49 protein-coding genes and 1 pseudogene (1 of these 50 only partly in view) are annotated in these 50,552 nt (G+C 66.4%); 21 read left to right on the top strand and 29 right to left on the bottom strand.

Annotated features, from left to right (window positions below; genetic code table 11):
- The 5 genes and pseudogenes from fliI to IV112_RS03075 form a co-directional block, all read right to left on the bottom strand.
- A pseudogene (gene fliI, locus IV112_RS03095) lies at positions 1-468 on the bottom strand (flagellum-specific ATP synthase FliI); the annotation flags it as partial.
- Entirely contained in the window at positions 465-1,178 is a 714-nt protein-coding gene (fliH, locus tag IV112_RS03090; protein ID WP_304000994.1) for a flagellar assembly protein FliH, read from the bottom strand. The pseudogene fliI and the gene fliH, both read right to left, overlap by 4 nt.
- Positions 1,175-2,212 (bottom strand): flagellar motor switch protein FliG, encoded by a 1,038-nt coding sequence (locus IV112_RS03085; RefSeq protein ID WP_304000993.1) that lies wholly within the window; start codon positions 2,210-2,212, stop codon positions 1,175-1,177. Before IV112_RS03085 ends, fliH begins: the two co-directional genes overlap by 4 nt.
- Complete coding sequence (gene fliF / locus IV112_RS03080; RefSeq protein WP_304000992.1) at positions 2,184-3,905, bottom strand: flagellar basal-body MS-ring/collar protein FliF; 1,722 nt, start codon at positions 3,903-3,905, stop codon at positions 2,184-2,186. Before fliF ends, IV112_RS03085 begins: the two co-directional genes overlap by 29 nt.
- A 21-nt stretch (positions 3,906-3,926) precedes the next feature.
- Positions 3,927-4,271 carry a flagellar hook-basal body complex protein FliE gene (locus IV112_RS03075; protein ID WP_304000991.1) on the bottom strand — a complete coding sequence of 115 codons (345 nt, stop codon included), beginning with the start codon at positions 4,269-4,271 and terminating at the stop codon, positions 3,927-3,929.
- Positions 4,272-4,603: 332 nt separating this feature from the next.
- Between IV112_RS03075 and IV112_RS03070 the strand changes: the two genes are divergently transcribed.
- The 5 genes from IV112_RS03070 to IV112_RS03050 all read left to right on the top strand — a co-directional run bounded on the left by IV112_RS03070 (position 4,604) and on the right by IV112_RS03050 (position 9,115).
- Positions 4,604-5,446, top strand: a complete 843-nt coding sequence (locus IV112_RS03070) for a flagellin (RefSeq protein WP_020164129.1) — start codon at positions 4,604-4,606, stop codon at positions 5,444-5,446.
- A 96-nt stretch (positions 5,447-5,542) separates the two neighbouring features.
- On the top strand, positions 5,543-6,508 hold the full coding sequence (locus tag IV112_RS03065; protein WP_304000990.1) for a hypothetical protein: 966 nt from the start codon (positions 5,543-5,545) through the stop codon (positions 6,506-6,508).
- A gap of 103 nt (positions 6,509-6,611) precedes the next feature.
- The gene (locus IV112_RS03060) at positions 6,612-7,472 is read left to right on the top strand and encodes a flagellin (RefSeq protein ID WP_304000989.1); all 861 of its coding nucleotides are present in this window, start codon (positions 6,612-6,614) and stop codon (positions 7,470-7,472) included.
- Positions 7,473-7,704: 232 nt separating this feature from the next.
- The gene (locus IV112_RS03055; RefSeq protein ID WP_020164126.1) at positions 7,705-8,538 is read left to right on the top strand and encodes a flagellin; all 834 of its coding nucleotides are present in this window, start codon (positions 7,705-7,707) and stop codon (positions 8,536-8,538) included.
- 124 nt (positions 8,539-8,662) lie between these two features.
- Positions 8,663-9,115 carry a hypothetical protein gene (locus tag IV112_RS03050; protein ID WP_304000988.1) on the top strand — a complete coding sequence of 151 codons (453 nt, stop codon included), beginning with the start codon at positions 8,663-8,665 and terminating at the stop codon, positions 9,113-9,115.
- A 9-nt stretch (positions 9,116-9,124) separates the two neighbouring features.
- Here the strand turns inward: IV112_RS03050 and IV112_RS03045 are convergent, their stop codons facing one another.
- The 11 genes from IV112_RS03045 to IV112_RS02995 all read right to left on the bottom strand — a co-directional run bounded on the left by IV112_RS03045 (position 9,125) and on the right by IV112_RS02995 (position 17,514).
- Positions 9,125-11,212: a flagellar biosynthesis protein FlhA gene (locus tag IV112_RS03045; RefSeq protein WP_304000987.1), complete on the bottom strand. Its 2,088-nt coding sequence runs from the start codon at positions 11,210-11,212 to the stop codon at positions 9,125-9,127.
- Positions 11,209-12,354, bottom strand: coding sequence for a flagellar type III secretion system protein FlhB (gene flhB / locus IV112_RS03040; protein WP_304000986.1), 1,146 nt, complete (start codon positions 12,352-12,354; stop codon positions 11,209-11,211). The genes IV112_RS03045 and flhB overlap by 4 nt, the downstream gene beginning before the upstream one ends.
- Positions 12,347-13,129 (bottom strand): flagellar biosynthetic protein FliR, encoded by a 783-nt coding sequence (fliR, locus tag IV112_RS03035; RefSeq protein ID WP_304000985.1) that lies wholly within the window; start codon positions 13,127-13,129, stop codon positions 12,347-12,349. Before fliR ends, flhB begins: the two co-directional genes overlap by 8 nt.
- 15 nt (positions 13,130-13,144) lie before the next feature.
- Entirely contained in the window at positions 13,145-13,417 is a 273-nt protein-coding gene (gene fliQ, locus IV112_RS03030; RefSeq protein ID WP_019918843.1) for a flagellar biosynthesis protein FliQ, read from the bottom strand.
- 4 nt (positions 13,418-13,421) lie between these two features.
- Positions 13,422-14,195, bottom strand: coding sequence for a flagellar type III secretion system pore protein FliP (fliP, locus tag IV112_RS03025; protein ID WP_304000984.1), 774 nt, complete (start codon positions 14,193-14,195; stop codon positions 13,422-13,424).
- Positions 14,192-14,557, bottom strand: coding sequence for a FliM/FliN family flagellar motor switch protein (locus tag IV112_RS03020; RefSeq protein WP_304000983.1), 366 nt, complete (start codon positions 14,555-14,557; stop codon positions 14,192-14,194). The genes fliP and IV112_RS03020 overlap by 4 nt, the downstream gene beginning before the upstream one ends.
- Positions 14,558-14,561: 4 nt before the next feature.
- Positions 14,562-15,437 (bottom strand): FliM/FliN family flagellar motor C-terminal domain-containing protein, encoded by an 876-nt coding sequence (locus IV112_RS03015; protein ID WP_304000982.1) that lies wholly within the window; start codon positions 15,435-15,437, stop codon positions 14,562-14,564.
- A 295-nt stretch (positions 15,438-15,732) separates the two neighbouring features.
- Positions 15,733-16,182 (bottom strand): copper chaperone PCu(A)C, encoded by a 450-nt coding sequence (locus IV112_RS03010; RefSeq protein WP_304000981.1) that lies wholly within the window; start codon positions 16,180-16,182, stop codon positions 15,733-15,735.
- A gap of 87 nt (positions 16,183-16,269) precedes the next feature.
- Positions 16,270-16,641 carry a DUF2946 family protein gene (locus tag IV112_RS03005; RefSeq protein ID WP_304000980.1) on the bottom strand — a complete coding sequence of 124 codons (372 nt, stop codon included), beginning with the start codon at positions 16,639-16,641 and terminating at the stop codon, positions 16,270-16,272.
- Positions 16,638-17,180, bottom strand: coding sequence for a transcription elongation factor GreB (gene greB, locus IV112_RS03000; protein WP_304000979.1), 543 nt, complete (start codon positions 17,178-17,180; stop codon positions 16,638-16,640). The genes IV112_RS03005 and greB overlap by 4 nt, the downstream gene beginning before the upstream one ends.
- A 94-nt stretch (positions 17,181-17,274) precedes the next feature.
- Positions 17,275-17,514: a DUF3567 family protein gene (locus IV112_RS02995; protein ID WP_019918850.1), complete on the bottom strand. Its 240-nt coding sequence runs from the start codon at positions 17,512-17,514 to the stop codon at positions 17,275-17,277.
- A 232-nt stretch (positions 17,515-17,746) separates the two neighbouring features.
- Here IV112_RS02995 and IV112_RS02990 point away from each other — a divergent pair, with 232 nt between their 5' ends.
- Positions 17,747-17,944: a DUF465 domain-containing protein gene (locus tag IV112_RS02990; protein ID WP_019918851.1), complete on the top strand. Its 198-nt coding sequence runs from the start codon at positions 17,747-17,749 to the stop codon at positions 17,942-17,944.
- Between the two features lie 48 nt (positions 17,945-17,992).
- Here IV112_RS02990 and IV112_RS02985 read toward each other — a convergent pair whose 3' ends face one another.
- On the bottom strand, positions 17,993-18,844 hold the full coding sequence (locus tag IV112_RS02985; RefSeq protein ID WP_304000978.1) for an endonuclease/exonuclease/phosphatase family protein: 852 nt from the start codon (positions 18,842-18,844) through the stop codon (positions 17,993-17,995).
- A 60-nt stretch (positions 18,845-18,904) separates the two neighbouring features.
- On the opposite strand from IV112_RS02985, the gene IV112_RS02980 reads away from it, so the two are divergent.
- Together IV112_RS02980 and IV112_RS02975 are read left to right on the top strand one after the other, a co-directional pair.
- The gene (locus IV112_RS02980) at positions 18,905-20,026 is read left to right on the top strand and encodes a PQQ-dependent sugar dehydrogenase (protein WP_304000977.1); all 1,122 of its coding nucleotides are present in this window, start codon (positions 18,905-18,907) and stop codon (positions 20,024-20,026) included.
- Positions 20,027-20,124: 98 nt separating this feature from the next.
- Positions 20,125-21,207 (top strand): 3-deoxy-7-phosphoheptulonate synthase, encoded by a 1,083-nt coding sequence (locus tag IV112_RS02975; RefSeq protein WP_304000976.1) that lies wholly within the window; start codon positions 20,125-20,127, stop codon positions 21,205-21,207.
- A gap of 7 nt (positions 21,208-21,214) precedes the next feature.
- Here IV112_RS02975 and IV112_RS02970 read toward each other — a convergent pair whose 3' ends face one another.
- Both IV112_RS02970 and acnB read right to left on the bottom strand, forming a co-directional pair.
- The gene (locus tag IV112_RS02970; RefSeq protein ID WP_304000975.1) at positions 21,215-22,015 is read right to left on the bottom strand and encodes a response regulator; all 801 of its coding nucleotides are present in this window, start codon (positions 22,013-22,015) and stop codon (positions 21,215-21,217) included.
- A 219-nt stretch (positions 22,016-22,234) separates the two neighbouring features.
- Positions 22,235-24,826, bottom strand: a complete 2,592-nt coding sequence (acnB, locus tag IV112_RS02965; RefSeq protein WP_304000974.1) for a bifunctional aconitate hydratase 2/2-methylisocitrate dehydratase — start codon at positions 24,824-24,826, stop codon at positions 22,235-22,237.
- A gap of 322 nt (positions 24,827-25,148) precedes the next feature.
- Between acnB and murB the strand changes: the two genes are divergently transcribed.
- Positions 25,149-26,174 carry a UDP-N-acetylmuramate dehydrogenase gene (gene murB, locus IV112_RS02960; RefSeq protein WP_304000973.1) on the top strand — a complete coding sequence of 342 codons (1,026 nt, stop codon included), beginning with the start codon at positions 25,149-25,151 and terminating at the stop codon, positions 26,172-26,174.
- Positions 26,175-26,922: 748 nt separating this feature from the next.
- Positions 26,923-27,312, top strand: coding sequence for a hypothetical protein (locus IV112_RS02955; protein WP_304000972.1), 390 nt, complete (start codon positions 26,923-26,925; stop codon positions 27,310-27,312).
- 74 nt (positions 27,313-27,386) lie between these two features.
- Here IV112_RS02955 and trmB read toward each other — a convergent pair whose 3' ends face one another.
- The 7 genes from trmB to IV112_RS02920 form a co-directional block, all read right to left on the bottom strand.
- Positions 27,387-28,046: a tRNA (guanine(46)-N(7))-methyltransferase TrmB gene (gene trmB, locus IV112_RS02950; RefSeq protein ID WP_304000971.1), complete on the bottom strand. Its 660-nt coding sequence runs from the start codon at positions 28,044-28,046 to the stop codon at positions 27,387-27,389.
- Positions 28,043-28,687 (bottom strand): hypothetical protein, encoded by a 645-nt coding sequence (locus IV112_RS02945; protein ID WP_304000970.1) that lies wholly within the window; start codon positions 28,685-28,687, stop codon positions 28,043-28,045. The genes trmB and IV112_RS02945 overlap by 4 nt, the downstream gene beginning before the upstream one ends.
- A 13-nt stretch (positions 28,688-28,700) precedes the next feature.
- Positions 28,701-29,786, bottom strand: coding sequence for a glycosyltransferase (locus tag IV112_RS02940; protein WP_304000969.1), 1,086 nt, complete (start codon positions 29,784-29,786; stop codon positions 28,701-28,703).
- Positions 29,783-30,817, bottom strand: a complete 1,035-nt coding sequence (locus IV112_RS02935; protein WP_304000968.1) for a glycosyltransferase family 9 protein — start codon at positions 30,815-30,817, stop codon at positions 29,783-29,785. Before IV112_RS02935 ends, IV112_RS02940 begins: the two co-directional genes overlap by 4 nt.
- Positions 30,818-30,830: 13 nt before the next feature.
- Complete coding sequence (locus IV112_RS02930; RefSeq protein WP_304000967.1) at positions 30,831-31,844, bottom strand: glycosyltransferase; 1,014 nt, start codon at positions 31,842-31,844, stop codon at positions 30,831-30,833.
- On the bottom strand, positions 31,841-33,046 hold the full coding sequence (locus IV112_RS02925) for an O-antigen ligase family protein (RefSeq protein ID WP_304000966.1): 1,206 nt from the start codon (positions 33,044-33,046) through the stop codon (positions 31,841-31,843). The genes IV112_RS02930 and IV112_RS02925 overlap by 4 nt, the downstream gene beginning before the upstream one ends.
- A 199-nt stretch (positions 33,047-33,245) precedes the next feature.
- On the bottom strand, positions 33,246-34,391 hold the full coding sequence (locus tag IV112_RS02920; RefSeq protein WP_304000965.1) for a hypothetical protein: 1,146 nt from the start codon (positions 34,389-34,391) through the stop codon (positions 33,246-33,248).
- Between the two features lie 111 nt (positions 34,392-34,502).
- On the opposite strand from IV112_RS02920, the gene IV112_RS02915 reads away from it, so the two are divergent.
- Positions 34,503-35,681: a DUF3047 domain-containing protein gene (locus IV112_RS02915; protein ID WP_304000964.1), complete on the top strand. Its 1,179-nt coding sequence runs from the start codon at positions 34,503-34,505 to the stop codon at positions 35,679-35,681.
- 25 nt (positions 35,682-35,706) lie between these two features.
- Here the strand turns inward: IV112_RS02915 and IV112_RS02910 are convergent, their stop codons facing one another.
- The gene (locus IV112_RS02910; protein ID WP_304000963.1) at positions 35,707-36,270 is read right to left on the bottom strand and encodes a chlorite dismutase family protein; all 564 of its coding nucleotides are present in this window, start codon (positions 36,268-36,270) and stop codon (positions 35,707-35,709) included.
- A gap of 343 nt (positions 36,271-36,613) precedes the next feature.
- Between IV112_RS02910 and IV112_RS02905 the strand changes: the two genes are divergently transcribed.
- Positions 36,614-37,771 carry a hypothetical protein gene (locus IV112_RS02905; RefSeq protein WP_304000962.1) on the top strand — a complete coding sequence of 386 codons (1,158 nt, stop codon included), beginning with the start codon at positions 36,614-36,616 and terminating at the stop codon, positions 37,769-37,771.
- Between the two features lie 8 nt (positions 37,772-37,779).
- Here the strand turns inward: IV112_RS02905 and IV112_RS02900 are convergent, their stop codons facing one another.
- Entirely contained in the window at positions 37,780-38,679 is a 900-nt protein-coding gene (locus tag IV112_RS02900; RefSeq protein WP_020164096.1) for a response regulator transcription factor, read from the bottom strand.
- Positions 38,669-42,085 (bottom strand): ATP-binding protein, encoded by a 3,417-nt coding sequence (locus IV112_RS02895; protein ID WP_304000961.1) that lies wholly within the window; start codon positions 42,083-42,085, stop codon positions 38,669-38,671. Before IV112_RS02895 ends, IV112_RS02900 begins: the two co-directional genes overlap by 11 nt.
- A gap of 358 nt (positions 42,086-42,443) precedes the next feature.
- Here IV112_RS02895 and urtA point away from each other — a divergent pair, with 358 nt between their 5' ends.
- From urtA to IV112_RS02850, 9 genes are all read left to right on the top strand, one after another.
- Positions 42,444-43,715, top strand: a complete 1,272-nt coding sequence (urtA, locus tag IV112_RS02890) for an urea ABC transporter substrate-binding protein (protein ID WP_019918871.1) — start codon at positions 42,444-42,446, stop codon at positions 43,713-43,715.
- Positions 43,716-43,808: 93 nt separating this feature from the next.
- Positions 43,809-44,723 carry an urea ABC transporter permease subunit UrtB gene (urtB, locus tag IV112_RS02885; RefSeq protein ID WP_019918872.1) on the top strand — a complete coding sequence of 305 codons (915 nt, stop codon included), beginning with the start codon at positions 43,809-43,811 and terminating at the stop codon, positions 44,721-44,723.
- Positions 44,724-44,763: 40 nt separating this feature from the next.
- Positions 44,764-45,957, top strand: a complete 1,194-nt coding sequence (urtC, locus tag IV112_RS02880; protein ID WP_304000960.1) for an urea ABC transporter permease subunit UrtC — start codon at positions 44,764-44,766, stop codon at positions 45,955-45,957.
- 28 nt (positions 45,958-45,985) lie between these two features.
- The gene (gene urtD / locus IV112_RS02875; RefSeq protein WP_019918874.1) at positions 45,986-46,729 is read left to right on the top strand and encodes an urea ABC transporter ATP-binding protein UrtD; all 744 of its coding nucleotides are present in this window, start codon (positions 45,986-45,988) and stop codon (positions 46,727-46,729) included.
- Between the two features lie 46 nt (positions 46,730-46,775).
- Positions 46,776-47,465, top strand: a complete 690-nt coding sequence (gene urtE, locus IV112_RS02870; protein WP_020164091.1) for an urea ABC transporter ATP-binding subunit UrtE — start codon at positions 46,776-46,778, stop codon at positions 47,463-47,465.
- 55 nt (positions 47,466-47,520) lie between these two features.
- Complete coding sequence (gene fmdA / locus IV112_RS02865) at positions 47,521-48,750, top strand: formamidase (RefSeq protein ID WP_019918876.1); 1,230 nt, start codon at positions 47,521-47,523, stop codon at positions 48,748-48,750.
- A gap of 10 nt (positions 48,751-48,760) precedes the next feature.
- Positions 48,761-49,090, top strand: coding sequence for an FmdB family zinc ribbon protein (locus IV112_RS02860; protein ID WP_020164090.1), 330 nt, complete (start codon positions 48,761-48,763; stop codon positions 49,088-49,090).
- Positions 49,091-49,179: 89 nt separating this feature from the next.
- Positions 49,180-50,316, top strand: coding sequence for a hypothetical protein (locus tag IV112_RS02855; protein WP_304000959.1), 1,137 nt, complete (start codon positions 49,180-49,182; stop codon positions 50,314-50,316).
- A gap of 160 nt (positions 50,317-50,476) precedes the next feature.
- Positions 50,477-50,552: the 5' end (the start) of a UDP-2,3-diacylglucosamine diphosphatase gene (locus IV112_RS02850; RefSeq protein WP_304000958.1), read on the top strand. 740 nt of this gene lie beyond the right edge of the window; 76 of the gene's 816 nt are visible here — the first part of the coding sequence; the start codon lies at positions 50,477-50,479; its stop codon lies beyond the right edge, outside the window.

Here is a 50,552-nt window from a genome sequence, read left to right as displayed (position 1 = left end):
CTTGCCCAGCGTGAGCATGCCGTTGATCGCGCGCACGCCGACGTCGAGCGGCTCGGATACGCGCTTCTTCTTCAGCGGATGCACCCGCGGCGGATGCGGGTCGAGCGGATGTTCGCCACCGAGGCGGCCGAGGCCGTCTATCGGTTCACCGAGACCGTTGACCATGCGTCCCAGCCAGGACGGGCCAATCATCAGATCGAGCTTGTCCTGCACCGGCAGCACACGGGCACCGGTGGTCAGGCCGACCGGCTTCTTGAACGGCATCAGGAAGGACAGCTTGTCGCGGAAACCCACCACCTGGGCGTCCAGCCAGCCACCGTCCATCGTTTCGATCTGGCAGCGCTGACCGGTATAGAGCGGGCAGCCGGCGCTTTCGAGCAGCAGGCCCGAGGCACCCACCAGGCGACCGGTGGGGGTAGCCACCGGCACGTCGCCGATTTCCAGACGGCGCAGCACGTCGGTGATCATGCGGCCTCCGCAGCAAAGGGGGCTTCGATCGCCGCCGCTGGCGGGTCGACGCCATCAAGCAGCTGTGCGCGCACCTGTTCGACGCAGGCGGCCAAGCGCTGCGCGCAGCCGGCGTCGGCTTCGTGATCGCCCGCCTTCACCAGGCATTCGCCCAGTTCCAGACGCGGATCGGCGACCAGATGCCAGCGCGCGGCACGCGGCGCGTCGATGTCGGATATGCGCTTCAGGTCTTCCGGATTCAGGTGCACCTCGATGCCCTGCCGGGTCGGCGGCATCGCCGCCAGTGTCTCGTCGACCAGCGACAGCAGCTGCGCCGGCTGCAGCGCCAGTTCACAGCGGATCACCTGGCGGGCGACGCGCGCCACCAGGTCGACCACTTCCTTGCGCAGTGCGGTCTGGTAGTCCGCCTGCAGGCCTTGCAGCCGTTCGAGCATGGCGTCGAGCGGCCGCGCCAGTTGTTCGAACGACGCCAGCGTCTGCCGCATCGCCTCCTCGCGCCCCGCCTGCAGGCCTTCCTGGCGGCCGTTTTCGCGACCTTCGGCCAGGCCGTCGGCGAAGCCGGATTCATGGCCGACGCGGTAGCCCTCGTCCATGCCCTGCCGGAATCCGTCGGCCAGCGACTGCTGGTACTGCGCGGCGGACTGTCCGTCAGCGCGGCCGGCGGCAATCTGTGCCAGCGGCGGAAAGCGGTGTGGGCGCACGCCGCTCATTCGACGACGGCCTCGGCGAACAGCTGCACCTCGATCTCGCCGGCGTCGACCAGCGTCTTCACCTGGGCCATGATTTCGCGGCGCGTCTGCTCGATGCGGCTCAGCGGCACCGGGCCGGTGCGGCGCATCGTGTCCTCGAAGCTCTGCGCCTGACGGCGCGGCATGGTCTGCATGATGGCGTCGCGCACTTCGGGCTCGGCACCCTTGAGCGCAATCGCCCACTGTTCCAGCGGCACGTCTTCGAGCAGGCGCTGCAGCACCGTATCGGACTGGCGCGACAGGATGTAGAAGTCGTACATGCTCATCTCGATCTCGGACACCACCTGCGGATCGCGTGCGCGCAGCTGTTCCACCATCTGCTGCTTGTTGCCGGACAGCCGGTTCAGGATTTCCGCAGCCTGACGCGTGCCCTCGACGCTGGCGCTCTGCGAACCCAGGCTGGCGAGGCAGCGGTTAACCAGCTCTTCCAGCTCGACCAGCAGTTCGTGGTCGATCTCCTTCAGCCGCGCCACGTTCAGCAGCAGCAGGTCGCGCCCGTCGACCGGCAGCGCGTCGATCACGGCGCCGGCCAGCGCCGGCGGCAGGAAGGCGAGGAATACCGCCTGCATGCGCACGTGTTCGTCGGCGATGAAGTCGGCCAGCCACTTCGGCGACGCCCACTGCAGACGCGCCATCAGCGGGCGGATGGCGTCGCCGTAGAGACTGTTCAGCACGCTGCTGGCGATCTCGCCGCCGAGCGCCAGATCGAGCGAGCGCTTCAGGTAGGCGCGCGAGGCGCCATGCACGCCGCTCTGTTCGCGGTACTCGTCGAAGAAGCGCTGGATCGCGGTGCGTACGCTCTCGACCTTGATGCCGCTCAGGCGCGACATGACGCCGGTCACTTCGAGCAGTTCCTCGCGCGACAGACAGCGCAGCACGCCGGCCGCCGGCTCCTCGCCCATGCTCAGCAGCACGATGGCGGCCTGCTCGAGCGGGCTCAGATTGCTGCCCGACGGGATGATGGGATTACTCAGCGGGTTGTTCGGATCGGCCATTCTTCTGCACCCATTGCTTGACGACTTCGGCGACCCGCTCCGGCTCCTTGCCGGCCAGGACCTTCAGATGTTCGACCAGCACGTCGACCGGGGAGCCCGGCGGCGGCAGGTCGTAGTTTTCGAGCAGCGATACCACCGGGCTGCCGTCCGCGGCACCGGCGCCGTCCAGCGCCAGAGCGGGCGCCGCGCCGACGGCCGGCGGCACAGCGTCCGGCGTGGCGTCGCGCACGGGAATGTCGTCGTCCTGCGTGGCGGCCGGTGCAATGCGCTGCTGCGCCGAGCGCACCAGCGGGCGCACGACGAACAGCAGCGCCAGCAGCCCGCCCACGGCATACAGCAGCCACGACCCCATATCGACGATGTTGTCGCGCTGCGCCCACCAGGCGGGCGCTTCCGGCTGCGCCGGGAAGTTCAGCGAGGACACGACCAGCTGGTCGCCGCGTTCGGCGTTGATGCCCAGGCCATTGGCGAGGATGCGTTCGATGTTCCTGATCTCGGCCTCGCTCCAGCCCTTGGCCGGATCGGCCGCGGCCGCGTTGTTGAGCACGACGGCGACATTGAGCTTCTGCAGCCGGCCGCGGCTGCGCTTGATCTGCGTGATGCTGCGGTCGTAGGCGTACTGACGGGTCGAGGCGTTCTTGCGCGCGCCGGCGGCGTCGGCCGCGGCGGCTGGCGCCTGTTCACCGGCAGCACCCGGCTGCGCCGGCGCCTGGGCGGCCGGTGCGGCGACCGGGCGGTTGCTGAGCGAACCGGGTACACCGAGCGCAACGCGGTTGCGGTCCTGTTCCTCGCGCGTCGCCTCGCTGGTGACGCGCGGCGCCTCGCCGTACTTCTCGTGCGTTTCCTCGACGCGGTCGTTGTCGACCTCGGCGGTCACGCTGACGCGGTAGTTGTGCTCACCCAGCACCGGCGACAGCAGGTCGCGCACATTGCCGCGCGCCTCGTTCTGGAAGCGGTGTGCGGCCTCGTTGCCGCCGTGCGTCTCGAAGCCGTCGCTCAGATCGACACGCGCCGACAGGTAGTTGCCGGCCTGGTCGACCAGGCTGACGCGCTGCGGGTCCAGCGTCGACACGCTGCCGGCCACCAGATTGATGATGGCGGCGATCTGCTCGGGGCTCAGCGTGCGCCCGGGCTTGAGGCCGAGCACCACCGATGCGGTGCTCTTCTCACCGTCGGTGGCGACGAAGGAGGTCGAGCGGGCGATGGACAGATGCACGCGCACCGAATCGACCGCGTCCAGCGTCAGGATGCTCTGCGCCAGCTCACCTTCCAGGCCGCGGCGATAGCGCACGTCCTGCACGAACTGACTGACGCCCAGCGGATCGTTCTGGTCCATCAGTTCGAGGCCGGCCGGCAGTTGCGCGGCCACGCCCTTGGCGGCGAGCAGCATGCGCGCGCGGCCAAGCTGGGCGTCCGGCACCAGCACCTGCCCGCTCTCCGGGTGCAGGCGGTAAGGAATCCCTTCGGCATCGAGTACCGACATCATGTCGGCCGTCGCCACTTTCTGTCGGGCGCCGAACACCGGCTTGTAGCTGGCCTGGTCCTGCCACAGATACATGAGGACGAGCGCGGTGACGGCGACAGCGATCACCATCAACGGAACCAGGCTCTTGAGGAAGGCCGGCGGCAGCGAGGGCATGGCCCCGGAGCCGGCGCGCAGGCGTTGCAGGCCGCCGCGTACGGTTGCGATCACGTGAGCTGTTCCGGGTCAGAGTCAGAGGGGCAGCTTGATGAGGTCCTCGACGGCCCCCACAACCTTGTTGCGCACCTGCATCAGCATCGAGAAGGACAGACTGGCTTCCTGGCTGGCCAGCATGGCGCCGACGAGGTCGTCGCTCTGCCCGCTGTCCACCGCTTCCATCCGCTGCGAAGCGTCGTGCTGCATCGCGTCGACGCGCTGCACGGCGTCCTGCATGGCACCGGCAAATCCGGCGCCGTCGCCACCGCCGAACCGGAGTGCCGGCTGGAGCGGCATGGCAGCGCTCGCAACCATGTTCGTGGCATCGGCTTCGATCAGTGCCTTGCTGGCGCCGATCGCGCTGGCGAATTCGTATCCCATACACGCATTACCTGTTTGTCTTGCCGGCAGCGATGCCCGGCAGGTGTTATGTGGAACAGCATGCGCTGCTTAACCGTACGTGTATGTATCGACCCCGCGGGCGAGAACTTTACATGTAAATACAAACTTCATGAACGACACAAACCATTGATTAATAACCGATTAAATGCCACAAGGAAGAATTCACGTGAGAAAGTTCACATGAGGGCGCGGCAAACGCGGCAGCGAAGGGGTGAGGCGGATTTAAGACCGGGTCGGTGTCGGTCGCCTGTCAGGGTGGAGGGCGCATGACGCCCGATCCGCACCCGCCGACATAGACCAGGAGATCTTCCATGCTGAGCCTGCACACCAACGCCGCCGCCCTGACCGCACAGAACTCGGTGGGCGGTACCCAGAAAGCCCTGTCGACCTCGATGACCCGCCTGGGCACCGGCTTCCGCGTCAATTCCGCGATGGACGACGCCGCCGGTCTGCAGATCGCCACCCGACTGAGCGCCCAGACCCGCGGCATGGCCGTGGCCCAGCGCAATGCGCAGAACGGCATTTCGATGATGCAGACCGCCGAAGGCGCCTTCACCGAAATCACCAACATCCTGCTGCGCATGAAGGATCTGGCGACCGAAGCCCGCAACGGCGCGTCGAACACCGACGACAAGACGGCGATGGACGCCGAGTACCAGGAACTGGGTTCCGAACTGGGCAACATCCTGAACAACACCAAGTTCGGCGGTCAGGCCCTGCTCAATGGCGCGGGCTCGCTGCAGGCCGGCGCCATCACCTACCAGATCGGTGCCGCCGCCGCGGAAACGATGTCGGTCGACGTATCGACCGATCTGGCCGCGCTGGTGACCGATCTGACCACGGCCGCCACGCTGGGCGACATCACGACCGCCGCCACCGCGGCGACGGCGATCGGCGACATCGAAGGCTGGATCAACGACGTCGGCGGTGTGCGCGCCCAGCTTGGTGCAGCGTCGAACCGCCTGGACCACGTCTATAACAACCTGGCCAACATGAAGACCAATACCGAACAGGCCCGCGGACGCATCATGGACGTCGACTACGCGTCCGAAACCGCCAACATGACTTCCAAGCAGATGCTCATGCAGGCCGGCACCTCGATGCTCAAGCAAAGCTCCAGCATGTCCCAGCTCGTCATGTCGCTGATGCAGTAACGCTGATGGCCCGCGCGGCCCCGCGGGCCGCGCACCGCAGGACGAGCCAACCGTGCCCGCCGGACGGTTGGCTCTTTCACATCCGGAGCATTCGCCATGACGATAGAGAGGATTCCGCGTCTCGCCCTGACATTGCCGTTGCGGCGCCCTCCCGAGCGTCTGCCTTCGCCGCTGCCGGCGGACGCCGGCGCGGCCGTCGATATCGCGGACGACGCGGTGGCCTCCCGCCTGCAGGGTCTGGCCTTGCTGGGCCGGCCGCTGGTGGCAGGCGAGCGCATCGCGGTCCGGGTGCTGTCCACCTCGCCCGCGGTCGAACTCCAGGTCGACGCCGAGGCGCCCGGTCTTTCCGCCCGGCCGTCGGCGCAGGCCGATGAACTGTCGGCGGCGATGCAGCCGGACCAGCTGCTGCTGCGCCATCTGCGCTGGCGCGCGCCCGGCGCGCTGGATCTCGCCACCGCACTGCGTACCCGCGTGTTCCGGCAGATCACGACCGAACTGGCGCGCGCGGACAGCGCCGCCACGGGTACGCCCTCGCTGCCCGGCGAACCGGGCCGCGTCAGCGCCCCGCCCCTGCTCCCGCTGCCCGGCAGCGAGCGCTGGATATTCCCTGTGCATCTGACCGACGGTCAGCAGGCACGACTTTTCGTCGGCGACGACGACGATGCGAAGCACACTGCCGCCGCTGCCGCGTCGGCCGTTCTGCTGATCGAGATCGAACTGCCTGGCGAGGGCATGGTGCAGGTCCGGCTGCAAATTGCCGCCGGCGTACATCTGCAGTTCCGCATCGATGGCGACCGGGCGGTCGCCCATGTGCGCGACATTCTGCCCGCGCTGGCGGCGGCCCTGGTGCTCGCCGGCACCCGGCTCGCGTCATGCCGGCTGCTGCGCGTGCCCGCCGGCGGACTGCGCACGAGGGGGCTCGACATCACCCGTCCGTCGGCACTGCACGCGCACCTGCCGCTGCCGCTGTTCCGTGTCGCCGCCGAAGTGCTGCTCGCGCTGACGGCGCTGCAGTCCGGCGGCTCACACCTTCCCGCGGCAAGAACGACACAGCCGATTTAAGGTCCGGCGCGCCAGCGTCGCCCTGTCCGGATGAGGACATCGAAAGCGCGAATCTTCTCGCGCCGGTGGTCCGAAGCCAGAACCCCCTATCCGGAGATCTTCCATGCTGAGCCTGCACACCAACGCCGCCGCCCTGACCGCACAGAACTCGGTGGGCGGTACCCAGAAAGCCCTGTCGACCTCGATGACCCGCCTGGGCACCGGCTTCCGCGTCAATTCCGCGATGGACGACGCCGCCGGCCTGCAGATCGCCACCCGCCTCAACGCGCAGACCCGCGGCATGGCCGTGGCCCAGCGCAACACGCAGAACGGCATTTCGATGATGCAGACCGCCGAAGGCGCCTTCACCGAAGTCACCAACATCCTGCTGCGCATGAAGGACCTGGCGACCGAGGCCGCCAACGGTGCATCGAATACCAACGACAAGACCGCGATGAACGCCGAGTACCAGCAGCTCGCGGCGGAAATCGGCAACATCATGACGAATACCAAGTTCGGCGGTCAGGCGCTGCTCAAGGGCGCGGGCTCGCTGGGCGCGGCCACCACCACCTTCCAGATCGGCGCCGCCGCCGCGGAAACGATGACGGTGGACGTGGTGACCAAGCTGACCAACCTGGACGCTGCCTTCGCCACCGGCGCCGGCAACGCCACCGCCACCTCGCTCGGTGAAATCCTGACTTCGGCCAACGCGACCGCCGCGATCGGCCAGCTCGAGTCGCGCATCAACGAGGTGGGCTCGGTGCGCGCCGACCTCGGTGCGGCGTCGAACCGCCTGGACCATGTCTACAACAACCTGGCCAACATGAAGACCAATACCGAACAGGCCCGCGGACGCATCATGGACGTCGACTACGCCTCCGAAACCGCCAACATGACCTCCAAGCAGATGCTCATGCAGGCCGGCACCTCGATGCTCAAGCAGAGCTCCAGCATGTCTCAGCTCGTCATGTCGCTGATGCAGTAACCCTCCCCCCGCGGCACGCACCCTCCGGGGTCCGTGTGCAGCAGGCTGAGCCAGCCGCGCCCGTCAGTGCGGCTGGCTTTTTTTTGGCCTGCGACCGACGTGTCGCGAAACGGACACGGCAGCAATTTAAGTTTGCTTCCTTCCGCGTCGCCTTTTCCTGATGAGGCCAACGCGGCGGCGAACACGCCCCGTACCGGTGGCCGATCCCCGCCCCTCGACCCGGAGACCATTCATGCTCAGCCTTCACACCAACGCCGCCGCCCTGACCGCACAGAACTCGGTCGGCGGCACCCAGAAAGCTCTGTCCACTTCGATGACCCGCCTGGGCACCGGCTTCCGCGTCAATTCCGCGATGGACGACGCCGCCGGCCTGCAGATCGCCACCCGCCTGAGTGCTCAGACGCGCGGCATGGCGGTCGCCCAGCGCAACACGCAGAACGGCATCTCGATGATGCAGACCGCCGAAGGCGCATTCACCGAAATCACCAACATCGTGCTGCGCATGAAGGACCTGGCGACCGAAGCGTCGAACGGTGCCTCGAACGCCAGCGACAAGACCGCGATGAAGGCGGAATACGACCAGCTGGGCCTGGAACTGACCAACATCATGACCAATACCAAGTTCGGCGGTCAGGCCCTGCTGACCGGCGGCACGCTGGCCACCGCCGGCGGCGTGACCTTCCAGATCGGTGCCGACGCCGCGGAAACCATGGTGGTCGACACCTCGGCCAACTTCACGACGCTGACCACCGCGGTCACCGCACTCAACGCCGGTGACATTTCGACCGCCGCCAACGCCGCGATCACGCTGGCGGAGACGACCATCACCGCCGTCGGCACGCTGCGCTCGCAGATCGGCGCCGCGTCGAACCGACTGGACCACGTCTATAACAACCTGGCCAACATGAAGACCAATACCGAACAGGCCCGCGGTCGCATCATGGATGTAGACTACGCGTCCGAAACCGCCAACATGACCTCGAAGCAGATGCTCATGCAAGCGGGCACCTCCATGCTCAAGCAGAGCTCCAGCATGTCCCAGCTCGTCATGTCGCTGATGCAGTAATGCCGCGACTGCCGACGCTCCGGCGTCCGGCAATTCCCGTTCCGCGTCCGCCCGCCCCGGTCTCACCGGCGCGGGCGTTCGCCGTGGCGCTGGCGACGCACTACCAACCGGAAGGATGATCCATATGAGGAACCGCTGCGAATCTGCGATCTGCGAATCGCATTCGGAAGCGACGATAGACGCGATCTGGCACCTCATCGGCGATGGCCAGCGCTACGCCACGCACGGCGTGTCCGACATCGACTTTGAAATCCTGCACGAGACAGACCGACCCTTCGTGCGCATCGTGCCGCACGACATCCGCATCGCGCGTGCCGCCTTCGTGGTGGCACTGCAGTTCCTGATCGAGAACGGGCACGACCGCCTGTCGCCCTGCGAGGTGGTGTCCGACGACGATCTGCGGCGCACCGGCCTGCTGTGCCGCGCGACGCGCGACGCCAACGGCGGCGTTCGCTGCATCGACTACATACTGCCCATCCTCGCGCAGCGACGCATCGTGGCGATCGAGGTCGCAGCCTGCCGCACGGCCTGGCTCACTCACGCCTTCCTGTTTGCGCGCAGCGGCGGGCTCCGCTGAGCGCACCGCTCAGCCCAGCGTGCCGACGACGCTGACGTCGCGCTGCTCCGGCACTTCGTTGTACGACAGCACCTGCAGCCCCGGCGCGAACAGCCTCGCGTAGCGTGCGAGCAGCGGGCGGATCTGCGGCATCACCAGCAACAGCGGCGTGCCGCCCTGCTGTTTCATCTGGTCGCGCGCCAACGGCATGTGGGTCTGCAGCTGGGCCAGCAGATTGGGGTCGATCGGATAGTTGTCCAGCGCTGCCTTGCCGGTCTGGCGCGCCTGGTTCAGCGAGCCGAGCAGCATGTTCTCCAGCTCGCTGCCGAGATTGAACACCTTCATCTCGGCCAGCGGCCCGACCAGGGCGCCGACGATCTGCCGGCGCAGCGCGCAGCGGACTTCGGCCGCCAGCAGGATGGGGTCCTTGGTCACCTCGGCGTTCTCGACCAGCGTCGTCGCGATCGGCACGATGTCCTTCAGCGACACGTTCTCGGCCAGCAGCACGCGGAACACGCGCAGCAGCTGGGTGTGCGTCATTGCCTTGTCCAGCGCCGCCGACAGCTTGGGCGTCAGCGCGGACAGCCGCTCCAGCAGCGCCGGCACGTCCTCGTGGCCGAACAGTTCGGCCAGGTGTTCGCGCGCCAGCTTGGACAGATGCGTGGTGATGACGGAAGCACATTCGACCACCTGATAGCCGAGGCCGAGCGCGTGCGCCTTGTCCTCCGGGGCAATCCACGTAACCGGCATGCCGTAGGCCGGTTCGATGCCCGGAATGCCGTCCAGCGTGCCGTAGGTTTTCGGCGACGGAATGGCCATCAGCCGGTCGGCGAACACCTCGGCCTGCGCGATCACCGCGCCGCTGAGCAGCACTGAGTACTGCGAAGGCTTCAGCGAAAGATCGTCGCGCACGCCGATCGGCGGCAGCAGGAAGCCCATGGTTTCGCTCAGGCTCTGGCGCACGCCCTTGATGCGCCGTGTCAGCGGCGCGCCCTGCGCTGCGTCGATCAAGCCGACCAGCTTGTAGCCAAGCATGATGGTGACGGGCTCGACCACGGGCAGATCGCTCCAGTCGAGTTCGGGTGCGCGGCTGTTGATCAGTGCGCTCTCGACCTCACCCAGATCGCTCTGCGCCGGTCGCTCGGCCATCCCCGACAGCCGCCAGCCGACAAATCCGAGTACGGCCGCGAACAGCGCAAACATGAGCGTGGGCATGCCCGGAATGGCGGCCAGCACCGCCATCATCGCCGCCGCGCCGTACATGACCGTCGGCGAGGTCAGCAGCTGAGCGCTGATCTGCTGTTCGAAGTCGCCGGAATCGCTGATGCGGGTGACGATGATGGCCGCTGCCGCCGACAGCAGCAGCGCCGGGATCTGTGCCACCAGACCGTCACCGATGGTCAGCAGCGCGTACTGGCGGAAGGCATCGCCAAGGCTCAGGTCGTACATCAGCGCGCCGATGATGACGCCGCCCACCATATTGATCAGCAGGATGAGGATGCTGGCGATGGCGTCGCCGCGGACGAACTTCGACGCGCCGTCCATGGCGCCGTAGAAGTCGGCCTCCATCGCCACGTCGCGACGGCGTGCCTGGGCCTTCTCCTGGTTGATCAGGCCGGCGTTCAGATCGGCGTCGATGGCCATCTGCTTGCCCGGCAGCGCATCCAGCGTGAAGCGGGCCGACACCTCGGAAATGCGCTCGGCGCCCTTGGTCACGACGACGAAGTTGATGATCATCAGGATGACGAACACCACCAGACCGACCACGAAATTGCCGCCGATCACCACGTTGCCGAAGGACTCGATCACCTGGCCGGCGGCGTGCGTGCCTTCGTGACCGTGCAGCAGCACCACCCGCGTCGAGGCGACATTGAGCGTCAGCCGCATCAGCGTGGTGGCGAGGATGATGGTCGGGAAAACCGAGAAATCGAGCGGCCGCCTGGCCGACACGCTGACCAGGATGACGATCAGCGCGAGCACGATGTTGAACGTGAACAGCACGTCGAGCAGCACCGGCGGCAGCGGCAGTATCACCATCGCCAGTATCAGCAGCAGGAACACCGGTGTGGCGACGCGGTGCCGGCGCATTTCGTCGACCAGGCGGTTCAGGAAGTTCATGCGGGCATCACCTCGCTCAGATGTTTCGGAATGACCAGGTCGGTCGGCAGCCGCGGTTCGCCCCGGCGCTGCCCGCGGCGGAAGGCCTTGAGCTGCAGCACATAGGTGAGCACCTGCGCCACCGCGCGGTACAGCGGCAGCGGAATCTGCTGGTTGACCTGGCTGGTGTTGTAGATGGCGCGCGCGAGCGGCGGCAGCTCGACCGTCTCGACGCTATGCTCGGCGGCAATGGCGCGGATGTAGAGCGCCATTTCGTCCACGCCCTTGGCGATGACGAAAGGCGCCTGCGCGCGGCGCTCGTCATACTTCAGCGCGACCGCGTAATGCTCTGGATTGACGATGACCACATCGGCCCCCGGCACCGCCTTGCGCACGCCGCGCCGCGCCATCTGCCGCTGCAGCTGGCGGATGCGCTGCTTCACTTCGGGCCGGCCCTCGCTCGACTTGTGCTCCTCCTTCACCTCCTGCTTGGTCATGCGCAGATTGCGCAGGAAGAAGAAGGCCTGCGCCGGCACATCGACCAGCGCGAACACGACGAACACAGCGCACAGCGCCATGATGCTGTCCAGCATCAGATCGGCGCCGGCAATCAGCGCGCGGTCCAGCGGCAGCGACTGCAGCATCAGGAAATCGGTGACGCCGCGGCTGCAGACGTACCACAGCACGCTGCACAGCGCGGTCGCCTTAAGCACCGAGGTCGCCACCTCGAACAGGTGCTTCGGCGACACCAGGCGACCCAGATTCTTGATCGGGCTCAGGCGTTCCAGCTTGGGCTGCCAGTGCTCGACGTTGAGCACCCAGCCGCCGGGCAGCAGCGATGCAATCAGGATGGCCAGCGGCACCGCACACAGCGGCAACAGCATCTTCAGCAGCAGCGTGGAGGCGGCGGCGAAGCGCGCCGACCACGCGTTGTCGAGCGCGCCATCGCCGTCCAGCGGCACGAAGCCGAGTGCGAACAGGTCACGGAAGTCGTCGAGCAGCGAAGGCATCATCAGCACGATGAGCTTGAGGCTGACCAGGATGCCGACCGCCGTCGCCAGATCGCGCGAGCGGACGACCTGCCCCTTCTCGCGCGTCTTCCGCAGCTTCTGCTGCGAGGGTTTCTCGGACTTGTCGCCACTGCTGCCGGATTCGTCAGCCATGCGGCACCGCCCTCATCTGCTGCTGCAGCATGTCGAGCACCTGCCCGCACATGCGCAGATAGTGCTGCGGCACCACGCGCGCGACATGGCCCAGCATGAACAGGCCGAACACGGTCACCAGCGAGAAGCCCAGCGAGAACAGGTTCAGCGACGGCGCCACGCGGTTCAGGAAGCCGAAGCCGATCTGCACCACCATGGTCGCGAACACCATGGGCACCGCGAGCAGCAGCGCCGCCGAGAACACCCAGGCCACGTTGAGCGCGATCGCCTGCAGTGTGGACAGCGGGATGCCGCCGCCCACCGGCCAGGCACCGAAGCTGGCGCCGATGACGCCGGCCAGCAGCAGATGGCCGTCGACGGCGAAGAACACCAGCGCGCACATGGTCGCCAGCAGGCTGGACACGACGTCGGACGAAGCGCCGTTGAGCGGATCGTTCATCAGCGCCATCGACAGGCCGATCTGCGACGACACCAGGAAGCCGAGCACCATGATGACGGCCATCGCGAGGTGGAAGGCCAGCCCCATCACGAAGCCGATCAGTACCTCCTGCACCGTGGTGACGACGCCATTCAGCGAGAACGGATCGATCTGCGCGCCACCCGGCACCAGCGGCAGCATGACGACCGCGAGCACAAGCGACAGCAGGATGCGCACCGGCATCGGCAACGTGGTCTCGCCGATCAGCGGCGCTGCGCTGAACATGGCGAGGATGCGGCAGAACGGCCACCACAGCGTGTGCAGCAGCGGCAGCATCTGGTTGAACAGCGGTTCCACGTCGTCCGCGCCCGTTCAGCCGACCAGCGCCGACGCCCGCTGGAACACCGACACGCAGAAGTCCATCAGGTAGCCGGTCATCCAGCGCCCGGCAAAGATGATGGCCAGCAGGGTGACCAGCAGTCGCGGCAGGAAGCTCAGCGTCTGTTCGTTGATCTGCGTGGCCGCCTGGAACAGCGCGACGATCAGGCCCATCACCAGCCCCGGGCCGACCAGCAGCAACACCAGCACCATGGTGATGTGCAGGCTTTCGCTGACCAGATCCACTGCAATGTCCGGCGTCAGCATCGCGTCAGACCTGGATGCTGGTGACCAGCGTGTTGACCGTGAGCGTCCAGCCGTCGACCAGCACGAACAGCAGCAGCTTCAGCGGCAGCGAGATCACCAGCGGCGACAGCATCATCATGCCCATGGCCATCAGCACCGAGGACACGACGAGGTCGATCACCAGGAAGGGGATGAACAGCATGCAGCCGATCTGGAAGGCAGTCTTCAGCTCGCTCAGCACGAAGGCGGCCAGGCGCACCAGGAAGGGATGGTCCATCGGTTGCGCGACCGGCCCGGAGCCGGACAGGCGGGCGATCTGTTCGAGCGCCGCCTTGCCGGTCTGCGCCATCATGAAGCGCGACACCGGCGCTTCGGCGATCTTCAGCGCCTGTTCGAGGCTGATGCTGTCGCGGTCGTAGGGCACGAAGGCCTCGGCCCATATCTGTTCGCCGATCGGGCGCATCACCAGCAGCGTCAGGATGAGCGCGATGCCGGTGACGATGCGGTTGGGCAGACCCTGCTGCAGGCCCAGCGCCTGCCGCAGCAGCGACAGCACGATGACGAAGCGGGTGAAGCTGGTCATCATCATCACCATGACGGGCAGCAGCCCGAGCAGGGTCATGATGATGAGTATCTGCGTCTTCACCGAGAACTCGGTGGTGGCGCCGCGGGTGGTCGATTCGAGCAGCGGGATCTCGGCCGCACCGGCCGCGGCGCAGACAAGGATGGCCGCACTCGCCGGCAGCAGCCGGCAGGCGCCGCGCAGCCACGACCGTCCGCGGGACGATGCGCCGGTCATTGCGCCAGGGTGTCCAGGTCGAGACCGTCGAGGTCGACCACGCGCAGGCCGTGGTTGTCGCCGACCAGCACCACCTCGGCGTGACCGATCGGCGTGCCATTGACCTTGATCACCAGCGGCTGGCCGGCCAGCGAATCCAGTTCGAGCACGCTCGACGGTCCGATTTCCATCAGGTCCTGCAGCGATACGCGCGCGGAACCGACCTCCAGCGTCAGCGTGACCGGTATGCGCCGCATCATCTGCGGCAAGTTCCGTCGCGGTGCAGCCGGTGTGGCCGGCGCTTCGTTGCCGAGCAGCGCAAGGTCGTCGCCTGCCTCGTCCAGTCCGTCCAGCAGCGTGTCGATTCCGGAAGTGTTGTCCATGGCATCAGTCCATATCGTTGAATGAGGTGAGGCAGAGCTTGCCGCGGTGTTCGGCGACAGCTGCCGTAAAGAGGCGCGAGTCGTCGACCAGTACGTCGGCTTCGCCGACGAAGACCGGAATGACGTCGCCGACACGCAGGTCGAACAGCTCTCCGAGCTGGATGTCCCTGCTCAGCAAGCGGCCGGTGAGCGTCATCTGCAGTCGGTGGGCAAACGGCGTGTCGGCGCCGGCTGCGTCCTTTTTTTCACGCGGCGGCGCGAGGCCGCGCAGCAGCTTTTCCATGCAGGCGTCGTCGAGCACGAACCACATGCGGCAGTCCTCACCGAGCAGCGGGTCGGCCACCGTGCAGCTGAGCGTCCAGGCGCCCGCGGCCGGAGGCGGTGCCGGCGCGATCGAGAAGGCCGGCGTTGCGACGGCGTCGAGCGGCCGGTCGAGGTCGCCGGCTTCGATGCGGGCGGCAACCACGGCGGCCAGTTCCTCGCCCAGGGCGACCGCCACACGTTCCTCGGTGGCGGTCGCGCGACCATTGCCGTCGGCCTGCGCTGGCGCCGCTGCTCCGCTGCGCCCGATCAGGCCGAAACGGTATCCGAGCAGGGTCAGCACGAGCGGGCGTTCGGCGGCGAACAGGATGCGCCCGGTCTCGCCGCTATAGGCCGTCCAGCGGATCAGGTCGCCGGCGTGTCCAGTGCGGTCGATGCGGACTGAACGCAGGTCGAAGGCAGCCCGGTAGCGGCGGTTCACGCCACCGCGGAATGCCTCGGCCAGATCCCTGGTCAGCCTGTCGGCGAAGGCATCCAGACGATGGACGGGACGGCCGAGCGCGCTCGCGTCCAGCACCCTGGAGGCGACCGGATCGCCACTCCTGGAATTCGAGTTCATGACAGTTCTGTGTGTGTTGTATTGCGAAAGTCCGGCCGGACAAGGCTGTCAGCGACCACCTGCTGTGCAGGATTACGAACCCTGGAGGCGAAACTTTAGGCGTACGGTTAATTAACTGTATCCGTACGGTTGATTGATCAACGTGGCGGGAAGATATCCCGGAGAACGTGAGGGGACGACGGCCAGGGCGGGACCGCCTGCACACCCGAAGTGTGCAGGCAGCGGACAGCAGGGAGGAGAAGACCGCGAGGGGCGCTCGGGGAAGCGAGGCCCACCCGCGCAAGCGGGTCTGCGCTCAGTGGTGATCGTGCGACGCGGCAGCGCCGAGCGGGCGCACCGGGGCCTTGACCTCCAGCGTCTCGCGCCGGCCGTCGGCCATTTCCACGGTCAGGCTGAGCGGCACCGTCTGCCCGTCGACCAGCGGCGCGCGCAGATCCATCAGCATCAGGTGGTAGCCGCCGGGCTTGAGTTCGACCGCCTTGCCGGCCGGCAGATCGATCGCCGGGACGGCACGCATGCGCATCACATTGTTGTTCATCGACATTTCGTGGATTTCCGCGACGCCGGCCACGGGCGAGTGCACGCCGACCAGCCGTGCAGCCTTCGGCGCGGTGATCTGCATGAAGGCGCCGGTGGCTTTCTGTTCGGCCACGGTGGCGCGTACCCAGGGATCCTTCACCGTAACGTCGGCCAGGGCGGCGCTGCAGGCGATGGAAAGGAGAGTGGCGGTCAGGATGGATTTCATTTCTGTGCTCCGGAAAGGTCTGGGCGATGACGTGTCGGGCACCGGCAGAGCGGGCGCCGCGCGTCAGCCGGGAATGCTGCGCAAGGGTCAGGCGGAGGGGCAGTGACTGCCGGGAGGCGCCCGCGCCTCAGGTCGCATTCCGCGCTCGTCACTGCCGCATTCGCTCGTCGGCGCGAGGCGTTCCCGCCCGGGACTTGAACCGAAGGCAGGTGCCAGCGTCGCGCTGGCCGGAATAGCACCGCCGGCATGAGTGCAGCAGAGCGGGCAATGCGCTCCGCCATGCTGAACCGGGGCCGGCATGCCGTCGTCCGCCGCGCGTGCGCCAGTGCAGATGTCGGCGGCCAGCGCCAACCCTGCGCTGCGTGCGAGTCCCTGCGCCAGCACCGGCACCGCCGGCAGCGCGAGCAGCGCCAGCAGAAGCAGGCGCGCAACGATGCGCAAATGCCGCCGTGCGCTCACTCGTAGCGCACCTCGGTCACCTCGATCTCGCGCAGTCCGGCCGGGCTCTGAAAGCGCACGGTGTCGCCCTCGCGTGCCTTGAGCAGCGCGCGGGCAAGCGGCGATATCCATGAAATGCGGCCGTCGGATGCGTTGGCTTCGTCGACGCCGACGATCTGCACGGTGTGCGGGCCGTCCTCGTCCTCGTAGTCAACGGTGGCACCGAAGAACACCTGTTCCGGGTTCTGCTGTTCCCTGGGGTCGACCACGGTGGCCGATTCGAGTCGCTTGATCAGGAAGCGGATGCGGCGATCGATCTCGCGCAGGCGCTTCTTGCCGTAGATGTAGTCGCCGTTCTCGGAGCGGTCGCCATTCGAGGCGGCCCAGGCGACGGTTTCGACGATGCGCGGGCGCTCGCTGCGCACCAGGTCGTCGAGTTCGGCCCGCAGACGGCCGTAGCCGGCGAGCGTCATGTAGTTCTTGCTGCCCGCTGGCAGCGCGCTGACCGATTCGGGATCGTCCTCTTCGGTGTCGGTTTCCTTGGTGAAGGCCTTGCTCATCGGAATGCGTAGGCTGCGTGCAGATTCTCTGCGGACACGCATCTTACCGAAGCGGCCGCCTGCGGCGAAACACCGCGGGCGGCCGGTGGTTGCGTCAGTGGTAGATCGCCGGCTGCGTCAGCAGCGCCTCCCACGGCACCATGAAGGCGTCGAACTCTTCCGGCCCGACCTCTTCGTCGTGGTCGACCAGTTCCTTCAGTTCCTCGCGGAAACGGCGTGCTGCGTCGTCGCGGATCAGGGCGCCACGGCCGATGCGCTTGTCGATCACCTCGACGGCTTCCAGACCTGCGTACTCGACCACATAGACCAGCGGATTATTGAACATGATATGCATGATGTTTCTCCTTGGCTGGTGCGGCTGTACAACACGCAACGGCAGAATGCCCGTCGCAGCTTCCTGCACCGCGTCCCTGCAGTGCAGATGGGGCACACCGGCCGCCTTTCAAGTGGACTAACGGCCGGATACTGCTTTGCTGAAGGGCGCTTGCGCCCTCGCGGTGTGACACCTAACATCCGGGCCTGTCCCCGAAACGGAGTAGGCGCCGCCTCCCGGCAGCGCGCCAGGCATGGAAGAACAGGAACTGCGCGCCACGCTGGACGCGCTGCGCGCCGAACACCGTGACCTCGATCAGGCCATCGCCGACCTGCATGACGTGCAGTCGCGCGACGAGCTTCTGCTGCGACGACTGAAGAAACGAAAACTATTGTTGCGCGACCGTATTGCAACGATAGAGCGCCTGCTCGACCCTGACGACATCGCCTAGCGGTCACCGATTCCGGCCGATCAGCCCTGCATGGATGATGACTGCGCTTCAGTCGCGCAGTTCCACCCGGACCGGCTGATGATCCGATGCATCGGTGTCGGCGTGCACATCGATGCCGATCACGCGGGGCAGCAAGGCCGGCGTCGCCAGAGCGAAATCGCAGCAGTAAGGATGATCGGGCCAGTCGGCACCGTGCAGGCCGACGGTGTGCGCGTGCGCCTCGCTGCCGCGGCAGTGAATCCACAGATCGATCCAGTCGGCGCCCGCTTCGTCCGCCGGCGCAGTCAGCCGCGCGTGTTCCGCACTGTGCGGCGCGCAGTTGAAATCACCGCACAGCAGCGCTGCCGCAGGGCGCGGCGGCGGCAGAAAGGCGGGGTTCGTGTCCTTGCTCCGCGGTGGCGCGCGCAGGTGGGCCAGCGCCTCGGCGGACAGCGCGCGCAAAGCCTCCACCTGCGCCATGCGCTGCGTCGCCGAGTAGTACTCGAGGTGCGTGTTCAGCACGCGCAGCGGTCCGCCCGGAGACGCGACGGTCACTTCTGCGACTGCGCGCTGCATGCCGGGTACGCTGTCGTCGGCCGGCCACGGCAGAAGACGGCGCCAGACAGCGAGCACCGGCAGGCGCGACAGCGTCAGGTTGCCGAACTGCAGGCGCCGACCGTCATCGCCTAGCCGGTCGCTGCCCGGCGCAAAGACCGCCGAGTAGCCCGGAAACAGCGCGGAGAACTGCGTCACCTGGTCTTCGCCGCACATTCCGGGCAAGGTGTCGAAACCCACCGCCACTTCCTGCAGGCAGATCACCTCCGCATCGCCCCAGGCACGCACGATATCGGCGATACGCTCGGTGCTGACGCGGCTGTCGCAACCGCGCGCCCACTGGATGTTCCAGCTGACCAGCTTCATGTTTGCTCCACTGCGGAACACCGGCGCCGCTGGCCGGTCGATTCCGCATCTGATGACGGGATGACGACCATGATACGAAGCCTCCTGCTCGCCGGCGCGCTTGCGTTCGGCTCCGCCCTCGCCCACGCCGAAACCGCGCTGGAAAAGCTGCGTGTGCCGCCCGGATTCACGATAGAGCTGTGGGCGCAGGTCGACAATCCGCGTGCGATGACGCTGGGCGCGCCCGGCCGGCTTTACGTCGGCTCGCGCGCCGGCCACGTCAGCGCAGTCACTTTCGACCCGGCGACGATGAAGGCCGGCAAGGCGGTCAGGATTGCAGACCAGCTGAACATGCCGGTCGGCGTCGCCTGGCGCAAGGGCGACCTGTACGTGTCGTCGCTGGACCGCATCCTCAAACTGCCGGCCATCGACGACAAGCTGGCCACGCCGCCGAAGCCGGTGCTGGTCAGCGACCGTTTTCCGAAGGAAAGCGCGCACGGCTGGAAGTTCATCGCCTTCGGCCCCGACGACAAGCTCTACGTGCCGGTCGGCGCCCCCTGCAATATCTGCGACCGCGACAAGGACGGCTTTGCCAACATCATGCGCATGAACGCCGATGGCAGCGGACTGGAAATCTACGCACGCGGCGTGCGCAACAGCGTCGGCTTCGACTGGCACCCGAAGACCGGCGAGCTGTGGTTCACCGACAACGGCCGCGACTGGATGGGCGACGACACGCCACCGTGCGAACTGAACCGCGTCAGCAAGGCCGGCCAGCACTTCGGTTACCCCTACTGTCACGGCGGCAACATCGCCGATCCGGAGTTCGGCAAGGGGCGGTCCTGCGCCGACTACACACCGCCGGTGCTGCGGCTCGGTGCCCACGTGGCGCCGCTGGGCATGCGCTTCTACACCGGATCGCAATTCCCGGACGAGTACCGTGGTGCGGTGTTCATCGCCGAACACGGTTCGTGGAACCGCAGCGTGCGCGACGGCTACCGCGTCATGGTGGCACGGCTCGACGGCGATACGGTCACCAGCTACACACCCTTCGTCGAAGGCTTCCTCGGTCGCAACGATGCGGTATCCGGCCGGCCGGCCGACGTGCTGGTACTGCCCGACGGTTCGCTGCTGGTGTCCGACGACGCCTCCGATGCAATCTACCGCGTGCGCTGGAACGGCACCCGGCACGCCGCACGCTGAAGCAGTCTCCACCCGCCATTCACGCTTTCCTTGACCAGCGCGATTGACAGCGTGCGCCGGTCGGCGTTGACTGGCATGACAAACGGGGGAGACCGCTCATGAACACCGACACCACACTCGAAGACAGCCGCATCGAAAGCTTTGCGGTGATGCCCGCGCCGGGCGACATCAAGGGCGACGCGCCGCTCAGCGAGGCGGCGAAAACGGCCGTGCGGGCTGGCCGCGAGGCGGTGCGCGCCATCCTGGAGCGGACCGACCCGCGCCTGTTCGTTGTGGTCGGGCCCTGCTCGATGCACGACCCGCAGGCCTGCATGGAGTACGCGCACCGGCTGCGCACGCTGTCGGACGAACTGTCGCCCTCTTTGCTGCTGGTGATGCGCGTGTATTTCGAGAAGCCGCGCACCGCGGTCGGCTGGAAGGGCTATATCAACGACCCCTTCATGGACGACAGTTTCCAGATCGAGGAAGGCATGCGCCGGGCGCGCCGCTTCCTGCTCGATGTGGCCGAACTGGGCCTGCCGGCCGCCACCGAGGCGCTGGACCCGATCTCGCCGCAGTATCTGGGCGACCTGATCTCCTGGACCGCGATCGGTGCCCGCACCTCGGAATCGCAGACGCACCGAGAAATGTCCAGCGGGCTGTCGACGCCGGTCGGTTTCAAGAACGCCACCGACGGCGATCTCGACGCGGCGATCAACGGCATCATTTCCGCCTCGCGTCCGCACAGCTTCCTCGGCATCAACCGCTACGGCCGCTCCAGCATCATCCGCACGCGCGGCAACCCGCATGGCCACATGGTGCTGCGCGGCGGTGCCGGGCGGCCGAACTACGATTCGGTCAGCATCGCGCTGGCCGAACAGGCACTGATCAAGGCCGGCCTGCCTCCCAATATCGTGGTCGATTGTTCGCATGCCAACTCGTTCAAGAAGCCCGAGATGCAGCGGCTGGTGCTGGCCGACGTGGCGGGACAGATCCGGGACGGCAACCGCTCCATCGTCGGCGTGATGATCGAAAGCCACCTCGAAGCGGGCAACCAGCCGATCCCGAAGGACCTGTCGCAGCTGCGCTACGGCTGTTCGGTCACCGATGGCTGTGTGGACTGGGCCACCACCGAACGCATGCTGCGCGACCTGGCCGCCACTGCAGGCCCGGCACTGAAGCGCCGGATGGCTGCCGGCTGAGGCCTGCTCAGGCGGTGTGCCGCAGCGCGCCTTTCAGCAGCGCGCGGATGGTGGCCGGCTCGAAGGGCTTGTCGCAGATGCCCGACACGCCCGCCTGCTCGACCGCAGCCAGCCGCCCCATGTCGGATTCGCTGGTCACCATCAGGATGGGCACCGAAGCCTGCCAGCTTTGCTGGCGCACGTACTCGACCAGCGCCTGTCCGTCCATCTCCGGCATGTTGTAGTCGGTCACGACGAGATCGAACAGGGTCTGGTCCAGCAGCTTCACAGCTTCGCTGCCATCGCTGGCCTCGACGATGTCGCTGAGCCCCATGTTCTGCAGCACGCGGCGCATGAAGCGGCGCGCATTGCCGCTGTCATCGACCAGCAGCACGCGCAGCGATTCGTAGTCGATGTCTTCGTCCGGCGACGCGTCGTCGGCGAGGAAGTCGAGAGTCGCCGACAGTACCCGCTGCAGCTGCGCACTGGTGAAGGGCTTGGGCAGGATGCCGCAGACGCCGGACTGGCGTACCGCGTCGAGCGCCTGCGGCCGGGTTTCGCTGGATACCAGCACGAAGGCCACCTGCTGCAGTTCGGGCGTATTGCGCATCGCCTGGACCAGTTCGGTGCCGTCACCGTCCGGCAGGTAGAGCGCACTGATCACCAGATCCGGCACCTTGGCGGACATCGCCGCCAGTGCGGACTGCACGCCATCGGCCTCGCGGATCTTCATGATGCCGACCGCCGCCGCACGCTCGCGGATGATCCGGGTTTGCGTCGAAGAGGGTTCGACCAGCAGCACGTCGAGATTGAACAGGTCAGGCGTCATGGGCGGGGCCCGCAGGATTCGGTCCTGTTCTTGACGGCACCATCGCGCTGCAACATGAGCGACGCTTCGTGACGCACGCCTCCCGCCGATGCGCTTTGCCACGGCGTTTCGACGCGAGGCGCCCGTCCGGCCGTCGCCGCGGTGCCGGAATCGCGGTGCGACTGGCAAAAAAAACGGCCCGCGATCGCGGGCCGTTTTCACTGCGTACTGCAACAACGGTCAGACCGTCACTTCCTTCGCGGTCTCTGCGTACTCTTCGATCTGGTCGAAGTTCATGTACTTGTAGACCTTGTCGGCATCCTTGGTGACGACGCCGATTTCCGCCAGGTACTCCTCGCGGGTCGGGATGCGGCCCAGCTTGGAGCAGATCGCCGACAGTTCGGCCGAGCCGAGGAACACGTTGGTGTTCTTGCCCAGACGGTTCGGGAAGTTGCGGGTCGAGGTCGACATCGCAGTGCTGCCTTCCTTGATCTGCGCCTGGTTGCCCATGCACAGCGAGCAGCCCGGCATTTCCATGCGCGCGCCGGCACCGCCCAGGGTGGCGTAGTAGCCTTCCTTGGTCAGTTCGGAGGCGTCCATCTTGGTCGGCGGCGCGATCCACAGACGCACCGGAATGTCCTTCTTGCCTTCCAGCAGCTTGCCGGCGGCGCGGAAGTGGCCGATGTTGGTCATGCAGGAGCCGATGAACACTTCGTCGATCTTCGTGCCGCTGACTTCCGACAGGAACTTCGCATCGTCCGGATCGTTCGGGCAGCAGACGATGGGTTCCTTGATGTCGGCGAGGTCGATTTCGATCACGGCCGCGTACTCGGCGTCCTTGTCGGCTTCCAGCAGCTGCGGATCGGCCAGCCAGGCTTCGACCGACTTGATGCGGCGCTCCAGCGTGCGGGCATCCTGATAGCCGTTGGCGATCATGTTCTTCATCAGAACGATGTTCGAGCGCAGGTACTCCTGCACCGGCTCCTTGTTCAGCTTGATCGTGCAGCCGGCAGCGGAACGCTCGGCCGACGCGTCGGACAGCTCGAAGGCCTGTTCGACCTTCAGGTCCGGCAGACCTTCGATTTCGAGGATGCGGCCGGAGAACACGTTCTTCTTGCCCTGCTTGGCCACGGTCAGCAGACCGGCCTTGATCGCGTACAGCGGAATCGCATGCACCAGATCACGCAGCGTGACACCCGGCTGCATCGTGCCCTTGAAGCGCACCAGCACCGATTCCGGCATGTCCAGCGGCATCACGCCAGTGGCGGCGCCGAAGGCGACCAGACCGGAACCGGCCGGGAAGGAAATGCCGATCGGGAAACGGGTGTGCGAGTCGCCGCCGGTGCCGACGGTGTCCGGCAGCAGCAGGCGGTTCAGCCAGGAATGGATGACGCCATCGCCCGGACGGAGTGCGACACCGCCGCGGTTCGAGATGAAGGTCGGCAGTTCGCGGTGCATCTTCACGTCCACCGGCTTCGGATAGGCGGCGGTGTGGCAGAAGGACTGCATGACGAGATCGGCGGAGAAGCCGAGGCAGGCCAGATCCTTCAGTTCGTCGCGGGTCATCGGGCCGGTGGTGTCCTGCGAGCCGACCGTGGTCATCTTCGGTTCGCAGTAGGTGCCCGGACGGATGCCCTTGCCTTCCGGCAGGCCACAGGCACGACCGACCATCTTCTGCGCCAGCGTGTAGCCCTTGCCGGTATCCACCGGCGCCTTCGGCAGGCGGAACAGCGTCGACGCGCCCAGACCGAGGAAGTCGCGCGCCTTGGCGGTCAGCGAACGGCCGATGATGAGGTTGATGCGGCCACCGGCACGCACTTCGTCGAGCAGCACTTCGCTCTTGAGCGCGAATTCAGCCACCGTCTCGCCGTTACGGACGATCTTGCCGTCGTACGGCAGCACGTCGATCACGTCGCCCATTTCCAGCTTCGACACATCGACTTCGATCGGCAGCGAGCCGGAGTCTTCCTGCGTGTTGAAGAAGATCGGGGCAATCTTGCCGCCCAGCGTGACGCCACCAAAGCGCTTGTTCGGCACGTAGGGGATGTCCTGACCGGTGGCCCAGATGACCGAGTTGGTCGCCGACTTGCGCGACGAACCGGTGCCGACCACGTCGCCGACATAGGCTACGAGGTGACCCTTCTTCTTCAGGTCCTCGATGAACTGCATCGGACCGCGCTTGCCGTCTTCTTCCGGCTTGAAGGCCGCGTCCGGGCGGGTGTTCTTCAGCATCGCCAGGTAGTGCATCGGGATGTCCGGGCGGGTGGTCGCGTCCGGCGCCGGCGACAGGTCGTCGGTATTGGTTTCGCCCGGCACCTTGAACACGGTAACGGTGATCGACTTCGGCACTTCCGGACGGCTGGTGAACCACTCGGCGTCGGCCCAGGACTGCACGACTTCCTTGGCCTTGGCATTGCCGGCCTTCGCCTTCTCGGCGACATCGTGGAAGAAGTCGAACATCAGCAGCGTCTTCTTCAGGCCTTCGGCCGCCACAGCGGCGACTTCGGCGTCGTCCAGCAGGTCGATCAGCGGCTTCACGTTGTAGCCACCCACCATGGTGCCCAGCAGTTCGGTGGCCTTGGCCTTGGAAATCAGACCGACCTTGACGTCACCGTGAGCCACGGCAGCCAGGAAGGAGGCCTTCACCTTGGCGGCGTCGTCCACGCCCGGCGGCACGCGATGGGTCAGCAGGTCGAGCAGGAAAGCGTCCTCGCCAGCCGGCGGGTTCTTGATCAGCTCGATCAGTTCAGCAGTCTGCTTCGCATCGAGGGCGAGCGGCGGGATGCCGAGCGCGGCGCGTTCGGCGGCATGGGCACGGTAAGCTTCAAGCACGGTGAGTCCTCCGGTAGACGGGTATACCGCATCATAGAACGACACACCGGCTTGATGGTGCGTCGCACGAAGACGCGGACTGAAAAGCCGCGGCTTGCACCGAAACGGCATCGAAAAAGCGCTTTGTAATCTGCACCTTGGCGACGACCGCAACCTTGCATGGCGCAGCGCAAAACCCACTGCGCGCGAAGGCGGTTCAAGTCTTATATATGATATCTTTTATTCAATTTCAAGCCAAGCCGCCTACCGCACTGCAGCGCAGCCGCTTGGCTATACTGCGCGCCCCTGCTTCAGCGCTTCGCCGCCCGATTTTCGGCACGTCATGATTGCCCCTGCCCTCTCCGACGCCGACCTGCGCGATCTGAACACGCTGCACCTGCCCGCCCGCGCTGCGCGGCTGCAGCCGGTGGACGACGCAGCCGATCTGCCGGCGCTGACCGAGACGCTGCTGCAGCGCGGCGAACGCATCCTGGTTCTGGGCGGCGGCAGCAACATCGTGTTCGCGGCCGACTTTCCGGGCACCGTGCTGCACATGCGGACGCGCGGCATCGAACTGCTGGGGCACGACGGCGACACGGTGCGCATCGCGGTGGCCGCCGGGGAGAACTGGCACGACTGGGTCAGCCACGCGCTCGACCAGGGCTGGTACGGCCTGGAGAACCTTGCTCTCATTCCCGGCACCGTCGGTGCCGCACCGGTCCAGAACATCGGCGCCTACGGCGTCGAACTGGTCGACCGGCTGGACAGTGTCGACGCCTGGGACATGCAGGACCGTCGCTGGCTGCAACTGACGGCTGCGGACTGCGCGATGAGCTATCGCGACAGCGTGTTCAAGCACCGGCTCGCCGGACGGGCCATCATTACCCGCGTCGTGTTCCGGCTGAGCCTGAAGCCGGTCGTGCGGGCCGAGTATGCCGATCTACAGCGCGAACTGGCGGTTCGCGGCGTCACCACGCCCACTCCGCGCGAGGTGTTCGACGCCGTCTGCGCGGTGCGCCGCGCCAAGCTGCCGGACCCGGCCGTGATCGGCAACGCCGGCAGCTTCTTCCGCAATCCGGTGCTGCCCGCCGACGAAGCCGCCCGCCTGCTCGTCGCCCACCCGGACGCCCCCCACTATCCTGCGACCGACGGCGCGGTGAAGTTCGCCGCTGCCTGGTTCATCGACCGCTGCGGCTGGAAGGGCACGCGGCGGGGCGATGCCGGCGTGCACGACAGGCAGGCCCTGGTGCTGGTGAATCACGGCCAGGCAACCGCCGACCAGTTGATGAAGCTGGCCGCGGACATACAGGCCAGCGTGCGCGAGCGCTTCGGCGTCCACATCGAACCGGAACCGCTGGTCGTCGGCTGACCTTCCTCTCGGGCCACCGTCCCGAGCTCGCTCCCCCAGAACCACGCACGGCGGTCCACCGGGGGAATCGGTCTTTCGGGGAATCCGGTAGGCGTCAGGACGATGCCGGCAAGCCATGCCGGCGCCGCGCTCGCAAACAGGCGTCCGACCCCGCTTCGAATTCGCGGCACGGATCGGGCCGCTCGTCGTAGATGAAACAGCTCACCCGCTCGCCGATGCACCCGCGCAGCGCGCGACAACGTGGCTGAGCATGGTCGGTGCCGCGCATGCGGGCGATCGATCCATGCTGGGCGCGCAGATCGACGCGCTGTTGCGTCGGTGCCGCGCATGCGGGCGATCGATACGTTCAATTCGTCGTACAGGCCCTCGGGCACGCGCCCGCCCTGCGCCTCGCCGTCCGACGGGTGGAAATCGACGCGAAAGCTGGCGCAGCAGGCGCCGCATTCGACACAGTTGACGTTCATGAAGCCCCGGATATCTGTGGGTCGCGCCCGGCGCGCCGACCCCGTATTCCGACATTGTCCGACAGCGGCGGTCATGGGCACAGCACCCGGCCGATACCGCGCCGCTTGTGCAAACCCGGCGACCGGAGCGGCCAGGCCACGCCGCTGCGCAACATCGTGCGTCCTACGCCGGGCACCGCTGCACCTACATCCCCTGCGCGTCGGCCGACAGCCGACGCCCGCTGCGATGCGCACACTGCAGCACATGGACGCCCGTCGCGGCGTCCGCAACCAAGGAGACTGCAATGACCGTCCTCAAGACTATCGTTGGTGCCGCCTTCGTGATCACGTCCGCCGGCGCGATGGCGGAAGGCGCTTATCCCACCGAACACATGTCCGACACCGTGTCCGAGGTGCGCGGCGCCGGAGAATCGGCCGCTGAACGGCGCGCCCAGGCGGTTCAGGTGCGCAACGAGGTGACGGCCCGCCCGTCGCCGGTGGCACCGGCCGCACCGGCCGACCCGAAATATCGCAGCGACGAATATCCGCACGACACGGGCTGGATGCGCGCCGCCGAGGCGCAGCGTGCGCGGGGCGGCGACGCCGCACAGGCTGCCGCCGAAATCTCGCAGCGCCCGACGCCGGTCGCCCCGGCTGCGCCGGCGGACCCGAAGTACATTCCGCAATTCAACTGATGCAGCGCTCCGGCGCCGGGCGTGACCCGGTGCTGCACACGGGGCGGCGCGTTTTCGGATGCGTCGCCCCGTGCCTATTCCGGATCGAGGACGCAGCGGAAAAGCGCGTGTCCGCTCGCCAGATACTTGCGTTCGAACGGCGTCATCGGCACTTCGGGCACGAACGCCTCGACGGTCGCGTTCCGGCTGACCAGCAGCCGGGCCGCCAGCGCGAATTCCTCGACGTAGATGCGCCAGTTGCTGCGGCACTCGATGACCCCGCCCAGTGCCAGCACCCGCGGAAACACCGGATGCGCCGGCCAGCGGCGCGCGAGCTGGCCGATCTTGGGCCACGGGTTCGGGTAGAGCATGTACTGACGGGCCGGGCGATAGCCGCCATCCAGCAGCAGGCGCCAGATGTCGGCCATGTCCGCACGCAGCAGCAGCGCGTTGGCCGGCAGTACCGGTGCACGCGACAGGCGGTCGGCCGACTGGTCCACCCCGAGCACGAAATGATCGGGAAAGCGCTCGGCCAGATGCAGCGTGCTCTCGCCGACGCCACAGCAGCTGTCGACGATGAGCGGAGCGCCGGGGCGACAAACCGCCGCGAAGACCTTGAACGCCTCCGCACTGTAAGGGGCGACCGGCTTGCGGAAATCCTGCCCGCGGCGGCGTTCGATCAGCGCCGCCAGCTGCTCGTGTGGCCCGGTCTGCGCGCTCTGCGGAACGCGCGACCGACCATCCGCACCCCTCACGACAGGTAGCGCCGCCCGGTCTGGCTGATCCACACTGACCACGCGAGGATCAGCGGATGCGCCATTTCCAGCCCCTCCTCGAAGGCCGCCGAGTAGTGCTTGGTCAGCGGCCCGAGTTCGATGCCGTAATCGACCGACAGCACGGCTGGCAGGCGGTCGATCAGCTTGCCGATCACCACCAGCGCAGTACCGGCCATCAGCCAGGCGCCGGAACGGGAGCGCCAGCCCCCCTGCAGGAACAGGAAGCGCGCGATCACGAGACCGGCGTACAGCACCAGTGCTACCAGGAAAATGGCGATCGCGCCGCAGATCAGCTTTTCCTCGAACGGCCGTGCCGCGTCGCGATAGAAGCTGTTCTTCAGGAAACTCTCGCCGGTGAACAGCTTGTGCCAGTCCGCCTCGCGCGCGGCAAACGCCAGGCACAGCAGCGCGAAGGCCCAGGCGCGCGCAGCGAGCGGGCGGATGCGCAGCAGCACGATGACGGCGGTGCCCAGCCAGCCGGCGATGGACAGTTGCTCGAAGGGTCCCACTTCGGAGAAGGTCCACTGAAAGGCCTGTTCGTTCAGCACCAGGGGGAGCAGCGCGAGCATCAGCGTGTAGGCAATCAGCAGCCACACGATGCGGCGATCGGTTGTCGTCATGTCGTATCCGTATTCAGTTGCGTGATATCAGTCGGCGATAGACGGCGAGATTGCCCTCGACCATCGCATCCACCGAAAACTCCGCCAGTATGCGGGCCCGACCGGCCTCGCCCAAACGGCGGCGCAGCCCGGCATCGTCGAGCAGGCGGACCAGCGCCGCGGTCAGGGCCGCAATATCGCCGGGCGGAATCAGCAGCCCGCTGACGCCGTCAGCCACCGCCTCCGGCAGTCCGCCGGCACGCGAAGTGACGATGGGCACCGCGGCGGCCGAAGCCTGCAGCAGAGACACGCCCAGCCCTTCCATGTCGGCCGGATGGGCGAGGATGTCCAGCCCGCCGAGCCAGCGCGGCAGGTCGGTGCGGAAACCGGCGAAGCGGATCACCTCGGTCAACCCGCGATCCGCCACCTCGCGTTCCAGTTCCTCGCGCAGCGGCCCCTGCCCGAAGAAGATCACCCGGACATCCGGATGGCTCGCATGCAGCGCCGTCATCGCCTCGATCACGTAGCGATGCCCCTTGCGGGCAATCAGCTGGGCGACCACGCCGATCACGCGCGCATCATCCGGCAGCTCGAATTCGCGCCGGAATGCAGCACCCTCTACCGGCTGCAGATAGGGCGCGGCATCGACCGCGCTGCGCACGCAGCTTACCCGCTCCGCCGCCAGTCCTTCGGACAGCAGCACCTGCCGTATGCCTTCCGAAATGGTGATCACGTGGTCGTACAGACGGTACTTCAGCGCGACCAGCCAGCGCGGCTCCGGATTGTCGACGCGGCGCGACAGCACGCATCGGGTGCCGGTCAGCTTCGCGGCGATGCCACCCCACAGGTCGGCGCCGCGCCGGCTGTGCAGATGCACGATGTCCGGACGCTCGGCGCGGATCAGGCGAGCCAGACGCAGCGCCATGCCGGCATCGGCGTCGCCGCCCATCTTCATCTCCACCACCCGGGCATGGTCAGCGCAGGCGGCGGCGATGCCCGCACCGAGCGGGCAGGCCAGCACATTGGAAACGCCACGCCGCGCCAGTCCCTCGACGATGTAGGCAACCTGACGCGCACCGCCGTAGTAATGCTTGCCGGCTTCGACGTGCAGCACCTTCATGCCGCGATCGCCTTAGCCGCTTCGTCCAGCACCCGATCCGGCGTGATGTCGCGCAGGCAGGTGTAGGCGCCGCCACAGGTCGGCCGGCGCTTGCAGGGCGAACACTGCAGGCCCAGCCAGATCACGCGCGCATTGGCACGACCGGTATGCGTATACGGGCAGGTCGAGCCGAAGATCGCCACCGTCGGCGTCGCGAAGGCGATGCCCATGTGCGTGAGCCCGGTATCGACGCCGACCAGCAGACCGGCGCCGCGCACCAGTGCCGCCGCTTCCGGCAGCTTCGTGCGGCCGACCAGATTGATCAGCCCCGGCGCGCCGGCGGCGATGCGGGCTGCCGCCTCGGCGTCGGCCGGTCCACCCAGCAGCACCGGAATCAGTCCCGTCTGCGCGGCGAGCTTGGACGCCAGCGTCTGCCAGGCATCCTCGAACCAGTGCTTCTGCGGCCGCGTCGTGAACGCGGCGAACACGGCATAGCGGCCTGGCGTCAGCCCATGTTCCGCCAGCAGCGCCTGCGCACGCGCATCGGCGTCGGTCGACACGTGCAGCGTCGGCAGGAAGTCGCCGGTGTCCAGCTCGAGCTGTTCGGCCAGATGCAGGTATTCGGACGAAATGCGCGCGATGTCGCCCCCGCGCGGTACCACCTGCGTCATCAGCCACTGGCTGCCCTCGCGCGAACCGAGGCCGATGCGCGTGCGCGCGCCCGCCAGCCAGGCGAGAAAGCCGCTCTTCAGCAGGCCCTGCAGGTCGAGCACGGTGTCGAAACGGTGGCTGCGCAGTTCGCTGCGCAGCGCGCGCACCCGCCGCCACAGCTCGCCATAGCGACGTTCGCGCCACAGCCGCGCCCACTCCGCCTTAGGCCACAGGATACGGGCATCGACGTTCGGATCGTGCGCGATCAGCGCGTCGATGCCCGGCTCGACCAGCCAGGCGATGAAGGCGTCCGGATGCGTCCGCTTGATCGCCGCCGCCAGCGGCGACGCGAACACGACGTCGCCGATGGCCGAGGTGCGGACGATGAGGATGCGCTTCAAGCAGGTCGGCATCTCACGCAGCAACGAAATCGACAAAGTCTCGTGCAACAGCAGCACTGTCGAATTGCTCCAGGACGCGACTGCGAAGCCCTGATGCTAGTTCGCGGCGCACAGCCGGATCGAGCGCCCGTCGCAACAACGGCTCCCAATCAGATGGCGTCGGCACACCCACTATGCCGTCGATATCAAGCTCGGCGTACTCCCCGATTCGAGAAGCAAGCGCCGGTACGCCCAGCACAGCCGATTCCAGCACCTTAATCGCAGACTTGCACTGCGCGAACGGCGTGTCCACGAGTGGCGCTATGGTCAGATAGCTATTGCGCACGACATCAACGTAATGAGAAAAATCGAGGCGTCGGCCAAATAGCAGGCGGGGGTGACGGAAATGCGTTTCCAACGGTCCTACAACTTGGACTGTCAACCGAGGCATTTCCTCAAGCAGCGACTGCAATGCTGGCAGAACCAGCTTGAAGTCCGCGTCATGCGTGCGCGTACCCGAGAAGTAGGAAATGGAAGGGGCGAGTTCGGAAGAAGTCCGACCGATATCAAGCCAACTGCGATGCGGAGTATTCGGCATCCGCAAAGAGCGTCCCTGAGGACGCAGTGCGCGGTATCGTCTTACCAGCTCGGAGGTCGATAGCGTAACGCCATCCATCATGTCGAGCGCAGCGGAATGCAAGGCAAACTTCGCTCGCGCGCGTCTCAAACTCTCCTGACCAGCAAGCACTCCTGGCCGATAAACGGACATTTCCGGATCGAACACCAAGTCATCGAAATCGCCAAAGATCCGTGTCCCCAGCCGTCTAAGCCAAGCAACTGCAAGACAAAGCGCCAACGTGCGACGCGGCCGCAGCAGCAGAACGGCGTCGAAGCGGCCGCGCCAGAAGATTTCGCGGAGGTGCATCAGCTCGGTCTCATGCCCTAGCGAACGCACGGCCAGTGCGACGTTCTCGCATCGATACACGAACGACGCGTCCTGCCTATAGTGCCGTGCGCGCGGATGCATGGACACAAACGCAATTCTCATCGAACTCTCCTTTCTCCTGGAGCCGACGTTCTGGACAGTAACGCCATCAGCACCATGAAAGTCAGGCTCGTGTTCGACCGCCACAGATAGCTTTCAAACAAGCAAGCGACGAGAAAGCCACTCACGAGCACCATGGCACGCCGATCATCGCTGGCACGCGCGATCGATCCGAGGAAAGCAATAAGGACGCCCAGGCCAAGCAGCCCGGTAGTCGCGCCTGTCATCAGGAACTGGTTGTGCGGATTATAGGAATCGGGCGTATCGGCCCAGCGTGCGGCGCGTGCCTTGACGTATTCGGCCTGAAAGTCACCGCTGCCAACGCCGATCAGAGGATGCTTCAGAAACACCTGAGCACTGGTTGTCCAGTAAATAAGGCGCTCGCCAACCGAGGAGCGCGGGTTCGTATCAAAGTTTCTGAGATCGTTCAACGCTTCGTCAGCACGCTCGCGGAAATAGCCGGAGGTTGTGTGAAGTGCGCTGAAGGCAAATACAAGAGCCACTGTTGATACCACGAGCGCGCGAGGCCAAGACGCGAAGCGCTGAAACACCATGATGACGAACATGACCGCGAACGCAACCATACCCGCACGCCCACCGGAAAACGCGAGGTTGGACAAAAGCAACGCAACCACAAATGACCATCCAGCAATCGCCACCATTGATCGCTTGGTAAGCAACTGTTCAAGTGCGATGTAGGAACCAAGAGCCAGAATCGGCGCATACATGATGCGATCAATGAACGGGGCAGTGTCCTCAGCAGACTTGAATACGCGGATGCCACGCGGCCAGTCAGGAAAAAAATAGTGCTGGAGCCAGTTGTAATGAGCCAGCAGCGCGCACGCGGCCACGCCTGCAATGAAGGCTTTCAGGCAGCGTTCGCGAGTTGCTGCTTCTGAAGCGGACCAATAGAGAGCGAAGAGCAAGAAGGGCAAATGCCGGCCAACGAAATGCCATCCCTCATCGCGATGTTCGGTCCAGAGCATCGCGAGCAACACCACACTGAAGTACGCTACCGCAAGTTGGCATGGGCGGGACCGAATCATGCCGTGCAGTCGGTCATACAATCCACCTGAAGAGAGTACGGCCATCAGTAGCAGCGCGCTGAGCAAGTAGACATAGCTGACTCGCATAGGCAGTACGAAGCAGATGGCCATCAGAAGAGGAACTTGACTGGCTTGAGCGAATTGGCGGAGTGCTGTCATGTCACAAATGGAGGAAGAAGTACGGAGTAACGCGCGTAGCGGCGCGGAACTGCGTTGGCAGTTCGTCGAGCTCAAGAGGGCCGAAGCGCGGCATGAGCGAGTTGATCATCAATATTGAAGCTCTCGGCGCTCGGATGGTGACACAGCGACATAAGCCCAGACATCTTCCCCAAGCCCGCGCGAGACAGCCTCGTCTTTCTCACTCAATAACCACTCCGCATAGCTCGAAGACCTTCCTCATGTCATCGGCCTCCTCCCGAGATTTGAACCGCACAGAGGACCAACCAATAGCTGTTACCCGCACCTCTGGCGGATAGATCTGCCGCGCAATCAGCAGCGCGGTCGAGCGCACGCCAGCCACGGCGAAGTAGGGGGTGCGCGCCATATGAACCTCCAGTGCGCAGTCCGGCTCGATCAGCCGGTAGTCGGGATGACGCAGCTCGTGCGCGGCGTCCTTCGGGTGCGCCTTGTAATCGATATCGGTGATGCCCTGCGCCGCCAGCCAGTCGCGGATGCGTGCGGTGGTCGCTGTCAGATCGGCAGCGTTCATCAGCCCGAAACCGGTCAGCGGCTGCCCCACCACCAGCGCGCGCCGCACCTTGTCGTCCGCAGCCGGCGCCAGCGCATCGACCAGCGGCGGCAACACCACCACCTTGTCGGCCGGATACTCGTGCGGCAGCCCCGGCAGCACGTAGATGCGGTCACAGAACGGTGCGTCCGAGCCAATGCGGTCACCGGAAAAACAGGTGTAGCGCAGTTCCGGCGCGAACAGGCTGCGCAGCAGCCGCACGCGCTGCGCCAGTCTTTTCGTGAAGCTCAGCGGATAGCGGCGGATCGAGATCAGGCCGTCGGGCAGGATGCGCGCGTGCATTTCGCGCGCGCCGACGGCGCGCGGCAAGGCGTGCAGGAAGTAGTTGATCGCCTCGGTATCGAACACCGCGCTGTGGACGATCAGGCGCTCGCACTGCCCGACCAGCCCGCTCACCAGACCGATGTTGGCGCGCAGCCGCCGATGCCGGCCAAAAGCGCCGGGCAGCGGCTCCCAGCGCGGCCACGGCATATAGGTACACGCGTCCCACTCGGCCGGATCGACGGCCGACTTGATGCCCGGCTTATACCAGACCAGCACCTGCCGTGCGCCGGGCTCGAACGCCTGCGCAATGCGCCGGGCGGCAAGGTACTGCAGCGGCGAAGCGACGAAATAGAGGGCGACGGAGCCGGAAACGGACATGCCGGAAGGCGGTGTGGGAAATTTGCGAAGGCGTGATGTTACTTGTTTGAGCAGGTGGACGTGGTGTCCGCACCACCCTACGCCTGCGCTGGCCCCGGAGCAGGCATCTTCCATCCGCATCGCCGGGAACGGCGCCCCGCCCCCCGTCCAGCCCTGCCTTCGGCGCGCGATTGCTGCCACCCTGCATGCGTGCGGCATTGCACGGCAAATGAGGAAGGAGACGGAATGACGATGAAACATCTGTGGCGCAGCCTTGCACTGAGCCTGGCGGTAGCGGCCGCCGGCAATGCGGGGGCGCAGTCCGCCCATGAGCGCTTCGAGGAGTCGGTGAAGACCGCCGTTGCGCCGCTGGCCGACGGCGCGGTCAGTGGCATGAAGGTGCTCTACCTTGGTGCAGAACACGGCCCGTGGCTGGACAGCGGCTTCCCGGTGAAGGCCGGCGACCGGGTGACCGTGCTGCTGCAGGGGCGCGTTTGGCTGTCGCGTCACTACGACATTTCGCTCGAAGCCCCCCTCCAGCTGTGGCGTCGCATCGGCGAAACCGGAGCGATCTCGCGCGGCCTCGACGCCACCGATACCTTCACCGCCGCGGAGAGCGGCACCGTGCAGTTGAAGAACCTGCCCACCCGCTGGCTCGACGCGAAGGGCCGCTACCAGGGTGAGGCGCCGCCCGCCAGCCCCGATGCCGGCGGCGGCGTCAGCGTGGCGCTGATCCGCTGGGCACCGGATGCCGACGTCGCGGCCACCCTCGCGGCACTGGCCCTGCATCCGGCTGCGCCGGACTGGGCGGCGCCGGCCCTGGCCCGTCTGCAGTCGCCACCTGTCGCGCCCGAGGGCTGGCAGTACCTGTGGGAACTGGGCCCGGCGGAAATCTTCCGCGAGGTCCGCGCCAACGATAACGACGGCGGCCCGAAGCGCCGCATGCACACGCACACGCGCAACGACGTCGCCATCCTGCAAAAACCGGCCGAGGTCGCATTGACGCCGGACACCGAGCTCAAGTGGTCGTGGCGGGTGGACCAGCTGCCGGGCAAACAGGCCGAGAACAGCGTGATCACGCACGACTACATCAGCATTGCGGTCGAGTTCGACAACGGGCAGGACCTGACCTATCTGTGGAGCAGCGCGCTGCCGGTCGGCGAAACCTTCCGCTGCCCGCTGCCCGGCTGGAAGGACCGCGAAACCCATGTCGTTGCGCGCTCCGGCAACACCGACCTCGGCCGCTGGCTGAACGAGTCGCGCAACGTGCTGCAGGACTACGCGAAGGCGGTCGGCGGGCCGCCGCCACAACGCATCGTCCGTGTGTGGCTGATCGCCAACAGCGTGTTCGGACGTGGCGAAGGGCGCGCCCAATTCGGCGATATCCGAATCGGTGCGGGCGGCACCGACCTCGCCGTCTGGTAGTGCGGCATCCAGGGGGCCGGCGGACTCAGTTCTCCGGCCCCATGTCCACCCGCGCCCGCACCTCGAACTCACGCTCGACGTAGGCCCACTCGGGTGAGGCCCGCAGCACGTCCAGCAGTGCGTCGAACGCCGCTTCGTGTTCCGGTGCGAATTCGAACCAGGTCAGGAAATCGAAGGGCTCGTCCGGCGACAGGTCGCGGCAGTGATGCAGCCGCCGCGCCACCGCCGGCAACACGCGCAGACCGTGCGCGATGTGGTGCGACTGCTCTTCCATGATGGCGCGCCGCTCGTCCTGCGCCAGCGCCCACCAGGCCGCCGACTTGCGGATCGGGATCAGCACGGCGCAGGCCGCGCTGCTGCGACCGAGCGGCGGCGAGGCGGCGGTCAGCGTCTGCTTCTCGTCACGGGTGACGTAGCGCTCGTTGCTGGTGATGCCGCGCAGCGACCACAGGCCGCTGCCTGCCGCATCGCCGGCGACACGGTCGAGACGCGGCGCTTCGGCCAGCGCTTCGCCGATGACGGCGCGTACCTCGGTAATGCGCCAGGGGCCGTCGGCACCGGCGGCGAAAGTCCATAGGCGTTCTGTCATGGCTGACTCCGGTATGGGTGGACGATCAGGCGGAAAGGCGATCGTCGCGCGGGTCTGCATGCATCAGCCATGCCCGCCTGGCACTGGCCTTGCACCTTGCAGCGGGTCGCCGCACGCCCGATGGCGGAGAAATTCGCCGCCTGAATGCACCACATCGGTGCGGAAACGGCTTGCCGACGCGGCAAACATCCTTGCCCTGTCGGCGCTGCCGCAACGTCCCTCCGTGCGATCGCGGCCAGACGACACGACCGGATTCCGGACGCCGCACTCCGGATACCGGACTCCCGACGCCACCCGCGCACACGCTGCCGCCAGCCCTGCGCACCCGTTCAGGACCGCCACTATGACCTTCCGCCGCTTCACGCGTCTGCGATGGACGCCGCCCTTTCGCCACGCGCTGCTCGCCAGCGCAGCCCTGCTCTGCTCAGGTGCCGCCGATGCCCAGATGACCTTGCAGGGCCCAGGCGACAGTTCGCTGACGCTCGGCCTGTGGCTGCGCGCCTCCTACGTCAATGCCGAAGAGGCGCGCCCGGCCGGCGGCAGTGCATACGACAGCGGCTTCACGATGGATTCGGTCCGCCTGCTGTCGGCGGCGAAATTCACCCGCAGGTTCGGCGCCACGCTCACCTTCGAACGCCCGCCGGCCAAGGACATGCAGCTGCTCGACGCCATCCTGCAGTTCGAACTGGCAGAGGGGCTGAACCTGTGGGTCGGCCGGCTGGTGCCGCCGACCGACCGCTCGAACATGGCGGGCAACCAGTTCGCCAATGTGTGGGGCTATCCCTTCGTGTCGCTCTACCCGAACGCCTTCACCGGCCGCGACGACGGCGTGCTGCTGTGGGGCAATCTGTACGCCGACCGGCTGCTCTACAGCGTCGGCGTGTTCGAGGGCAAGAACCGCGGCAGCGGTCTGTCGAATGCCTCCAGTGAGCCGCTGTTCGCGGCCCGCTTCGCCTGGAGCTTCCTCGACCCGGAACCCGGCTACTACGGCACCAGCACCTATTACGGCGACAAGGAGGTGTTCACGCTGGGCGCCGCGCTGATGAGCCAGAAGGACGGCGTCGGTGTGGCCGGCGCCCGCGGTGACTATCGCGCGTGGAACCTGGATGCGCTGTACGAAACCCGCCTGCGCTCCGGCGGTGTGCTCACCGTCGAGGCCGCCTGGTACGACTACGACACCGACGGCGTGGCCGACGTTGCGCCCGCCGACCCGCTGTGTTCGCGCGTGAGCAACTGCGGTGGCGCGCTGCAGGCGGATGCCGCGCTACTCACCGTCGGCTACCTGATCCCGCACGCGTTCGGCCCCGGTCGCTTCCAGCCTTACGTGCGCTTCCAGCGCCTGGATCCGGACGCCGGCGCGCGCGCCGAACAGTGGGACGTCGGTACGAACTACGTCATATCGGGTCACAAAGCGCGCCTCACCGCGGTGTATTCGAGCGCGAAGAGCGCGGGCGCGGCGTCGCTCGACCGCTTCGTGCTCGGCCTGCAGCTGCTGTACTAGATGCCGATTCAGTCGCTGGACGCCCGCATCGCCAGGGCGGCGGCGGCGGCGCGGGTTTCGACGCCGAGCTTTTCGTAGATGTGCTCGAGGTGCTTGTTAACCGTGCGCGGGCTCATGCCGAGGATGTCGCCGATATCGCGGTTGGTCTTGCCCTTGGCCAACCAGGACAGCACCTCGGCCTCGCGCGGCGTCAGCTGGGCGCCGGCGATGCGGGTGCTTGATTCACCGCGCTTCCTCACGTCGAGCAGCAGCATGTGTTCGCCCAGCCCCACCGCACCCAGGCTGCGCGCGTACAGCGCCTGGTCGCCCTGCTCGCGCAGCAGGCGCGCCTCGGCGGCAGGGTCCGCCGTCAGGCCGGCCGGGTCGCCCAGCCAGTCGGCGGTCGCGGCCGCCGGGTCGATACCGAACTGACCCAGGCACTCGCCGGCACGCGGCGAACGCCAGGCCACGCGGCCGAGTGCATCGACCACCAGCACGCCGAGTCCGGCCACGTCCACCGCCTGCCGTGCGATGCGCACCGCGCGCGCGTTGCGCACGTGGGCGGTGAGCCGCGCCAGCACCTCTTCGACACGCAGGGGCTTGACCACGTAGTCGGTGCCGCCGGCGGTAAAGCCCTCGACCACTTCGGCCGTGCCCGACAGCCCGGTCATGAAGATGATGGGCACGTGGGTCAGCCCCGGCTCTTCGCGGATGCGGCGGCAGGTTTCGAAGCCGGACAGGCCGGGCATCACCGCGTCGAGCAGGATGGCGTCGGGCACCACCCATTCGAGACGGGCCAGCGCCGACGCGCCGTCGTGCGCGATCAGCACGGTGTAGCCGGCCTGCGACAGCGCGTCGCACAGGAAGCCGAGCGAATCGGGTGCGTCGTCGACGACGAGCACGACCGGTTGATGGAATTCAGAGAGCATGGGCGTCGCGTTGTAATAGTTGTGTGAAGCGTATGAGGTCGAAGCCGTCGACCAGCGCGCGCAGGCGACGGCAGTCTTCGCGTGCGGCCTCGGACCGTTCGGAAATCGCGTCCAGCAGCGTGGCGATGCCATTGACGTGGCCCAGCCGCGACAGGCGCAGCAGCGCGGCGCGCTCTTCGTCGTCGAGCGCGGCAAGCGGCGCGTCGGCGGCCGGCTCGGCCTTCGGCGGTGCGGCGTCGGCCGGTTCGTCGACATGCCAGGTCAGGTCCAGCGCCTCGCGCAACTGGTCCAGCAGTTCGGACTCCATGACCGGTTTGGGCACGAAGCCGGCGCAGCCGGCGGTACGCAGCAGTTCGCTGCGGTTCTCGAACACATTGGCCGACACCATCAGCACCGGTATCGGCGCGCCGTCGAACTCGCGCAGGCGGCGCGCGGTTTCCCAACCGTCCATGCCGTCCATATTGATGTCCAGCAGCACCACGTCCGGGCGCACGCGGGCGACGCAGTCCAGCGCCTCGCGGCCGCTGGCCGCCTCGTCGACGTCGAAACCGAGCGGCGCCAGCATGCCGGTCAGCATGTGGCGCTGGGTGGCGTCGTCATCGACCAGCAGCACGCGCATGCGCGGACCTTCGTAGCCGATGACGGTGCGCATCGAGCGCGTCTGCGTCGGCACCGACAGGTACTCAGGCAGGTAGAGCCGCAGGCGGAAGGTCGAGCCACGACCGAGCTCGCTCTCCAGCGTCAGTTCGCCGCCCATCAGCGAGGTGAGCATGCGGGTGATGCTCAGGCCCAGGCCGGTGCCCGGCTCGGCGATGACGCGGCCGCTGGCGCTGCGCTCGAAAGGCATGAAGATGCGGGCATGGTCGTCCGCCGCGATGCCGGGGCCGGTGTCGGCGATCTCGAAGCGCGCCACCTCCATCCGGTAATCGATGCGCAGCACCACCTCGCCCTGCTCGGTGAACTTGACCGCATTCGCCAGCAGATTGATCAGCACCTGGCGCAGCCGCTTGGCGTCGACGCGCACGTAGTCGGGCAGCCGGCCGGTCGTTTCGATGCGGAACTGCAGGCCCTTGCGCGCCGCCTGCGGCTCGAACATCTTGGCCAGATCATCCAGCAGTTCGCGCAGCGGCATCGGCGCCGGATCCAGCCTGAGCTTGCCGGCCTCGATGCGCGCCAGGTCGAGCAGGCCGTCGATCAGGCCCAGCAGATGTTCGCCGCTGCGCAGGATGGTGCCCAGCGCGCGCTTCTGCGTGTCGTCGCCGCCGCCCTTGCCGGTGCTGCCGCTGCCGCCCGTTTCGCGCAGCAGGATCTGCGCGTAGCCGAGAATGCTGTTCAGCGGCGTGCGCAGTTCGTGGCTGATGCCGGTCACGTAGCGCGTCTTGGCAAGGTTGGCCGACTCGGCGGCATCCTTGGCCTTCTGCAGCGCGAGGTCGGTCTTGCGGTGCGCGTCGATTTCGCGCATCAGCAGCTGGTTCTGCCGGTTCGATTCGTCCTGCGCCAGCCGCCGGCTTTCCGAGCCGAGCACGATCCACCAGGCGCACACGGCACACAGCAGCACCAGCAGCGCGAAGGTTTTCGACAGCGTGAGCTGCAGGCTGTCGCGCGCCGCCGGGTAGAGGCCGCTGACGATGGCCTCCTGGTAGAACACGACGCCGAAGATGACCGCCAGCAGCACGGTGAGCGACAGGAACACGACCAGGAAATGGCCGACGCGGAAGTTCACGCGCCGCGCCAGTTGCATCGGCAGGATGGCGTTCAGGAAGGCGTGCAGCTGGTCAGCGGCGCTGGCGTCGGTCTTGCAGCGGTCGTGGCAGCGCGATTCGAGCGTGCAGCACAGCGAACAGATGGGCTGACCGTAGGCCGGGCAGTACGCCATGTCCTCCGATTCGAAGCTGTTTTCGCAGACGTGGCAGGTCACCGTCTGGCCCGGCCGCCACTGCGTGGCACTGCGCCGCGCGAGGTAGTAGCGGCCGCGCGTGGCGAGCGCGATCAGCGGCGCGGTGACGAAGGCGGTGGCCAGCGAGATGAAGGGCGAAAAGGCCTGCGCCATGTCGCCCATCCAGCCGGTGTAGGCAAGCACGGATACGACGGTGGCGATCAGCATCGAGCCGAGGCCGACCGGGTTGATCTCGTACAGATGGGCGCGCTTGAACTCGATGTGCGACGGCGACAGACCGAGCGGCTTGTTCACGACCAGGTCGGCCACCAGCGCGCCGACCCAGGCGATGGCGAGATTGGCGTAGAGGCCGAGCACATGCTCCAGCGCCTCGAACACGCCGAGCAGCATCAGCAGCAGCGCGATCACCACATTGAACACCAGCCACACGACGCGGCCAGGGTGGCTGTGCGTGAGGCGGGCGAAGAAATTCGACCAGGCGAGCGAGCCGGCGTAGGCATTGGTCACGTTGATCTTCAGCTGCGACACGATGACGAACAGCGCGGTCACCGCCAGCACGACCGCCGGCGAATCGAACACGTAGGCAAAGCCGGCGAGATACATCTGCGTGGGTTCGACCGCGCGGTCCACCGGCACCATGGCCTGCAGCGCAAGGAAGGCGAGAAAGGCGCCGCCCAGCATCTTCACCATGCCCGGCACCACCCAGCCGGGGCCGGCGATCAGCACCGAGGCCCACCAGCGCACCCGGTTCTCGCGCGTCTTCTCCGGCAGGAAGCGCAGGTAGTCGACCTGTTCGCCGATCTGCACCACCAGCGAGATCGCCACCGTCGACGCCGCACCGAACATGATCCAGTCGAATTCGCTGCTGCCCGAACTGCGGCCACTGAGGCCGGTGAATTCCGAATACAGGTGCGGCGCCTGCCACCACACCGCGAGGTAGGGCAGCACCAGCAGCACGATCCACAGCGGCTGCGTCCACAGCTGTATGCGGCTGATCAGCGTGACACCGTGGATCACCAGCGGAATCACCACCACCGAACACAGCAGATAGCTCCACGCCAGCGGCAGGCCGAAGTACATCTCGAAGGCGAGCGCCATGATGGCCGCTTCGATGGCGAAGAAGATGAAGGTGAAGCTCGCATAGACCAGCGAGGTGATGGTCGAGCCGAGGTAGCCGAAGCCGGCGCCGCGCGTGAGCAGGTCCATGTCCACGCCGTACTTGGCGGCGCAGTAGCTGATCGGCAGACCGGTCAGGAAGGTGATCAGCCCGACCAGCAGGATGGCATACAGCGCATTGGTGAAGCCGTAGTTCAGCGCGATGGCGCCGCCGATCGCCTCCAGCGCCAGGAAGGACACCGCGCCGAAGGCGGTGTTGGCGACCCGCCACTCCGACCACTTGCGGAAGCTGCGCGGCGTGTAGCGCAGCGCGTAGTCCTCGAGCGTCTCATTGGCGACCCAGGTATTGTAGTCGCGGCGGATCTTGAATATCTGGTGGGTGGCTTCGGACATCGGGGCAGGCGCTGACGCGATCGAGGCCACACCATGCAAGAAATGCTCCGGGCAGCGAAACCGCGCGCCACCCGGAGCCCAAGTGCAGCTTCCCTCCACGCCGCGCACCCCGACGGTGCCCTCGGCAACATCCTGGTGCAGTGCGACAGCGCAGGATTCCACCTTAGCACCGGCCCACCCCGATCGCGGGTGTTGCGCCGAGTACGCACATACGTCAATCGACGTATTCCGGCTACGCACCCCCGAACACTACTTTTCGCACCGCAGCGAGCGATTGCGGTGCAGTGCACAAAACGATTCAACGGCCGCAACCGGATCGCCTGAAGCTCCCCAACCCCTTCCGCTCAGGAGAAACGATATGGCTGACAAGAAAGACACGATTCCGGCACCGCTCACCGACGAACAGCGTCGCAAGGTTCTGCTCGGCATGGCGGCTGCACCGGCGCTGATGGTGCCCGGCGTCAGCTTCGGCAATGCGCAGTTCCCGACAGCCAAGGTCAATACGACCAAGCTCGCGGTCACCGACACCGAAGTCATCGTGGGTCAGCTGCACTCCGCCACCGGCACGATGGCGATCTCGGAAACCGGCTCGATCCAGGCCGAACAGCTGGCGATCGACCAGATCAACGCGATGGGCGGCATCCTCGGTCGCAAGATCAAGGTGATCAAGGAAGACGGCGCCTCCGACTGGCCGACCTTCGCCGAGAAGTCGAAGAAGCTGCTGGTGAACGACAAGGTGGCCTGCGTGTTCGGCTGCTGGACCTCGGCCTCGCGCAAGGCGGTGCTGCCGGTGTTCGAAAAGGAGAACGGCCTGCTCTACTACCCGACCTTCTACGAAGGCCTGGAGCAGTCGAAGAACGTCATCTACACCGGTCAGGAAGCCACCCAGCAGATCATCTGGGGTCTCGACTGGGCGTCGAAGGAAAAGAAGGCCAAGACCTACTTCCTGGTCGGCTCCGACTACATCTGGCCGCGCACCTCGATGAAGATCGCGCGCAAGCACATCGAGTCGGTCGGCAAGCTCGGCAAGGTGGTGGGCGAGGAGTACTACCCGCTCGGCCACACCAACTTCAACTCGCTGATCAACAAGATCAAGGTCGCCAAGCCGGACTGCATCTTCGCAGCCGTGGTGGGTGGCTCCAATGTGGCCTTCTACAAGCAGCTGAAGGCGGCCGGCATCACCGGCGTCAAGCAGTTCCTGCTGACGCTGTCGGTGACCGAGGACGAAATGCTGGGCGTGGGCGGTGAAAACTTCGCCGGCTTCTACTCCTCGATGAAGTACTTCCAGTCGCTCGACAACGCCAACAACAAGGCTTTCGTCGAGGCCTTCAAGAAGGCCTACGGTCCGAAGTCGGTGATCGGCGACGTGACCCAGGCCGGCTATCTCGGCCCCTGGCTGTGGAAGGCCGCCGTCGAGAAGGCGGGCAGCTTCGATGTCGACAAGGTGGTCGCCGCCTCGCCCGGCATCGAACTGAAGAGCGCGCCGGAAGGCTACGTGAAGGTCCATGAGAACCATCACCTGTGGTCCAAGGCGCGCATCGCCCAGGGCCAGCCGGACGGCACTTTCAAGGTGGTCGCCGAATCGGCCGACCTGATCGAACCCAACCCCTTCCCCAAGGGCTACCAGTAATACCCCGGCGTGCCGCCCCGGCGCAGACCGGGCGGCGCGCCTCCTTTCCCTGCACGGCCGGGCAGTGCTCGGCCAACCGTCCGGAGGTCCGTCATGTCATTCGACGAAATCTACAACATCGCCCTGATGCAGGGCTTCGCCGGGCTGAGCCTGTTCTCGGTCCTGCTGCTGATGGGCCTCGGCCTCGCCATCATCTTCGGCCAGATGGGCGTGATCAACATGGCGCATGGCGAATTCATGACCATCGGCGCCTACACCATCTTCATGTTCTCCAGCCTGACCGAAACCTATGCGCCCGGGCTGGTGCAAGCCTATTTCCCGATCGCCATCGTCGCCGCCTTCTTCATCGCCTTCGCCTTCGGCTGGCTGACCGAGTGGGCGCTGATACGACATCTGTACAAACGTCCGCTGGATACGCTGCTCGCCACCTGGGGCCTGTCGCTCGGCATGCAGCAGGTGTTCCGCTCGACCTTCGGTCCGAAGGAAGTGAGCCCGACCCTGCCCGAGTGGCTGATGGGTTCGTGGGCGCCGTCCGAAGGGCTGGACATCCCGATCAACGGCTTGTTCGTGCTCGGCCTCACTGCCGTGGTGACCGGCGGCGTGCTGCTCGCGCTGTACAAGTCGCGCTGGGGTCTGCGTGTGCGCGCCACCGTCGCCAACCGCGCGATGGCCAACGCCACCGGCATCAACACCAAGCGCACCGACCGCCTCACCTTCGCCATCGGCTGCGGCATCGCCGGCGTGGCGGGCGCGGCCTTCACCACCATCGGTTCGACCGGTCCGACTTCGGGCTCGCTCTACATCGTCGATGCCTTCCTCGTAGTGACCTTCGGCGGCGCCGCTTCGCTGCTTGGCACCGTGGCGTCGGCCTTCGGCATCGCCCAGACGCAGTCGATCGCCGAGTTTTTCCTGACCGGCTCGATGGCCAAGGTACTCACGCTGCTGCTCATCGTGACCATCCTGATGATCCGTCCGCAGGGCCTCTTCGCCTCGAAGATCCGCCGCTGAACGCGATCCGCACCGACTTCGCACCTTCCAGGAGATTCACATGGACGCATTCAAGAACTGGGTTGCACGAACCGGCATGGGGAGCGTGCTCGTCCTCGCGCTCGTCATCATGGTCGTGTTCCCGCTGACGATGGACATCTTCCGCCTCAACCTCGTCGGCAAATACCTCACCTACGCCTTCGTCGCCGTCGGCCTCGTCATGCTGTGGGGCTACGGCGGCATCCTGAGTCTGGGTCAGGGCTGCTTCTTCGGCCTCGGCGGCTACATGATGGCGATGTTCCTGAAGCTCGAGGCCTCGGATCCGGAATCGACCAAGATCCAGAGCACGCCGGGCATTCCGGACTTCATGGACTGGAACCAGATCACCGAACTGCCGTTCTGGTGGGAGCCGTTCAACCACCTGCCGCTGGCGCTGATCGCGGTGGTGCTGGTGCCGATGGTGCTGGCCTTCATCATCAGCTTCGCCATGTTCAAGCGCCGGGTCGGTGGCGTGTATTTCGCCATCATCACGCAGGCGGTGGCGCTCATCCTGACCGTGCTCATCATCGGCCAGCAGGGCTACACCGGCGGCGTCAATGGCATCACCGACCTGAAGACCCTGCTCGGCTGGGACATCCGCGACGACTCATCGAAGTACGTCCTGTACTTCGTCAATGCCGCGCTGCTGATCGGCGTCATCCTGCTCTGCCGCTGGATACAGATGTCCAAGCTCGGCACGCTGCTGCTGGCGATGCGCGACAAGGAAGACCGGGTGCGCTTCTCCGGCTACGACGTGGCGATGTTCAAGGTGTTCGTGTTCGTGCTGGCGGCCGGCATCTCGGCCATCGGCGGCGCGATGTTCACGCTGCAGGTCGGCTTCATGTCGCCGTCCTTCGTCGGCATCGTGCCGTCGATCGAAATGGTCATCTTCGCCGCGGTGGGCGGCCGCATGTCGCTGGTCGGCGCGGTGTATGGCGCGCTGCTGGTCAATGCCGGCAAGACCTACTTCTCCGAAAGCGCGCCCGACCTCTGGCTGTTCCTGATGGCCGCGCTGTTCATCGGCGTCGTGCTCGCCTTCCCCAACGGCCTGGCCGGTCTGTACGAAAGCCACGTGAAGCCCTGGTTCTCGCGTCGCAAGTCCGTCGCCAAACCGGCTGCGTCCGCGGGCGAACCGCCGGCACCGCCCTCGGCCCCCACCCACAAGTCCGCACCGCCCGCCGCACTGCCCGGCGGCGTCCAGGGCCAGTCGGCCTGACCCGCGCCCGACCTGACAGGAGACCGACATGAGCAATACCGATTTCGTACTGGCGATCGAGGACCTGACCGTGTCCTTCGACGGCTTCAAGGCGATCGACGCGCTGACCCTCTACGTCGATCGCGGCGAGCTGCGCGTGATCATCGGCCCGAACGGCGCCGGCAAGACCACGCTGCTCGACCTGATCTGCGGCAAGACCAAGGCCAGCGGCGGCAGCATCAAGTTTAAGAACGTGGAGATGACCAAGCTGCAGGAACACAAGATCGTGCGCGCCGGCATCGGCCGCAAGTTCCAGACGCCGTCGATCTACGAAAACCTTTCGGTGTTCAAGAACCTGGAAGTGTCCTTCCCGCGCGGCCGCAGCGTGCTCGGCGCGCTCGGCTTCCGCTGCACCGACGAGGTGAAGGCGCGCGTGCAGTCGGTGGCCGACGAGATCGGCCTCGGCGACGCGCTCGACACCGAAGCCGGCCTGCTCAGCCACGGCCAGAAGCAGTGGCTGGAAATCGGCATGTTGCTGATGCAGGAGCCGGAGCTGCTGATGCTCGACGAACCGATCGCCGGCATGAGCGTGCGCGAACGCGAACTGACCGCCGAACTGCTGCAGCGCATCTGCAAGGGCCGCTCGGTGATCGTGATCGAGCACGACATGGATTTCGTCAAGCGCATCGCCCACAAGGTCACCGTCATGCACCAGGGAAAGATCCTCGCCGAAGGATCGATGGACAAGGTGCAGAACGATCCCAAGGTCATCGACGTTTATCTGGGCCACTGAGTCAGCGGCCCCGCCCACGCGCCAGTCATCGCAAAAGGACACCACCATGCTCAACGTCAAGGACGTACATGTCGCCTACGGGCAGAGCGAGGCACTGCACGGCATCTCGTTCGAAGCCAATGCCAACGAAACGGTCGCCATCATGGGCCGCAACGGCATGGGCAAGACCACGCTGTTCAAGTCGCTGATCGGCATCCTGCCGCTGAAGAGCGGTCAGATCGAAGTCGCCGGCAACGAAGTGTCGAAGGACGAAAGCTACAAGCGCGTCGCCAAGGGCATCGCCTACGTGCCGCAGGGCCGGATGATTTTCCCGACGCTCACCGTCGAGGAGAACATCCACACCGGCCTGGAGAATGCCAAGGTCAAGAAGGTGCCGGACGAGATCTACGCCCTCTTCCCGGTGCTGTGGGAGATGCGCCGCCGCAAGGGCGGCAACCTGTCGGGTGGCCAGCAGCAACAGCTGGCCATTGCCCGCGCGCTGGTGACCGATCCCAAGGTGCTGCTGCTCGACGAGCCGACCGAAGGCATACAGCCGTCGATCATCAAGGACATCGCGCGCGCGCTGAACGAAATCCGCAAGTTGCGCCAGATCACCATCGTCGTGTCCGAGCAGGTGCTCAGCTTCGCGATGGACGTGGCCGACCGCCTGTTCGTCATCGAAGGCGGCCGCCTGGTCCATGAGAGCACCCGCGCGGAAACCGATACCGCGCACATCAAGCAGTTCCTGTCCGTCTGACCCCGCCCACCGCCGCAACACCGCCCAACCGCCCCTTCCACCCAAGGAGATCAACATGGCAGAGACCCTGATCAAGGTAGACCTGAAGCAGTCGCCGTATGAGAACGACATGGTTCACAACCGCTGGCACCCGGACATCCCCATCGTCGCGTGGGTGAAGCCGGGCGACGACTTCAAGATCGAAACCTACGACTGGACCGGCGGCTACATCCAGAACAACGACAGCGCCGACGACGTGCGCGACGTCGACCTGACCACGGTGCACTTCCTGTCCGGCCCGATCGGCGTCGAAGGCTGCGAGCCGGGCGACCTGCTGGTGGTCGACATCCTCGACATCGGCGCCAAGGAAGACAGCCTGTGGGGCTTCAACGGCTTCTTCTCGAAGAAGAACGGCGGCGGCTTCCTGACCGATCACTTCCCGCTGGCGCAGAAGTCGATCTGGGACATCAAGGGCATGTTCACCGAATCGCGCCACGTGCCGGGCGTCAAGTACGCCGGCCTGATCCACCCGGGTCTGATCGGCTGCCTGCCCGATCCCAAGCTGCTCGAAGAGTGGAACAAGCGCGAGATCGACTTCATCAACACCGACCCCGAGCGCGTGCCGCCGCTGGGCTGCCCGCCGTGCGCACCGACCGCGCACATGGGTCGCCTGAAGGGCGAGGCGCGCGACAAGGCGGCGATGGAAGGCGCGCGTACCGTGCCGCCGCGCGAACACGGCGGCAACTGCGACATCAAGGATCTGTCGCGCGGCTCGCGCATCTACTTCCCGGTCTATGTGAAGGGCGGCGGCCTGTCGATGGGCGACCTGCACTTCTCGCAGGGCGACGGCGAAATCACCTTCTGCGGCGCCATCGAAATGGCCGGCTGGCTGCACCTGCGGGTGAACATCATCAAGGACGGCATGAAGAAGTACGCGGTGAAGAACCCGATCTTCAAGCCCAGCCCGATCACGCCCAAGTACGACGACTACCTCATCTTCGAAGGCATTTCGGTCGACGAGCAGGGCAAGCAGCATTACCTCGACGTGCATGTGGCCTACCGTCAGGCCTGCCTGAACGCGATCGAGTACCTGAAGAAATTCGGCTACTCGGGCGCCCAGGCCTATTCGATCCTCGGCACCGCACCGGTGCAGGGCCACATCAGCGGCGTGGTCGACATTCCGAACGCCTGCGCGACGCTGTGGCTGCCGACCGACATCTTCGACTTCGACATCATGCCGACCGAAGCCGGTCCGCAGAAATTCCTCGACGGCAGCGTGCAGATGCCGATCTCGGAAGACGTCTGAGGACGCTGCCATGCCGACCTACGACTTTCACTGCGAGGCGCATGGCAGCTTTTCCGCCATGCGCAGCATCGCGCAGCGGGACGCGCCCTGCCTCTGCCCGGCCTGCGGCCAGCCGGCCGCACGCCAGCTGATCTCCGCACCGGCCTTCGCCGACATGCCGGGCCAGCTGCGCAGCGCGCACGCCACCAACGAACGCGCACGCCATGAGCCCAAGCTGGCCAGCCGCACGCACGGCCCCGGCTGCTCGTGCTGCAGCGGCAAGACCAGCAAGACCACGGCTGTCGCGCGCGACGGCTCCAAGGCCTTCCCGACGAAACGCCCCTGGATGATCAGTCACTGATCGCCCGGTCCGCCCCATTTGCAGTCCGTCATTGCAGTCCGCTCTTTGAACCTCGCACCTTGAACCTCAACAACCGGGAGTCCAGCACCATGAAAAACATCACCAAGAACCGTCTGCGCTCAGCCAGCGCACTCGCCGTCGCTCTGGCCGCCTGCGGCAGCGCGAACGCGGGCGTCACCGTTGCCGGTCCCGGCGAAAGCTATCTGACGCTCAGCCTGTGGGCGCGCACCTCCTACACCAACGCCGAAGACGCGGCACCGAACGGCACCTCGCGCTCGAACGACTTCTCGGTGGACTCGGTCCGTATCATCACCAGCGGCAAGATCACCAAGAACATCGGCGGCATGATCAACTTCGAGCGCCAGTCCGACGAATCGATGCGCATCCTCGACGCGGTCGCCCAGTTCGAACTGACCGAAGGCGTGAACTTCTGGTTCGGCCGCATGCTGCCGCCGACCGACCGCGCCAACATGGCCGGCCCCTACTTCGCCAACGTGTGGGAATACCCGATGGTGTCGCAGTACCCGAACGCCTTCACCGGCCGCGACGACGGCGCGCTGCTGTGGGGTAACGTGCTCGGCGGCAAGCTGCTGTACTCCGTCGGTGCCTACCAGGGCAAGAACCGCGGCACCGGCCTGTCGAACGACTCCGACGATCCGCTGTACGCCACCCGTATCGCCTACAGCTTCCTCGATCCGGAACTGGGCTATTACGGCACCAACAGCTATTTCGGCAGCAAGGAAATCTTCACTGTCGGCATGGCCTACCAGATGCAGAAGAACGGTGTCGGCACCGCACTCGCCCGCGGCGACTACCGCGCCTGGAACATCGACGCGCTGTACGAAACCAAGCTCGCCGGCGGCGGCGTAATGACGCTGGAAGGCGCCTGGTACGACTACGACACCGACGGCGTGACCGACGTGACGGCCGGCAACATCCTCTGCACCAATGTGAACAACTGCGGCGGCGCACAGGCCGGCGACGCCTGGCTGCTGACCGCCGCCTACCTGATCCCGACCAAGATCGGCATCGGCCAGTTCCAGCCCTACACCCGCTACCAGAAGTTCAACGCCGACACCGGCGGCGACACCAAGCAGTGGGACTTCGGCCTGACCTATGTGATGGCCGGCCACAACGCACGCATCACCGCGGTGTACTCCGACATGGAAAACGCCGCCGGTACCGACACCGACAAGTTCGTGCTCGGCGTGCAGCTGATGTACTGATCCACCTCGACCCACCGGCGCGCAGGGCGCCGGGCCGGTCGATTCCAGGGCACGCTGCGGCGTGCCCTTTTTTGCGTCCATGCGACACCGGTCACCGCGACGGGCAGCAACGATGCGCCGCGTCACCGCCCTGTCACACGGATGGGCTTGAATCGGCGGCGTGAATGCTCCCGATCCTCTCGTGCGGCGCGTGCGCGCCATCTTCCTGTCGGACATCCACCTTGGTACACGTGGAT

Origin of the sequence: Methyloversatilis discipulorum (assembly GCF_018780585.1) — a bacterium.
Lineage (GTDB): Bacteria > Pseudomonadota > Gammaproteobacteria > Burkholderiales > Rhodocyclaceae > Methyloversatilis > Methyloversatilis discipulorum_B.
This window is presented reverse-complemented; position numbering and strand designations above follow the sequence as displayed.

Coding starts and splice junctions, on each gene's coding strand:
- fliH (WP_304000994.1), bottom strand. CDS start 1,178: ATGAGCGGCGTGCGCCCACACCGCTTTCCGCCGCTGGCACAGATTGCC.
- IV112_RS03085 (WP_304000993.1), bottom strand. CDS start 2,212: ATGGCCGATCCGAACAACCCGCTGAGTAATCCCATCATCCCGTCGGGC.
- IV112_RS03075 (WP_304000991.1), bottom strand. CDS start 4,271: ATGGGATACGAATTCGCCAGCGCGATCGGCGCCAGCAAGGCACTGATC.
- IV112_RS03070 (WP_020164129.1), top strand. CDS start 4,604: ATGCTGAGCCTGCACACCAACGCCGCCGCCCTGACCGCACAGAACTCG.
- IV112_RS03065 (WP_304000990.1), top strand. CDS start 5,543: ATGACGATAGAGAGGATTCCGCGTCTCGCCCTGACATTGCCGTTGCGG.
- IV112_RS03060 (WP_304000989.1), top strand. CDS start 6,612: ATGCTGAGCCTGCACACCAACGCCGCCGCCCTGACCGCACAGAACTCG.
- IV112_RS03055 (WP_020164126.1), top strand. CDS start 7,705: ATGCTCAGCCTTCACACCAACGCCGCCGCCCTGACCGCACAGAACTCG.
- IV112_RS03050 (WP_304000988.1), top strand. CDS start 8,663: ATGAGGAACCGCTGCGAATCTGCGATCTGCGAATCGCATTCGGAAGCG.
- IV112_RS03045 (WP_304000987.1), bottom strand. CDS start 11,212: ATGAACTTCCTGAACCGCCTGGTCGACGAAATGCGCCGGCACCGCGTC.
- flhB (WP_304000986.1), bottom strand. CDS start 12,354: ATGGCTGACGAATCCGGCAGCAGTGGCGACAAGTCCGAGAAACCCTCG.
- fliQ (WP_019918843.1), bottom strand. CDS start 13,417: ATGCTGACGCCGGACATTGCAGTGGATCTGGTCAGCGAAAGCCTGCAC.
- fliP (WP_304000984.1), bottom strand. CDS start 14,195: ATGACCGGCGCATCGTCCCGCGGACGGTCGTGGCTGCGCGGCGCCTGC.
- IV112_RS03020 (WP_304000983.1), bottom strand. CDS start 14,557: ATGGACAACACTTCCGGAATCGACACGCTGCTGGACGGACTGGACGAG.
- IV112_RS03015 (WP_304000982.1), bottom strand. CDS start 15,437: ATGAACTCGAATTCCAGGAGTGGCGATCCGGTCGCCTCCAGGGTGCTG.
- IV112_RS03010 (WP_304000981.1), bottom strand. CDS start 16,182: ATGAAATCCATCCTGACCGCCACTCTCCTTTCCATCGCCTGCAGCGCC.
- greB (WP_304000979.1), bottom strand. CDS start 17,180: ATGAGCAAGGCCTTCACCAAGGAAACCGACACCGAAGAGGACGATCCC.
- IV112_RS02995 (WP_019918850.1), bottom strand. CDS start 17,514: ATGCATATCATGTTCAATAATCCGCTGGTCTATGTGGTCGAGTACGCA.
- IV112_RS02990 (WP_019918851.1), top strand. CDS start 17,747: ATGGAAGAACAGGAACTGCGCGCCACGCTGGACGCGCTGCGCGCCGAA.
- IV112_RS02985 (WP_304000978.1), bottom strand. CDS start 18,844: ATGAAGCTGGTCAGCTGGAACATCCAGTGGGCGCGCGGTTGCGACAGC.
- IV112_RS02980 (WP_304000977.1), top strand. CDS start 18,905: ATGACGACCATGATACGAAGCCTCCTGCTCGCCGGCGCGCTTGCGTTC.
- IV112_RS02975 (WP_304000976.1), top strand. CDS start 20,125: ATGAACACCGACACCACACTCGAAGACAGCCGCATCGAAAGCTTTGCG.
- IV112_RS02970 (WP_304000975.1), bottom strand. CDS start 22,015: ATGACGCCTGACCTGTTCAATCTCGACGTGCTGCTGGTCGAACCCTCT.
- murB (WP_304000973.1), top strand. CDS start 25,149: ATGATTGCCCCTGCCCTCTCCGACGCCGACCTGCGCGATCTGAACACG.
- IV112_RS02955 (WP_304000972.1), top strand. CDS start 26,923: ATGACCGTCCTCAAGACTATCGTTGGTGCCGCCTTCGTGATCACGTCC.
- IV112_RS02945 (WP_304000970.1), bottom strand. CDS start 28,687: ATGACGACAACCGATCGCCGCATCGTGTGGCTGCTGATTGCCTACACG.
- IV112_RS02940 (WP_304000969.1), bottom strand. CDS start 29,786: ATGAAGGTGCTGCACGTCGAAGCCGGCAAGCATTACTACGGCGGTGCG.
- IV112_RS02930 (WP_304000967.1), bottom strand. CDS start 31,844: ATGAGAATTGCGTTTGTGTCCATGCATCCGCGCGCACGGCACTATAGG.
- IV112_RS02925 (WP_304000966.1), bottom strand. CDS start 33,046: ATGACAGCACTCCGCCAATTCGCTCAAGCCAGTCAAGTTCCTCTTCTG.
- IV112_RS02920 (WP_304000965.1), bottom strand. CDS start 34,391: ATGGAAGATGCCTGCTCCGGGGCCAGCGCAGGCGTAGGGTGGTGCGGA.
- IV112_RS02915 (WP_304000964.1), top strand. CDS start 34,503: ATGACGATGAAACATCTGTGGCGCAGCCTTGCACTGAGCCTGGCGGTA.
- IV112_RS02910 (WP_304000963.1), bottom strand. CDS start 36,270: ATGACAGAACGCCTATGGACTTTCGCCGCCGGTGCCGACGGCCCCTGG.
- IV112_RS02905 (WP_304000962.1), top strand. CDS start 36,614: ATGACCTTCCGCCGCTTCACGCGTCTGCGATGGACGCCGCCCTTTCGC.
- IV112_RS02900 (WP_020164096.1), bottom strand. CDS start 38,679: ATGCTCTCTGAATTCCATCAACCGGTCGTGCTCGTCGTCGACGACGCA.
- IV112_RS02895 (WP_304000961.1), bottom strand. CDS start 42,085: ATGTCCGAAGCCACCCACCAGATATTCAAGATCCGCCGCGACTACAAT.
- urtA (WP_019918871.1), top strand. CDS start 42,444: ATGGCTGACAAGAAAGACACGATTCCGGCACCGCTCACCGACGAACAG.
- urtB (WP_019918872.1), top strand. CDS start 43,809: ATGTCATTCGACGAAATCTACAACATCGCCCTGATGCAGGGCTTCGCC.
- urtC (WP_304000960.1), top strand. CDS start 44,764: ATGGACGCATTCAAGAACTGGGTTGCACGAACCGGCATGGGGAGCGTG.
- urtD (WP_019918874.1), top strand. CDS start 45,986: ATGAGCAATACCGATTTCGTACTGGCGATCGAGGACCTGACCGTGTCC.
- urtE (WP_020164091.1), top strand. CDS start 46,776: ATGCTCAACGTCAAGGACGTACATGTCGCCTACGGGCAGAGCGAGGCA.
- fmdA (WP_019918876.1), top strand. CDS start 47,521: ATGGCAGAGACCCTGATCAAGGTAGACCTGAAGCAGTCGCCGTATGAG.
- IV112_RS02860 (WP_020164090.1), top strand. CDS start 48,761: ATGCCGACCTACGACTTTCACTGCGAGGCGCATGGCAGCTTTTCCGCC.
- IV112_RS02855 (WP_304000959.1), top strand. CDS start 49,180: ATGAAAAACATCACCAAGAACCGTCTGCGCTCAGCCAGCGCACTCGCC.